Below are 56801 nucleotides of genomic sequence, written 5' to 3' on the forward strand. Positions count from 1 at the left end.
ATAGCATCACTGGTGGGTTTGGCCCCGATGAACCGCGAAAGTGGCACTTGGCAGGGTCAGCGACGCATCAGTGGTGGGCGCGCGGTGGTGCGCGAAGCCCTTTACATGGCGGCCCTCACCGCCATCCGGTACGAGCCGAGACTGCGCGCGTTTTACGCTGGCTTGAAGGCCAAGGGCAAAGCGAGCAAGGTGGCGCTCGTGGCGGTTATGCGCAAAATGCTGGTAATCCTCAACGCCCGCAAGCGGGACGCCGAGGTGACCCCCGGCTGCCCCTGACAAGACAGTTGCTACTCTGCGGCGTCGAGCAGTTTTTCCAGGCCGGTGGCTTCGGTGGCTTCATCGAAGCGGGTATCAGCCAAGCGAGCACGTACGAACGCCAGGCCGTCCGCCGCTGCGGCGTCCAGCGTGCCGCGATGGTCGACCGGATAGCGCCGGAACGCGACCGGCTCGCCTCGCAGGGCCAGGCCTGCGGCATACAGCAGGGTGGTCAGATAGGGCACATCGCGATCCTCGCTGCCGTGGCCCAGCATCAGCGGTTGGCTGAAGCCGCGGCGCGGTACGCCGAGGTAGTCGTACAGCGCGGCCCAGATGCCCGGCACGCTGGTCAGCGGTGCAGTGAACATGCTGCCGGTATCCGCGCCGTCCAGGGTGACGGCCAGTTCGCCCAGGCACTGCTCGCGTGCCGCTGCTACGCGGGCGCGGCCGGTGTCGCTGAGGACGCGGTCGATCTGCGGCGCGACCTGCAGCAGGCCATCGAGCAGATACGCGTGATACGCATTGATCGCGCCAGGATTGGCGGTGCGGTTGTCCGGCTTCATCACCAGCGCGGTCAGCTCGATTGCAGTGGGCGTCCCGGTGGTGAAGCTGCCGCGGTACTGCAACGACGGCCCACCGTAGGTGGGGGCGATGTGGCCTGCCGTGAGCGCGGCGGCACCGCCCTGCGAGTGGCCGACCGAGACCCAGCGCGGCGACAGCGTTCCGTTGCCGAGGTACTGGCGGCTGGCCTTGATCATGTCGATGACGTTCTGCGCGGCAGTGCGTACATGCAGATAGGCATGGCCGCCTGGACTGCCGAGCCCCTGGTAATCCGCAGCGACCACGGCATAGCCCTGCGCCAGGAACTGATCGAGGAAGCGCCCGTCGCGCTCGGGCTGATACGGGCCGGAGACTGAAGGCGCACAGCGATCGGCGATGCCCTGGGTGCCATGTGCCCAGGAAACGACCGGCCAGCCACCCGTCGGCGCCGTGCCGGCAGGCAGGTACAGCAGGCCGGTGCCTTCCGCCAGCTGGCCGTGATGATCCGGGGTGCGGTAGTGCAGCTTGTAGGCGTGCGCGGCCTTGGAGGGCACCCACGACGCGCGATAGGGGGCTGCAGACAGCAGATCGCCCGGTGCTGCCGGTGCGGCAGCCAGGGAGGCCGAGGACAACGCCAGCAGGGCAGTGGCGAGGAGGCAGGCGCGGGGGCGGAAACGGCGTGGGGGCGAGGTCATGAGGCGCTCCTTCACGGCCGGGATGGCCGTTGCGCCGCAGTGTGGAGGGGCTCGGCCGCGCCGACTGGGACCGGCGTCGCATCCACCGGGGATTCGTAGCATTCCTAGGTGCCGGCCCCGGCGCGGGGAGGCGGACGAGGAAAGCAGTCGAGCATGGCTCGACTCTACAAAGAAGAAGGGCCCCTTTCGGGGCCCTCGCTTACTTCTTTTCCAGCCGGGCGTTGCGCTGGCCGGTGCTTGCGGATTTCTCGCCGGCGAACGGATTCAGCTTGCGGATCATCCACGGGTACTTCGGCCAGTTGCCTTCCAGCCACGGGTGATCCGGCTGGTTCAGCTGCAGGACGCGACGGGCATCGTCGGCCAGGGTCTTGTTGCCCAGATGCGTGTAGGAATCGGCCAGCACCGCCACCGCGTCGTACTGGAAGGCGCTCTGCGGGTAGGTTTCCAGCAGGTAGTTGGCGCGGCCCACGGCCGAGACCCAGGCGCCGCGGCGCATGTAGTACAGCGCGTTGTCCAGCTCGTGCTGGGCGAACACGTCACGCAGCTCCAGCATGCGCTGCCGGGCATCGGCGGCGTAGCGGCTGTTCGGGTAGCGGTCGACCACGATGTTGAAGTCTGAATACGCCTGATGGGGGGTGGACAGGTCGCGGCGGCTCGGATCAAGCGACCATACGCGGCGCAGGAAGACCGTACTGCGGTTGGAATTGGCCAGGCCGCGCAGGTAGTACAGGTAGGCAATGTTGCGATGGGTCGGGTAGGTGCGGATGAAGCGGTCGATGCTGGACACCGCATCATCGTGCTTGCCGGCCTTGTACTGGGCGTAGGCGGTTTCGATCATCGCCTGCTCGGTGTAGGGGCCGTACGGATACTGGGCGACCAGACGGCGGAAGCTGGCCTCGGCGCCGCTCCAGTTGCCCCCCTGCATCAGCTTGTGGCTCTTCTCGTACAGCTGTTCGACCGGCGTCCCTTCATCGGGGCGATCGCCCTTCTTGGCGCCGCGATGGCAGCCGGTGGCAGCGATGACCAGCACCAGCAGCAGGGCGGTGAGGCGGACGGGCGCGGAGAGCATGGCGGAGCGTCGGATCATGGGGTCAAGGCGGGACGCGGCTGGAATACGAAGGGTCGATGATAGCCTAGTGTCCTGTCCAGCGACTGAAACCGGTCGCCAGGACCCCAAAATTCCAAAGAACCCCCTGCCATGTCTGAACAACCCTCTGAATCGGCCCGCCAGGCCATCGTCCCCGACACCGCCGCCGGCCGCCGTTTCGACGCCGTCGTGGCCGAGCTGTTCCCGGAGTACTCGCGCTCGCGCCTGACCGAGTGGATCAAGGCCGGTGATGTGCTGCTGGACGGTGCCCAGGCGCGCCCGCGCGATCCGCTGCGCGGTGGCGAAGTGGTGACCCTGGACGTGGTGCTCGATGCCCAGACCGATGCCCTGCCGGAGGACATCCCGCTGGACGTGCTGTTCGAGGACGAGCACCTGCTGGTGATCAACAAGCCGGTCGGCCTGGTGGTTCATCCGGGCGCCGGCAACCACAGCGGGACCCTGGTCAATGCGCTGCTGTACCGCGACCCCTCGGTGGCGGTACTGCCGCGTGCCGGCATCGTGCACCGCCTGGACAAGGACACCAGCGGCGTGATGGTGGTGGCCAGGACCCTGGAGGCGCAGACCGCGCTGGTCGAGCAGCTGGCGGCACGCAACGTGCATCGCCAGTACCTGGCCATCGTGATGGGGGCGCTGGTGGCCGGCGGCACCGCCGATGCGCCGATTGACCGGCACCCACGCGACCGCCTGAAGATGGCCGTGCGCGAGGATGGCAAGGATGCGGTCACCCACTACCGCCTGCGCGAGCGCTTCCGCGCGCACACCGCGCTGGAATGCCGGCTGGAAACCGGTCGTACCCACCAGATCCGCGTGCACATGGCGCACCTGCGTCACCCGATCATTGGCGACCCGTTGTATGGCGGCGCGCTGAAGCTGCCCAAGGGAGCCAGCGATGAGCTGGTGGCCGCGCTGCGTGGCTTCAAGCGCCAGGCCCTGCACGCCGAGACCCTGGAGTTCATGCACCCGATCACCGGTGAGCCGGTACGCAACACCGCACCGGTGCCGGAGGACATGCTGCACCTGATGAAGGTGCTGCGCGAGGACAGCGAAGCCTTTGCGGCTCGCGAGCGGGATCGCTGGTAATGGCCGCCGCGCTGCCGTTGCTGCAGGCTGACTGGCCGGCGCCCCCGGGCATCCGGGCGCTGACCACGCGTCGGCATGGCGCCGGCATTTCCCCGGCACCGTTCGCGCAGTTCAATCTGGGCAACCGGCACGCGGCCGATGGCGACTCCCCGGCCAACGTCGAGCACAACCGCCAACTGCTGCGGCAGGGCCTGGCGCTGCCGTCCGCGCCGCATTGGCTGCGCCAGGTGCACAGCAGCACGGTGCTGCGCTTCAGTGCGCCGCCCGTGCCCGGTGCCAGCGAACCGGTGGCGGACGCTGCGGTGACTTCGGTGCCGGGCGTGGTGCTGGCGATCCTGACCGCCGACTGCCTGCCGGTGGTGTTTGCCGCCCCCGATGGCAGCGAGGTAGGCGCGGCCCATGCCGGTTGGCGCGGTCTGGCCGATGGCATGCTGGAAGCTACCGTGGCCGCCATGCACACGCCACCGACGCAACTGCGGGCTTGGCTGGGGCCCGCAGCGGGTCCGGCCGACTACGAAATCGGCGAGGAGGTCTACCACGCCTTTGTTGGCCATGATCCAGCGGCCGGGGCGGCCTTCGTCGCGACCCGTGCGGGCCACTGGAAGGTGGACCTGTTCGCGCTGGCGCGGCAGCGCCTGCAGGCGGCGGGCATGGACCCGGCGCAGGTGTACGGCGGCACCGTGTCGACGATGGCTGACCCGGACCTGTACTCGCACCGGCGTGACCGTCGCACCGGGCGCATGGCGACCCTGGCCTGGATCGCACCCTGAGCACGCCGCTGTTCGCCCACGTGCTGGGCCCGGCCTTAGCGACCCTGGCCGCCCCGGTACAGGCCCTGCATGCCGCGCCGTTGCCGTGCCGCTATGCGGGCCTGGCACGGATCGAGCGCGGCCGGCATTGGCTGGTGCCGCTGCTGGCCGCATTGGCCCGGTTGCCGGAGCGCGGCGCGGCGGTACCGACCGAAGTAGCGTTCAGCGTCCACGGCCAGGGGGAACGCTGGGCGCGACGTTTTGGACCCTGGCCGATGGTGTCACGACTGTGGGCACAGGACGGTCATCTGTGCGAGCAGTTGGGTGCGGTGCGCTTCGCGTTCGACCTGCAGGCCCGCGAAGGCGGCATCGACTGGTCGGTGCGACGGGTCCGGGCGTTCGGCCTGATTCCTTTGCCGGCGCGCTGGTTCGGCGGCGTGCGCTGCCGCGAGGCCTGGCAGGGCGAGCGTTACACTTTCCTGGTCGATGTGACGCTGCCCTGGGTGGGAGCCCTGATCCGCTATGAAGGCTGGCTTGAGCCACAGTAGGGCCACCGCCGGGGACGACAGCGCGGTGATCGTGTTCGATGGTGTGTGCGCGTTGTGCAGCCGCTGGGTGCGCTTCCTGCTGCGCTTCGACCACAAGGGGCGCTATCGCTTTGCCGCAATGCAGGGCGAGAGGGGCAGCGCGCTGCTGCGCACGCATGGGTTGGACCCGCAGGATCCCGCCTCGTTCCTGCTGCTGGACGGGCAGGGCGCCTGGACCGATACCGATGCGATCCTGCGTGTACTGGCCGGGCTGGGCGGCGCCTGGCGCCTGAGCGGCATGCTGCGGATGGTGCCACGCAGCTGGCGCGATGCGGCGTATCGCACGCTGGCACGCAACCGCTACCGCTGGTTCGGGCGGCATGACGCCTGCCATCTGCCTGCACCGGAGCAGGCCGCGCGGTTCCTGGATTGAAGAAAAAAGGGGACGGAGGGGATTAAGTCGTTTGTGCACAAACGACTTAATCCCCTCCGTCCCCTTTTTTCGTCAGCCTTCAAGTGCGTCGAGGTAGCTGCGCCGCCAATGGTTGATGTCGTAGGTGCGCAGGTGCTCCATCATCGCGTGCCAGCGTTCCTTGCGCCTGCTCAACGACATCGTGGCAGCCGTTGCGATGGCATCGGCAACACCGTCCAGGTCGTGCGGATTCACCAGCAACGCCTGCTTCAGTTCGTCGGCGGCGCCGGCCAGCAAGGAAAGTACCAGCACGCCGGGATTGTCCGGATCCTGTGACGCCACGTACTCCTTGGCTACCAGGTTCATTCCGTCGCGCAATGGCGTGACCAGGCCCACCGCTGCCGCCCGGTAGAAGCCGGTCAGCGTGGCGTGGGTGAAGTTCTGGTTGACGTAGCGCAACGGTGTCCAGTCCGGCTCGGCATGCCCGCCATTGATGTGCCCAGCGATCTGCTCGAGCTGGCTGCGCAGCTGCCGGTACTCGGCCACATCGCCGCGCGAGACCGGTGCGATCTGCAGGTAGGTCAGTGAGCCGCGCTGGTCAGGGTGGCGCTGCAGGTAGCGCTCAAAGCCCAGGAAACGCTCGGGCAGGCCCTTGGAGTAGTCCAGGCGGTCCACGCCGATGGCGAGCTGGCGATCGCGCAGGCTGGCGCGAAGATCGCGGACCGAGGCCTTGGTCGCGGCCGTGGCGGCCTGGCGTGCGATCAGTCCGGTGTCGATGCCAATGGGGAAAGCCGCCGCGCGGAAACGACGTCCCCCGGGTGCTTCCAGTTCGCCGTTCGCAAGCACCTTGCCACCACCGAACAGGCGCAGATAGGTCTGGAAGCGATCCGCGTCGCGCTGGGTCTGGAACCCGACCAGGTCGTAGGCATACAGCGCGGAGAACAGGCGCAGGTGGTCGGGCATCGCCTGCAGCAGGTCGGCCGACGGCATCGGGATGTGCAGGAAGAAGCCGATGCGGCAGCCAATGCCACGCTCGCGCAGCAGCGCACCGAGCGGGATCAGATGGTAGTCGTGGATCCAGACGATATCGTCTTCGCGCAGCAGCGGCGCGAGCTTGTCGGCGAACAGCGCATTGACCTTGTGGTAGGTCTCGCGGGTACCGCGGTCATAGTCGACCAGGTCCAGGCGGAAGTGCAGCAGCGGCCATAGCGTGCGGTTGGCGAAGCCATTGTAGTAGCCGTCGACCTCGCGCTTGCTCAGGTCCAGGGTGACGTAATCGATGTCACCGTCCTTCTGCCGGTGCAGGGTGCCGCTGCCTTCCTTCACGCTCTTGCCACTCCAGCCGAACCACAACCCGCCGCGCTCCTTGAGCGCGGCGAGCAGGCCGACGGCCAATCCACCGGCGCGGTTCTCGCCGGGGACCGCAACACGATTCGAAACGACGACCAGTCGACTCATGATGCCTCCTGCCAGGATCGCGACAAGCGCATCGCGGCGGTGATCAGGCCGACGTGCGAATAGGTCTGTGGGAAGTTGCCCCAGGCCTCGCCGGTGCCAAAGGCCAGGTCTTCCGACAGCAGGCCCAGGTGGTTGCGCTGCTGCAGCAGCGCCTCGAACATCTCGCGCGCTTCGTCCATGCGGCCGATCGCGGCCAGCGCGTCGATGTACCAGAAGGTGCAGATGGTGAAGCTGGTTTCCGGCTCGCCGAAATCGTCCGGGGCGATGTAGCGGTACAGCGAATTGCCATGCTTGAGGTCACGGCCGATGGCTTCGACGGTGGCGACGAAGCGGGCGTCGAGGGCGTCGATGAAGCCGATGTCGGCGAGCAGCAGCAACGAAGCATCCAGGCGGTGGCCACCGAAGGTATCGGTGAAATGGCCCAGTTCCTCGCTCCAGGCCTCGGCCATGATGCGCGCGTGGATGGTATCGGCGCGCGTCCGCCAGTAGTGGGCGCGGTCATCGCGCTTGAGGCGCACGGCGATCTTGCACAGGCGGTCGCAGGCAGCCCAGCACATCGCGCTGGTGTACGTGTGTACCTCGGTGCGGCCGCGGAACTCCCACAGGCCGGCATCGGGCACGTCGTGCAGGGCGAACGCCTGCTCGCCCAGCGGTTCAAGACGGGCGAAGGTGTGCGCGTCACCCGGATCCTGCAGGCGGCGGTCGAAGAACAGCTGCGTGGAGGCCAGTACCACGCTGCCGTAGACATCGTGCTGGCGCTGCACCCAGGCCAGATTGCCGCGCCGCACCGGGCCCATGCCGCGGTAGCCGGACAGGCTGGGCACTTCATCTTCGTCCAGCCTGGCCTCGAACCCGATGCCATATAACGGCTGCAGGGTGCCGTCGTGGGTGGCCAGGTTGAAGATGTAGCCGAGGAACTGTTCCATCGTGCGCGTGGCGCCAAGGCGGTTCAACGCACGCACCACGAATGCCGCGTCGCGCAGCCAGCAGTAGCGGTAATCCCAGTTGCGCACGCTGCCGGGGGCTTCGGGAATGGACGTGGTCATCGCCGCGATGATCGCGCCGCTGTCCTCGTACTGGCACAGTTTCAGGGTGATTGCACTGCGGATCACCGCGTCCTGCCATTCCAGTGGAATGGAGAGGTAACGCACCCATTCGCGCCAGTAGTCACGGGTGCGCTGGAAGGCCTCCTGCACGTAACCGCTGATCGAACGATTGAGCGATTCATCCACGCCAAGCACCAGATGGATCGGGTGATTGAGCACGAAAGGAAGGCCATCGCGGACGAAACGCACGGGTACGTCGGTGGTCAGCCGCAGCACGTGCCCGGGCAGGATCCAACGCACATGGTTGCTGCCCCAGGTGGATTCAGGGATACGTGCCCCCCAGTCGGCGAGCGGGCGCGCGTGCACGGTGATGCGAGGATTGCCGGCCAGCGGACGTACCTGGCGGATCAGGCTGACCGGCCGGTAGAAACGGTCGTTCTGCCGCCAGCGCGGGGCGAAGTCGAGGATCTCGAGGACGCCGCCATGCGTGTCGCGCAGCACCGTGCGCAGGATGGCCGTGTTGGTGAGGTACTCCTGTTCGCTGTCGGCGAAATCCTCCAGTTCAACGGCGAAGTCGCCGCCGGTCTGCTGGTTGGGGCCGAGCAGGGCACAGAAGGTGGGATCGCCATCGAACGTGGGCAGGCAGCTCCAGACCACGCGGGCATGTTTGTCGACCAGGGCGCCGAAGCTGCCGTTGCCGACCACGCCCAGATCAAGATCGGGTTGGGTCATCACGCGCTACATCTCGGTTGCGGCCGTGGGGGATGGCCGGGTCAATAGGCATTCTCGCGCAGCCAGGCGTGCACGCTGCGTATGTCGGGCAGCGCGAACACGGCCTTGCTGGGCTCGCGTTCGCCGACCAGCACGCTCCAGCCATGCTGGGCATTGGCGGCGTCGAATCCGAATTCATCGGTGAGGTCATCGCCAAGGAACACCGGCAGGCGGCCGCGGAAGGGCAGGTACTGCATCATCCGCCGCACGGCGCGGCCCTTGTCGGTGCCCACTGGAACGAACTCGACAACGTGATCCCCGGGCTGCAGGCGGTAGCTCGCACGGCCGCGCACGTGGCGATTGGCAAAGGCCTGGACGTCCTTCGCAGCGTGGGGGGCACCTCGCCAGTGCAGCGCCAGGCCGACCCCCTTTTCTTCCACCAGCACGCCGGGATGGCCGTGGGCGAAGCGCATTGCCTGCTGGTGCAGCGCGTGCAGCCAGTCGGCGGTGTCGTCGTCATCGTGGTCGTCACGCAGCACGCGACCATTCTGGCCCCGCACTTCGTGACCATGCAGGCCGGCGGCGGGCAGTTGCAGCGGGGCGAACAGCTGGTCCAGCTGTTCAAGCGGGCGGCCGCTGACCAGTGCCACGGCACCTTCCAGGCGGTCGCTGATGCGCCCGATCGCTTCACGCACATCCGGCAGCAGCTGCACGGCATCCGGGCGTGCAGCGAATTCGATCAGGGTGCCATCAACATCGAGGAACAACGCACAGGCGTCGTCCAGCAATGGAGGTGGCGGACGCAGGGGAAGCGGTTCAGCCATGCAGCCCAGCATGCCAGCGTGAGCGTGTACGGCAGGTCGAGGGCAGGCTGCGACCCTGCTTCTGTGGGTGCCGGCCGTTGGCCGGCACGGCAGGTCCGCCTGCAGTGTGCCCAGGCGGTGCGGACCAACGGTCCGCACCCACCCAAAGCAGATCCGCACCCGGATCACGAAGCTGCCGGCCAGCGGCCGGCACTACCGTGTCGTGCGGACCAACGGTCCGCACCTACCCAATGCGATCAGAACGTATAGCGGACGCGTCCATAGTAATACGCACCATTGCTGCCGATCGGCGACAGCACGTCGTACGGCAGGTTGCCGAAGTAGTGGATATCGCTGTTGGAGCGATCCGGGTAGTTGTCGGTCAGGTTCTGCCCGCCGATGGCCACGCTCCAGCGCGGAGTGATGCGGTACTCGATTTCCGCATCCAGCTGCCATTCGGCCTGGTAGGTCTGGCGCGGGATGTAGCCGTCACCGAAGTTGAACACGCGGGTGGCGCTGCCGTATCGGTTCACGCGGCTGCTCAGTGACCAGTGGTCGTTGCTCCAGGCCGCCGAGAAACTGCCGCGCGTACGCGGGGTGGCATCGGTCAGGGTGTTGGTTTCCTCGATGCCGAACAGCACGTAGTCCGGGTCCAGCGCCCGCAGTTGCGCCGGCGTGGCCAGTACATTCTTCAGCGTGGTCTTGGTGTAGGCGTAGGTGCCGGTCAGCAGCAGCTGGCCATCGCCGAGCGACTGCCGCCAGTTGGTCACCAGCTCGGCGCCGCGGGTGCGGGTATCGGCGGCATTGACGAAGAAGCTGGCGCTCTGCAGGCCGCTGACGCCGTAGTTGGCGGCCACGTAGTCGGTCAGTGCATCGCCGGTGATGCTCTCCGACAGTGCGATGCGATCGTCGATGTCGATCTGGAAGAAGTCCAGCGACAGGTCGAAGTGTTCGCCGATGCGGCTGGTGAAGCCCAACGACGTGTTGATCGATTTTTCCGGCTTCAGATCCTGCGCACCAAGCCCTCGCGCAATCGGATTGTTGACCGACAGCAGGCGGCCCTGCACCAGCTGGCCGCCGGCGTTGTAGCCGGTGGAGGTGGATTCGTAGCCGATCTGCGCCAGCGACGGCGCGCGGAAGTTGTTGGAGATCGCGCCGCGCAGCGCGAAGGCCGGAGTGAATTCGTAGCGCAGGCCGAGCTTGCCGGTCAGCTCGCCGCCGAAATCGTCGTTGTGCTCGAAGCGCGCGGCCAGGTCGGTGGAGAACTTTTCGCCGAACTGGCTGGACAGGCTGGCATAGGCGCTGGCCACGTCGCGCGACAGCGTCGCAGCATCCTGCGGGGTCAGGCCGCCGCCGGCCTGTGAACCGGTCGGACGGTCGGTGTACGGGCCGGCGGCATAGCTGGCCGGGTCGCCGGGACGGGTCTGGTAGCGCTCATGGCGCGCTTCCACGCCCAGACCCAGGGTGTGGCTGATGTTGTCGCTCTGGGCGAACACGCGGCTCAGATCAAGGTTGCCCACGGTCTGTGCGTACTGGTAATCGGCGGTCTTGAAGCGGGTCGGGCTGGTCGGGCCCAGCGAGGCGTTGAGCGAATCACGCAGGCGGTAGGTGAAATCGTTCTGGCCGTAGTCCAGGCTGCCGTCGTAGCTCCATTCGCCCCACTGCCCGCGTACACCGGCCACGGACTGCACGTCGCGGTTCTCGCCCTCGGAGATCGGCCGGTAACCGTTCGGATAGACCTCCTTCCAGTTGGCATCGCCATCGGGATAACGGAAGTAATTCGCGCCATGGGTATCACGCTGGTTGAACGTGCCGAACGCGTAGAACGTCGAGGTCTGGCCCACCGGGATCTCGGTGTTCAGCCAGAGGTTGATGTCCTTGCTCCTGCCATCGCCCAGCACGTAGTTGCGCTTGCCCTGCAGCGCCAGGTTGTCCGGGGTCTGGTCCCACGGCGGGATCTGGTCGAAGCCGGCACGGTTGGTGCCGTTGCGGTGCTTGTATTCCAGGCCGACGCGCAGGAAGCCGCCGTCCTCGCCAAGCGAGGTACCGACCTTGGCGCTGAAGTTGCCGGTCTGGCCGTCGGTGAGGGTGCGTCCGATCGGCTTGAGATCGGTGTGGTTGGCACCGTAGCTGGCCTCGATCTCGCCACCGTCGCCGCCGTTGTCGAGGATCACGTTGATCACGCCGGCCACGGCGTCCGATCCGTACAGCGCACCGGCGCCATCGCGCAGCACTTCAATGCGCTTGATCGCGCTGACCGGGATCGAATTGAAATCGACCGGGGTGGTGCCCTTGCCGATCTTGCTGTCGGTGTTGACCAGCGCGGTGTGGTGGCGGCGCTTGCCGTTGACCAGCACCAGCACCTGGTCTGGCGACAGGCCGCGCAGCTGCGCGGCGCGTACGTGGTCGGCGCCGCCGGAGTTGGATTGGCGCGGGAAGTTGAACGACGGCAGCAGCGCCTGCAGTGCACTGCCAAGCTCACCGTTGACCACGCCGGCCTTGCGGATGTCCTCGGCGGTGAGCACGTCCACCGGCGAGGTGGATTCGAGCACGGTGCGGTCGGCGGCGCGGGTACCGGTGACGATCACCGTGTCCAGGTTGGTGGCGTCCTGGGCCAGGGCCGGGACGGCAGCGGAGGAAAGCGCGAGGGCGATGGCGAGGCCGAGCGGCGACGCGGGCAAGCGGGCGGACATAGGGACTCCAGCAACAACGACGACGGGAAGGGGGGAGATAGTTTCACTTACATCCATCCGGATGAAGCGATATATTATCTTCGCGTGATGGCCGGTGCCGATGCAAGTCCCTGCCAGTCCGGCATGAGCTGATGCGCGGTTGGCATCAGCACGCCGGGCCGGTGGCGCTGTACGCTGCCGGCTCGCCTTGTCCCCTTCCCCCGGAGCTGTACCGATGAAACACCTTGGCCTCGTCCTTGCCGTGCTGCTGGCCACCGGCGGCTGCGCCAGCCTCTCTTCGCAGGCGCCCAGCGCCTATGCCACGGCCACCACCGCCGAATTGAAGGGTGATGCCGCCCGCCCCTCCGCCGGCCATGGCTGGGTGCGCAGCGAACTGTATTTCGGCGTGGGCGAGGAGCAGGGCGCCGGCAACCGACCGCAGGCCGACACCATCAGCGAGGCGCAGTGGCGCACCTTCCTGGACAAGCAAGTGACCCCGCGCTTCCCGGATGGCCTGACCGTGTTCGATGCCTACGGCCAGTGGCTGTTCCGCGGCGATGCCGCGCCCAACCGCCTGCGTACCAAGGTGCTGGTGGTGCTGCACGAGGATACCCCGCAGCGCCGCGCCGACATCGAGGCGATCCGCCAGGCGTGGAAGCAGCAGACCAGGCATCAGTCGGTGCTGTGGTCGCGGCAGCCGGTTGACGTATCGTTCTGACCTGAAGGCGCCATCGTGGCGTCACAGGGATCGACGATGAGACACAGGGACCAGGTGCTGGGCCTGTTGCTGGCAGGCCTTTGCCTGCCAGCGGTACAGGCGAGTGAGAACGACGGCAAAGCACTACGGTTCCAGGCCGCCACGCACGTGCAGGCGCATGCCGATCCCCGGCCGGATGGCAGCATCGCGGTGCAGCTGTCGCCGTCCGGCGAGCGCCAGACGCTGGCAGGCGCGGCCGATGCGGACGGCGATTCGCGATGGTCGCTTGAAGACGTCGATTTCGATGGCTACCCGGAACTGGTTGCACGAGCACCGGTGGGCATGGTCAATGAAGCGGTGGCGGTGTACCGGTTCGATCCGGCCAGTGGCGGGTTCCGCGCGCTGCAGGCTGAAACCCACGGCAGGGAAAGCTGCGGCGAGCTGATGGGGCTGACGGTCGACCGTCCCAGCCGCACCCTGGCCAGCAGTTGCCGCAGCGGCCCCATGTGGTACACCGACCAGTACCGGTTTGCAGGCGCGAAACTCTACCTGTACCGCGCCGAGCGCATGTTGATGCTGGGCGACACGTTGAACGCCGCGCTGCATTGGGAACAGGCCGACGAGCAGGGCCCGCTGGCGGTCTGGCGTACCTATGATGCCGCCGGCCGGGTGCTGGAAAGTGCCATTGCCGATGGCCTGGGCGCACCGCCGGGTGGACCACTGCGTAGTCAGCAGGCCACCGTGGCACCCACGCGGCTGTTCCTGTTCGACCAACCCGGCGCATCCAGTACCAAGCGCTACCTGGTGCAGGGCGATCGTGTGGAACTGCTGGATGAACAGGACGGTTGGGTGAAGCTGCGCTACCGCAACCCGAAAAGCGGTGCAGTGGAGGGTTGGATCAACGTCAATGATTGACGAGAGGTCTACCCGCAGTTTGCACATCGAGGCAATGGGCAACTTGCCCACGGAGGCATCACTTCATCGGGTCTAGCCTCGGACGTCCCCCGTTCGAGGATGTATCCGATGAGCAAGCGCGTTGCCGAGATCGTTGTCGATACCCTGCAGCAGGCGGGCGTCCGCCGCTGTTATGGCATCGTTGGCGACACCTTGAATCACGTGACCGATGCCCTGCACCGCAGTGAAATCGACTGGGTGCATGTACGCCATGAGGAAGTAGCAGCGTTTGCCGCCGGCGCCGACTCACTGGTGAGTGGTGAGTTGACCGCCTGTGCGGGCTCCTGTGGTCCCGGTGGCCTGCATTTCATCAACGGTGTGTTCGAGAGCAATCGCAATCGTGCGCCGATGGTGCTGATCGCCAGCCAAGTGGTGACCAGCGAGCTGGGCATGGAATTCCCGCAGGAAGTGGATTTCAAGGCGGTGTACGCCAGTTGTTCGGTGTTCTGCGAGCAGGTGCACAGCCCGGAGCAGGCACGACGCGTGGTGGCCCTGGCCTGCCAGGCGGCAATCAGCCGCCGCGGCGTGGCGGTGGTGATCCTGCCGGCCGACATCAGCCAGGCCGAGGTGAAGCACGATGTGCCGTTCTCGGTGCACTACACCCAGCCGGTGCTGCGCCCGTCGGATGCCGAACTGCAGCGCATCGCCGAACTGCTGGGGCAGGGCAAGCGCATCGGCGTCTATGCCGGTGCCGGTTGCCAGGGCGCACACGCGCAGCTGCGGGAGCTGGCCCGGCGCCTGCAGGCCCCGGTCGCGCACACCTCGCGCGCCAAGGACTTCGTCGAGCCGGACAACCCGTACAACATGGGCATGACCGGCATCTTCGGCATCGAATCCGGCTTCCACACGCTGATGGAATGCGACACGCTGCTGCTGCTTGGTGCCGACTTCGCCTGGGGCCAGTTCTACCCGGAAAAGGCCACGATCATCCAGGTCGACCGCGACGGCAGCCACCTCGGCCGCCGCCATCCGGTGAGCCTGGGCGTGGTCGGTGACATCGCACCGACGCTGGACGCACTGCTGCGGATGCTGCCGCCACGCGAGGACAGCAGTTTCCTGGACGAATGCATCGAGCGTCGCGACAGGGCTTTGAAGAAGCGCGAGCAGGAAGAGCAGCCGGGCGAGGGTGAACTGATCCACCCGCAGCACCTCACTGCGCTGCTGTCGAAGTACGCCAGCGACGATGCACTGTTCACCGCCGACGGCGGCTCGCCGATGGTGTGGGTGTTGCGGCATATCCGGGTGAATGGCCGTCGCCGCACGCTGACCAGCCTGCTGCACGGCACGATGGCCAACGCGATGCCGCAGGCGCTGGGCCTGCAGAAAGCGTTCCCGGGCCGGCAGGTGATCTCGCTGTCGGGCGATGGTGGCCTGGCGATGCTGCTGGGTGACCTGCTGACCGCGGTGCAGGAGGACCTGCCGATCAAGGTGGTCGTGTTCAACAACGGCTCGCTGAATTTCGTCGAGCTGGAACAGAAGGTGGAAGGCCTGCTGGACAACTACACCGACCTGAAGAACCCGGACTTCGGGCGCCTGGCCGAGGTGATCGGCTTCCACGGCCGCACCGTGACCCGCAGCGAGGATCTGGAAGAGGCGGTGCAGGATTTCCTGGCGCAGCGCGGCCCGGCGCTGCTGGATGTGCATACCAGCCGTGCCGAACTGGTGATGCCGCCGCAGATCGAGGCCAAGCAGGTGGCCGGTACGGCGCTGTATGCGGCCAAGGCGGTGTTGAACGGCCGCTTCGACGACGTGAAGCATCTGTTGGTGGACAACTTCCTGAAGAAGTAGGGGGGCGATGCAGGGCCGTGCCCTGCACCCGCGGTAGTGCCGGCCGCTGGCCGGCCACCTCAGAAGTACGGCGGCCATCCGTGTGGTAGGTGTCGACCTTGGTCGACACGGTAGATCCACACCATGCGTGGATAGCGTGGAAATGATCGAATTGTTCTTGTAGTGCCGAGCCATGCTCGGCTCAGAGGCGTCGCGTACAGCAGCCGAGCATGGGCTCGGCACTACAGCGAGAGCCTGCCTTGGCTTTGGATTTTTTGATTTTCTTCCGTGGCTGCCGCGCGCAGGAAACTGTCAGGGGCCGGTCGGGGTGGGCTGCGCAGGACCGTTGGCGCCATGGATGGCGCCATCGAGTCCCCATGGGTGAGGGCGCTTTGCTTGCGAAGCACTGCTTCGCAAGCGCCCGAACGCACAGCCGCCAGCGGCTGGGCCGGTCTGGGGGTTCACGGCGGGTCCTGCGCAGCCCACCCCGACCGGCCCAACTCGCAATGCCAGTCGACTAGCAGTCGACTCTACCCGCGACCAGCCACGAGGGGCTCCGCCGTTGGCTGGAACCCATCATTCCACGATGGAATTGGCGCCCAGGCCCCGCTGGGCCTACCATCGGCGCTCCCCACCCCCATCGCCCCTTCCATGTCCGCTCCCGCTTCCGCCGCACCGCGTCGCTGGTTTGTTGCCGGCGACTTCAACGGCTTCTTCGGCCTGGTCGTCGACAACCTCTCCATCCTCGGCTTCATCGCCATGGCCCTGGTCGGGATCTTCCAGTTCCCCGCCGACGTGGTGTTCGGCCGCATGTTTCCCGGCACGGCCTTCGGCGTGCTGGTCGGCAACCTGCTGTACACCCTGATGGCGCGACGGCTGGCGGCCCGTACTGGCCGCAACGATGTCACCGCCATGCCGCTGGGCCTGGATGCACCGACCAGCATCGGCATGGCCCTGCTGGTGCTCGGCCCGGCCTTCATCGCGTTCAAGCAGCAGGGCATGGATCCGCATGCCGCAGGCATCGCCACCTGGCAGCTGGGCATGGCCGCGCTGGTGATCATGGGCGTGCTCAAGTTCGTGCTGTCGTTCTTCGGCGAAGCGGTCACCCGCGCGCTGCCGCGTGCCGCGCTGCTGGGCTCCATTGCTGGCATCGCACTGGTGCTGATGGGCCTGTTGCCCTTGCTGGAAACCCTGCGTTCGCCGCTGGTCGGCTTCACCACGCTGGGCCTGCTGCTGTACGTGCTGATTGCCAAGGGCAAGCTGCCGGTGCGTGGCCCGGGCGTGTTGCTGGCCTTCGTGTTCGGCACCGTGCTGTATTACGGCCTCGGCCTGGCCGGGCTGGGCGCGCCGGGTTTCCATGTGCCGGCCTGGGTCCCCCCGCAGGTGGTGCTGCCGCTGCCGACGCTCGGTTTCCTCGACGGCCTGCCCACGGCGATGACCTACCTGCCGCTGCTGCTGCCGTTCGGCCTGCTGATGGTGGTCGGTGGCATCAACGTGTCCGAAAGTGCTCGCGCGGCCGGTGATGACTACCGCACCCGCGACATCCTGCTGGTGGAAGCGGTGGCCACATTGGTGGCCGGTGTCTGCGGCGGCGTCGCGCAGACCACGCCGTACATCGGCCAGCCCGCCTACAAGCACATGGGTGCGCGCAGCGGCTACACGCTGCTGACCGGCCTGTTCGTCGGCATCGGCGGCATGCTCGGCATCATCTCCGGGCTGGTGCAGTGGCTGCCGTTGGCGGTGCTGGCACCGATCATCGTGTACGTGGCCATTGATATCACCACCCAGGCCTTCCAGGCCACGCCGCGCCACCACGCCGGTGCGATGGTGTTCGGTTTCCTGCCGTCGGTGGCGTACCTGCTGGCGATCAAGGCGCCGGGCTGGATCGCGCCGGACCAGCTGCCGCAGCTGGTGGCCAAGCTCGACGGCCACGGGCTGCCGGAACTGGCGGTGATCTTCACTCTTGGCAATGGCTTCATCATCACCTCGATGCTGTGGATCTCGGCAGTGGCGGCGATGGTCGATGGCCGCCTGCGGCGTGCCTGCGGCTTCCTGCTGGTGGCCGCCGTGCTGACGCTGTTCGGCCTGATCCACTCGGTGGACCCGCGCGGCGGAATCTACCTGCCCTGGGAGCTGGACGGCCTGGCGCGCATCATCAGCTGGCAGTTCGCCGGCGCCTACGTGGCCCTGGCGGTGCTGCTGGGCCTGCTGTCGCTGCAGAAGCAGGCGGTGACGCCGCTGGATGATCGCGCCGGTCATTGATCGCGAAGGCGGTGATGGCCCGGCGCTACCGTATCCCTTCCCGCTCGGGTTTGGGCGAAGGTGCAGTCGGTGCCACATCTTCCAGCGGCAGCCGCATCCACGTGCTGCGCGCTGGATGCCGGTCCGTCAGTACACCGTGCCCGGCGCGGTGGTTTCTCCAGAGGGACGCGGGCCTGGCCCGATCCCGGGCATGCAAGGCAGGCATGGCGCGGTCCGTGCGCGCACGACCACCCCAACGGAAGCCGAACAGGCGGGGAACCCGCCGCGGCCGACCGGGGTCACAGCATGTCCATGCAGGTAGAAAACGAGGGACTGCATCATGCAGAGCGGAAAGGCGGTATGGCCGTGGGTGTTGGGCGTGCTGGTCATTGGGGGTGCAGGAGGCTGGCTGTTCCGCGATCAGCTGAGGAGCCTGGCGGAGGGTGACCCGCTGCCGGTGCAATCAACGCCCGCCACAACCGGTGCCCGCGCGCACCCGGCGGCAGCCGCCGCGCCCGCGCCGGCGCCACCGCCGATCCGGCATCCGCTGGATACCGGGGCCGCCGCCGACCCTGCACTGCCGGCTCTGGCCGACAGCGATACCGCCGCCTGGGGCGCGCTCAGCGAGCTGTTCCAGGGGGACGGGCCATTGACCCAGCTGCTGCGCGATCACCTGATCCAGCGCCTGGTCACCCAGGTCGACAATCTGGACAAGCCCAGCGTGCCGCCGACCGCCCTGGCCGCCCGGCCCTTGCCCGGGACCCTGCAAGTCGAGCCGGGGGAGGGCGGCGAGCGCATTGCCGCCGCCAACGCAGCGCGCTATGCGCCCTATGTGCAGGCGTTCATTGCACTGGACCCTGCAGCGACGGCCACGGCCTACAAGCGTTTCTATCCGCTGATCCAGCAGGCCTACGTCGACCTTGGCAGGCCGGAGGGCTATTTCAATGATCGCCTGGTCACGGTGATCGACCACCTGCTGGAGACGCCGGAACTGGACCGGGCGCCGGCGGTACAGCGTGATGGACGTGGCCACTACCGCTTCGTCGATCCCACCCTGCAGTCGCGCTCGATCGGCCAGAAGGCACTGTTGCGCATGGACCGGGCGCAGGCACGGGCGATCAGGCAGCAGTTGCGGGCGATCCGGGCCGCCATCACCCGCTGAGCGTTTTGCAAGCGCGCAACTGATCAGGATCAACGCGCCGACCACACCTCCTGCGGCATGCTGGCGGTCGGCTGACTGGCCTGGCAGTGCAGTCGCAGCCACCCTTGAAACGGGGTGGAGCAACCGCATCTTTCCAGCATCGCCGGCACGGGCCGGCCCTGATGACCGATGAGGATTCGCAATGCGGATGGACAAGCTCACCTCGCGTTTCCAGCAGGCGCTGGCGGACGCACAGTCGCTGGCCGTGGGCCGCGACAACAGCATCATCGAACCGGTTCACCTGTTCAGCGCGCTGCTGGACCAGCAGGGGGGCAGCACGCGCCCGCTGCTGGCCCAGGCGGGGGTGAACGTGCCGGTGCTGCGCGAGCGCCTGGCCGAGGCGCTGGACGCACTGCCCAAGGTCTCCGGGCAGGCCGGCAACATCTCGCTGGGCAATGACCTGGGCCGCCTGCTGAACCAGACGGACAAGCTGGCCCAGCAGCATGGCGACGCGTTCATCGCCAGCGAGTGGTTCGTGCTCGCGGCTCTGGAGGACGGCGGAGTGCTGGGCATGGCGCTGCGTGCCGCCGGTGCCGACAGGACCCGCCTGCAGGCCGCGATCGACAAGCTGCGCGGCGGCGAGAACGTGCAGTCGGAGAACGCGGAGGAACAGCGGCAGGCGCTGGAGAAATACACCATCGACCTGACCGCGCGTGCCGAGAGCGGCAAGCTCGACCCGGTGATCGGCCGCGACGAGGAAATCCGCCGCACCATCCAGGTGCTGCAGCGCCGGACCAAGAACAACCCGGTGCTGATCGGCGAGCCCGGCGTGGGCAAGACAGCGATCGTGGAAGGGCTGGCCCAGCGCATCATCAACGACGAAGTGCCCGAGGGACTGCGCGGCAAGCGCGTGCTGTCGCTGGACATGGGCGCGCTGATTGCCGGTGCCAAGTTCCGCGGTGAATTCGAAGAGCGCCTGAAGGGCGTGCTCAACGACCTGGCCAAGAACGAAGGCCAGATCATCCTGTTCATCGATGAGCTGCACACCATGGTCGGCGCGGGCAAGGCCGATGGCGCGATGGATGCGGGCAACATGCTGAAGCCGGCACTGGCGCGCGGCGAGCTGCACTGCATCGGCGCGACCACGCTGGACGAATACCGCAAGTACATCGAGAAGGATGCGGCGCTGGAGCGCCGCTTCCAGAAGGTGTTCGTCGGTGAGCCGACGGTGGAGGACACCATCGCGATCCTGCGCGGGTTGAAGGAAAAGTATGCCGTGCACCACGGCGTGGAGATCACCGATCCGGCCATCGTCGCTGCCGCCACGCTGTCCAACCGCTACATCACCGACCGTCAGTTGCCGGACAAGGCCATCGACCTGATGGACGAGGCCGCCTCGCGCCTGCGCATGGAGATCGACTCCAAGCCCGAGGAACTGGATCGCCTGGAACGGCGGGTGATCCAGTTGAAGATCCAGCGCGAGATGCTGAAGAAGGAAAAGGACGAGGCCTCGCGGCAGCGCCTGGCCGACCTGGAGAACGACATCGAGGGGCTGGAACGCGAGTTCTCCGACCTCAATGAAATCTGGAAGTCGGAGAAGGCCGCGCTGCAGGGTGCCACCAAGATCAAGGAACAGGTCGAGCAGGCCAAGCTGGAATTGGAAGCGGCGCAACGCCGACAGGATTTCGCCAAGATGAGCGAGATCCAGTATGGCCTGCTGCCGCAGCTGGAAAAGCAGCTGGCCGCCGCCCAGGAAGCCGAGCACAAGGACTTCAAGCTGGTGCAGGATCGGGTCACCGACGAGGAGATCGCCGAGGTCGTCTCGCGCTGGACCGGCATTCCGGTCAACAAGATGCTCGAAGGCGAGCGCGACAAGCTGCTGCGCATGGAAGAGGTGCTGCACAACCGCGTGGTCGGCCAGGAGGAAGCGATCAAGGTCGTCTCCGACGCCGTGCGCCGCTCGCGTGCGGGCCTGTCCGATCCGAATCGACCGGCCGGCTCGTTCCTGTTCCTCGGCCCGACCGGTGTCGGCAAGACCGAGCTGTGCAAGTCGCTGGCCGAGTTCCTGTTCGACAGCGCCGACGCGATGATCCGCATCGACATGAGCGAATTCATGGAGAAGCACAGCGTCGCCCGCCTGATCGGTGCCCCCCCCGGCTATGTCGGTTACGAGGAAGGTGGCTACCTGACCGAAGCCGTGCGTCGTCGCCCGTACTCGCTGATCCTGCTTGATGAAGTGGAGAAGGCGCATCCGGATGTGTTCAACATCCTGCTGCAGGTGCTGGACGACGGCCGGCTGACCGACGGCCAGGGCCGCACGGTGGACTTCCGCAACACCGTCATCGTGATGACCTCCAACCTGGGCTCGCACCAGATCCAGGACATGAGCGGCGATGACAGCCCGGAGGCCTACATGCAGATGAAGGCGGCGGTGATGGGCGTGGTGCAGGCGCACTTCCGCCCGGAGTTCATCAACCGCCTGGACGACATCGTGGTGTTCCATCCGCTGGACAAGCAGCAGATCAAGCAGATCGCGCGCATCCAGATGCGCGGTCTGGAAAAGCGCCTTGCCGAGCGGGGCTTGAAGCTGGAGGTCTCGGATGCAGCGTTCGAGCTGCTCGGCAACGTCGGATTCGATCCGGTGTACGGCGCGCGCCCGTTGAAGCGAGCCATCCAGTCGCAGCTGGAAAATCCGCTGGCGCAGCAGATCCTGTCCGGCGCGTTCGTCAACGGTGACACCATCGTGGTTGGCAACGAGGGCGGCCGCCTGGTGTTCGCCAAGGCCTGAACCCGGTGGCGCCCCATCCATGGGGTGAGGGCGCCACCGGGGCGTTCCCGGTAGAATCACCTTGTTCCATTCACCAGGACATGGAGTACTGCATGGACGTTATCCGTTGGGCTTCACTGTGCATCGCGCTGGCATCTGCTGTCGTTACGGGACACGCCGCGGCGGTGGAACAGGTCCAGCTGCCGCCGATGAAGGGCAACCAGCAGGCCCACCAGAGCACCGACGTACAAGGCAACCGCATCACCGAGTACGTGCCGCAGGGGCAGACGGTGCAGGACTGGACCGACATGGTCACCGTCAATGATGCGGCCAACAGTGGCCATGTCAGCCCGCGCGAGTTCCTCGGCATCATTGAAGCCGGCTGGCGCATTGCCTGCCCAGACGCGCAGAGCCACTGGGTCCGCGAAGGCGACGAAGCGGGTCGCCCGTTCGCGTTGCTGATGCTCAGCTGCCCGCTGAACCCCGGCACCGGCAAGCCCGAGTTCACCTGGATCAAGGGTATCCAAGGCGTGCAGGGATTCCACACCGTGCAGAAATCATTCCGGTCCGAACCGGAGAAGGAAGACGTGGTGCGGTGGATCGGCTGGCTGCGCGATGTGCGGCTGTGCGGCCAGGGAGACGCGGCGCCCTGCCGCTGACCTGGAGAAAGGGCGCCACGGGGCGCCCTTCATGCCTCAGAACCGGTACGCGTACCCGCTCATCAGGCCGAACTGGTTGGCTTTCTGCACGATCGGGCTGTCGGCGGCGTCGCCGAGCAGGCGGGTGCCCTCGGCCGAGATGTACCAGTTGCCGTTGCGGCCTGCGCGATGACTCCACCTCAGGCCGATTCCCGCGCTGACCAACCCGGCCTTCGGTTTGTGCTGGGCGAAGCCGGTGCGCGCGGCCTGTTCCGGGCTGACGCCGTACCAGGTCTGCATGTAGCCACGGTTGCCGTAGTCGGTGGAGACGCTGCCGCTGACCACGCCACCGGCCAGGTCGAACAGCGGCAGGGTCAGGTTCAGATGGATCTGCTGGGTGGCCAAGCCGTTCTCGGCCTTGTCCTCGTCCCTGCGGGTGAACTGCCAGGAGCCGCTCAGCACGGCTTCGCCCAGCGTATAACCAGCCGAGACGCCGACCAGGGGACGGGCATCGATATCACCCATGCCGCGCAGGAAGTCCGAACCGCCCAGCAGCGAGTCCTTGTCCTTGCGGATGCCACTGGCACCCACATAGGCCCGCACGCGGGTGTGTTCGCCGAGGGACGTGCCCCAGCCGATGCCACTGGTGCCCAGAAACCAGCCCCCCGGCGAGGTGACATCGAAGGAGAGCGACGGCGCTGCGCGATACTCCTCGCTGCCGCTGTAGCGCGGCGTCACGCCACCCCCGGCGGCGAGCTCGAAGGTCCAGTGGTCATCCTTGGCGTGGGCGATCGGGGCGGCGAACAACGGCAGCAGGGCCAGGCAGAACAGGGCGGGGGAACGGTGACGCTGGGACATGGGGACTCTCGACAATGGGAGGAATGCAGCACGCGCATCCGGCGATTGCTGCAGGGGCGCTAGCGTGGCGATACGCCCGCGACCGATCCGCCCGCAGTTGTGCGGGAGTTGTAATCAACTGTAATCGCGCCCTCGGGCGTTCAGCTGGCAGCCAGCGGCCAGTGCATTTCCAGGCGTGCGCCACCGAGCGGCGCCCAGCCGATGCGCAGCTCGCCGTGGTGGCGGGCCGCGATGCGTTTGACGATGGCCAGGCCCAGGCCGAAACCGCCGGTGTCACGGCTGCGGCTGTCGTCCAGGCGAGCGAACGGGCGTGTCACTTTCTCGCGGTCGGCCTCGGCGATGCCCGGGCCGTCGTCGTCCACACGCAGGCAGGCGCGGCCACCGATGGCCTGCAGCGAGACATCGACCTGCGAGCGCGCATGGCGCAGCGCATTGCCCACCAGATTGCTCAGCGCCAGCTGCAGCAGGCGCGGCTCGGCATCCACCCGTGGCAACGCACTGGGCTGGACACGCAGCACTACGCCGGCGCGTTGCGCATCGCGGCGTGCGTCGGACAGGCAGGCCTGCAGCCAGTCGTTGGCCTCGATCCGCTGCAGCGGTTCGGCTTCATCGGGATTTTCCAGTCGTTCGTAGGCCAGCAGTTCGCTGACCAGCCGGTTGAGCTCGGCGAGGTCGCCGTGCAGGCCTTGCGCCAGGTGTGCACGGCGCGCGCGGTCATCGCTGTCCTGCATCAGGTCCAACCCGAAGGCCACGCGTGCGATCGGTGTGCGCAGTTCATGCGAGATTGCATGGGTCAGGTCGCGTTGGCGCTGCACCAGTTCGGCTACGCGCGCGGCCATGCGGTTGGAATGTTCAACGATGACCCGGATCTGCGAGCGTGGAGAGACCTGCGCGCGTGCCTGCAGATCGCCGGCACCGATGCGGTCGGCATGTACACGCAGCGCTTCCAGGTCGCGCCAGAGCAGCCGCACCCAGGCGTACAGGCTGGCGCCCACCAGCAGCAGGATGCTGAGGTAGGCGGCAATGGTCATGTACGTTGTCATCTGCACTTCGCCGGGAAGGCGCAACTGCAGCCAGCGGCCGTCGCCAGCTTCGATCGGCAGCAGGATGGTCTGGTAGCGGTCGCGCACGATGAAGCCCTGCGCCTGCAACGCGGCCTTTTCCATGGGCACAAGCGCCGGGGGCGCATCCAGCAGGGTCAGCGCGATGCCATAGTGTGGCTGCCATTGCCGCAGGCGTTCGCGCTGTTGTGCGGCCTGCAGCCCACTCAGGCCGCTGCGCAGGGCATATACCTGGCCGCGCACCTGCTGGACGAATACCTTGTCCTGCAAGGGCGTATAGATGCCGTCGAGCACCTGGTTGAGAAAGAACACCGACACCAGGAAGCAGGCCCCGGTGATGAACCAGAGCCACAGGAACAGCCGCTTCATTCCGACCAGGCCGCTGGGTTGAACTGGTAGCCGCGGCCCCATACGGTCTTGATCCGCCGGGGCTCGCGCGCATCGTCACCGAGCTTGCGGCGCAGCTTGCCGATGCAGACATCGACGCTGCGGTCCAGGCCGTCGAAGCCGATGCCACGCACCGCCTGCAGGATCCGGTCGCGCGAAAGGATCTGACCCGGCTGGCTGGCCAGCAGCCACAGGATCTCGAATTCGGTAGTTCCAAGTTCCACCCGCTGGCCATGCAGGTGAACGTCGCGCTGCATGCGGTCGATCAGCAGTTCGCCATGCATCAGGCGGCTGGGCGTGCCGGTGCCGCTGCCGCCATGGCGGCGGCGCAGCAGGGCGCGCAGGCGGGCCAGCAGCAGGCGTGGCTCGATCGGCTTGTGCACATAGTCGTCGGCACCCGATTCCAGGCCCAGCACCTGTTCGATGTCGTCCTCGCAGGCGGTCAGCATCAGGATGGGTACATCGGAGAAGCTGCGGATCTGCCGGCAGACATCGATGCCGCCGAGGCCGGGGAGCATCAGGTCCAGCACCACCAGGTCCGGCGCGTGCTGGCGGCAGGCCGTGCAGGCCAGGTCGCCGCGGGCCACATGCTGCACGGCGAAGCCGTGTTCGTGGAGGTAGTCGCTGACCAGTTCGGCCAGGCGACGATCATCTTCCACCAGCAGGATTGGCGTCGGGGTACCGTCGGCGGCGGGTGTCCAGGGGGATGGCTGCATGCGCGTTGGGCCTCCGTGCCCGGGCAGGAGCGCCCGGCGGCGAAGCCTAGCAATGGCCCATGGCTGCTGCCTGAATCGTGGCCAACCTGATAACCGCCGGTATGCGCCTCATCGCCAGTGGCATTCAGCGCCGCCTGCCGGCTGTCCTATCGTGGTCGTTTCCCGGATGGAGTCATGCGCAATGAGCGACCCGCAGTGGCAACTGGAAACCCTGGCCGTGCATGGCGGCTACCGTCCCGACCCGACCACCCGCGCAGTGGCGGTGCCGATCTACCAGACCGTGGCGTACGCCTTCGATGACACCCAGCACGGCGCGGACCTGTTCGACTTGAAGGTGCCGGGCAACATCTACACCCGCATCATGAACCCCACCACCGACGTGCTGGAGCAGCGCCTGGCTGCGCTGGAAGGCGGCATCGGGGCGCTGGCGCTCGCTTCGGGCCAGGCCGCGATCACCTATGCGATCCAGACCATCGCAGAGGCCGGCGACAACATCATCGCCTCCAGTGCCTTGTATGGCGGCAGCCTCAACCTGCTGGCACACACCCTGCCGCAGTACGGCATCCAGGCACGATTTGCCGACCCCGCCGATCCAGCGGCGTTCGCCGCGCTCATCGACGAACGCACCCGGGCCGTGTTCGTGGAATCGATCGGCAACCCCCGTGGCAATGTCACCGACATCGCCGCGATCGCCAGCGTCGCGCACGCGGCCGGCGTACCGTTGATCGTCGACAACACAGTGGCGACGCCCTTCCTGCTGCGACCGTTCGAGCACGGGGCCGACATCGTCGTGCACTCGCTGACCAAGTACCTGGGCGGCCACGGCAACAGCCTCGGCGGAGCGATCATCGACTCCGGCCGCTTCGACTGGGCGGCGCAGCCGAAGCGTTTCGCCCGTCTCAACCAGCCCGATCCCAGCTACCACGGCGTGGTCTACACCGAGGCGCTGGGCCCGGCGGCCTACATTGGCCGCGCACGGGTGGTGCCGCTGCGCAATACCGGTGCAGCGCTGTCTCCGTTCAATGCCTTCCTGATCCTGCAGGGCATCGAGACCCTGGCCCTGCGCATGGAACGGATCAATGCCAATGCACTGGCCGTCGCGCAGTTCCTCAGGGCGCACGCCAAGGTGGCCTGGGTCCGCTACGCAGGCCTGGCCGACGACCCCGAACACGCTGCCGCCCAGCGCTACCTGGGCGGGCACGGTTCGGGCGTGCTGACTTTCGGCTTGCCCGGTGGCCGCGAAGCCGGCGCACGCTTCCTTGACGCGCTGAAGCTGTTCACCCGCCTGGTCAACCTGGGTGATGCGAAGTCGCTGGCCACCCATCCGGCCTCGACCACCCATCGCCAGCTGGATGCAGCGGAGCTGGCCAAGGCTGGCGTCAGCGAGGACGCGGTGCGGCTGTCGATCGGCATCGAACACATCGACGACCTGCGCGCCGACCTCGGGCAGGCGCTGGCCGCCGCCTGATAGCTGCACGCTTGGTCGTCATCGCCACGGGCGATCACCACCGGCCGCGCGATGGGTTACGGTGGAACTGCCTCTCCAAGGCAGTGGCAACGTGGCGATCCAGATCCCCGGTCGATGCGGGTCGACCGGGGATTCTTTTGTTTCCGGGGTCAGCTCCGTTTTCCGCGGAAAACGGAGCTGACCCCCTGCGACGACCCCGTATCATTCCGATAGATCGCGGAAAACTGTCGAAGGCGGGGTGGGGCCGGTTGCAGGGGCGTGAGCCGCATGGATGCGGCGGCCGAGCTTACATGGACGTACTTGCAGCGTCCCCCGCAACCGGACTCACTCCGCCATCCCACGGAATGCCCGCTTTTGCCGTTGACGTTATTCAGCAGGTGCAGGGCTGCAAGCCCTGCCTCGGCCCCACTCACACCACCGGAATGCTGTGCTGCCTGAGATTCCGGTACGGCGGCGTGGACATCACCATCTCCGCCAACGAGTAGGCCAGTTCGCGCTCGGCCATTACCGTGCCATCGGCGCCGTGCTCCAGCAGATGCTTCACTTCTGCATCGCTGTGCGCGCGCGCCAGCAGCGTCAGCTCCGGGTTGATCGCCCGCAGCTTGGCCAGCGTTTCACCGGCCTCCAGCGGCTGCGGGATCGCCAGCACCGCGATCTTGGCGCGTTCCGGATGGGCTTCGGCCAGTACCCGGTCGGCGGCGGCGCTGCCGCGGATCGCTGCGAGCCCATTGGCGTGCGCGCGTTCCACGTGCTCCTTGTTGTCATCGATGACCAACACCGGCACGCCGCGGTCACGCAGCACCTGGGCCAGTTCGCTGCCAACGCGGCCGTAGCCGATCACGATTGCGTGCGCGTCCAGGTCCCGCGACGGGCCAATGGCCTCTTCCGGCTCCGGGGGCAGCGGCTTCTGTTCCTGCTTCGCCTGCCAACGGTCGAGCAGGCCGAACACCAGCGGATTGAGCATGATCGATACGAGCGCCCCGGCCAGCACCAGCGACTGACCGTCTTTCGGCAGGATCTGCAGGGCGACACCGAGGCCGGCGATGATGAAGGCGAACTCGCCGATCTGCGCCAGGCTCGCCGAGATGGTCAGCGCGGTACTGGTCGGATGGCCGAACGCGCGCACGATGAAGAACGCCGCCGCCGACTTGCCGAACATGATGATCGCGACCGTGGCCAGCACCTGCCACGGATGCTGGACGATGATGTTGGGATCGAACAGCATGCCGACCGAGACGAAGAACAGCACCGCGAACGCGTCACGCAGCGGCAGCGAATCATGCGCGGCCTTGTGGCTCAGTTCCGATTCGTTGAGCAGCATGCCAGCGAAGAATGCACCCAGTGCGAACGAGACGCCGAACAGCATCGCCGAGCCGAACGCCACGCCCAGCGCGATCGCCAGCACCGACAGGGTGAACAGCTCGCGCGAACCAGTACCGGCGATGCGCTCCAGGATCCACGGGATGACCCGGCGCCCGACCACCAGCATCACCGCCACGAACAGGCCCAGCTGCACGAAGGTCCAGCCGATGTCGGCCAGCACGCTACCGAGCGAGTGCGATTCCTTGGCCGCGTCCGGGCCGAACACGCCGGCCATCACCGGCATCATCACCAGTGCCAGCACGCAGGCCAGGTCTTCCACGATCAGCCAACCGACCGCGATCTTGCCGCGCATGGTCTCCAGCAGGCGGCGTTCCTCCATCGCCCGCAGCAGCACCACGGTACTGGCGGTGGCCAGCGAGAAACCGAAGATGACGCCATGCAGGGCGGGCCAGCCCATCAGCGAAGCCACGCCCCAGCCGAGCAGCGTGGCCACCGCGATCTGGCCGATGGCACCGGGGATGGCGATGGCCTTGACCGCCATCAGGTCCTTCAGCGAGAAGTGCAGGCCAACGCCGAACATCAGCAGCATCACGCCCAGCTCGGCCAGCTGGTTGGCCAGCGCCTGGTCGGCGACGAAGCCGGGGGTGAACGGGCCTACGCAGATGCCAGCAATGAGATAACCGACCAAGGGCGACAAGCGGAGCTTGTTGGCCAGCGCGCCGAAGATGAAGGCGAGCCCCAGGCCAACGGCAACGATGTTGATCAGGTCGGTGTCATGGTGCATCGGCACTCGCAGGAAATCGGGGGGGTGCCTCGATTTTTACCTAATGCGCCAGATGCGGCAAACCCAGCCGGCAAATGGGGTCAGATCCCTTTTCCCGCAGGAAAAGGGTTCTGACCCCAACCCGGTCCACGGTCTGCCGACCTGCGGCCGGCACTACCGCTTACCAGGTGTACTTGATCCGCCCGTACACATACGCGCCGTTGAAGCCGAACGGCGAGTAGTTGCTGTACGGCAGCATGCCGAAGGTGGAGTTCTGCAGGTCCTCGGTGCGGTCCGGGTACTTGTCCAGCAGGTTGTCGGCGCCCACGGTCAGGGTCCAGTTGCTGCTCGGCTTGTAGCTGGCCGAGGCGTCGACGACCCAGGCGTCGCCGTAGGTCTGGTCGCGCAGCGCAGTAGCCGAGTTGCGTACGGTGAACGAGCCGTAGCGGGTCGCCGCCAGGCCCAGTTCCCAGTGGTCCGAACGCCAGGTGCCACTCAGGATCGCCTTGTCGCGTGGGTAGCTGTCCTCGATACGGCCGATCTCATCGCGGCCGATCAGCGACTGGGTCAGGCCCAGCGTGCCGAACACCGCCGGGGTACCGCCAATGCGGCGCACTTCGGTGTCGTTGTAGCTGTAGGCCGCAGTCAGTTCCAGGCTGCTGGCCGTGAACGGCACGGTGTAGCTGGAGACGAAGTCCACGCCGCGGGTGCGCGTATCCAGGCCGTTGGTGAAGTACGAGAACGCGGTCACCTGCGGCAGGCCCAGGGTGCCCAGCAGCGCGCTGGTGGCGGCATTGGTGGTGATGCTGGACGACAACGCGATGCGGTCGTCAATGTCGATCTGGTACGCATCCACGGTGATGTACAGGCGGTCGACCGGCTGCAGTACCAGGCCCAGGCTGTAGGAGGTGGAGGTCTCGGCCTTCAGCGGCGAGGCACCCAGCGCCTGCGCGGCCGGGCTGGTGGTCGGGAAGGTGCCGCGCTCGACGAACACGCCATTGAGGAACTGGCTGGTCACCGCCTGGTAGCCCTGCTGCGCCAGCGACGGCGCACGGAAGCCACTCGATGCAGTAGCACGCAGCGCGACCTTGTCGGTGAATGCATAGCGCGCCGACAGCTTGCCGGAGAAACGGTCGCCGAAGTCCGAGTAGTCCTCATAGCGGCCAGTGATGCCGGCCGAGAACGTCTCGGTCAGGTCCGCCTCCAGGCCCGCATAGAGGGCGTAGTTGTGGCGGTCGGCATGCACCTCGTTGGTCGGGGTGAAGCCCGCGAAGCCCTGTGCGCCGCTGCCGGTGTACGAGTTCAGTTCGCCCGGGGCCTGGTCCCACTTCTCCTTGCGGTATTCACCACCGAAGGACAGCGTGACCGGATAGGCCAGGCCCCAGTCCAGCGACTTGGTCAGGTCGGCGTTGAAGATGTCCTGCTGGTACTTCAGCGTTCCGTCGTAGAACGAGCGCGGGCTGGTCGCACCGAGGCTGTAGTTGATGCTGTTGCGGGTGTGGAAATCGAGGGTGTTCTCGCCGTGGTTCAGGCTCAGGTCCCAGGTCCAGCCGTTGCCGGTGTTGCCCTTGACCCCGGCCACCAGCGAGCGGTCCTTGGAATACTGGTTGATCTGCGGCACGTAGCCGTCCGGATAGGTCTGTGCCAACAGCGCACCCTGCCCGCTGTGGTTGCGCGAGCGGTAGAACGCGAACGAGGTGATGTCGCGGTTGCTGAGCAGCGCGCTGGCATAGCCGGTCACGTGGTCGCTGAAATCGAAGCTGGCGTTGGCCGAGGCAGCGGTGGCATCCACGCGCGGGTCGCCGACAATGAAGGTCTTCTGGCCGATGCTCGGGAAATTGCCGGTGTTCGGGGTAGTGCCGCGGTACGGGCCGGCGCGGTTGCTTTCGTCCTGCTGGCTGATCTGGCCGGCCACGTGCACGCGGCCGCGGCCGTTGCCGAAGCCCACGCCGGTATCGCCGGAGAGCTGGTACTTGTTGCCGTCCCCGGCCGAATACTGGCCATAGTCCACGGCCAGGCTGCCGCCACTGCCGCTGCCCTTGAGCACGATGTTGATGACGCCCGCGATGGCATCCGAGCCGTACTGTGCCGAAGCACCGTCGCGCAGCACTTCCACGCGCTCGATCGCGGCGATCGGAATCGCATTGATGTCTACCGCCGACGAGCCACGGCCGATGCTGCCGTTGACGTTGATCATCGCCGAGGTATGGCGGCGCTTGCCGTTGACCAGTACCAGCACCTGGTCCGGCGACAGGCCGCGCAGCTGCGCCGGGCGCACGCCGCTGGTGCCGTCGGTCAGGGCCGGGCGCGGGAAGTTCAGCGAAGGCAGGGCACGCGACAATGCGGTGGCCAGTTCGCTGGTACCGGTGGACTGCAGGACTTCAGGGGTAATGATGTCGATCGGCGACTGCGACTCGGCGACCGTGCGGTCGGCCACGCGGGTGCCGGTGACGATCACCGTGTCCAGGGTATTGGCGGCGGTGCCGGCCTGCTGGGCAGCGGCAAGGAACGGAGAGCCACCGAGTGCGACAGCGACGGCGGCGGCGATCAGGCTGGTCTTGCGGGTCATCGGGATGGGGCTCCGGTTGGCGGGGGCGCACCGGAATCGACATCACGGGCGTGAGGCGGACGACGGTTGTTGCGGTGCGCAATACAGCAATTAACGGGATATTCAGCGCCTGTCAAATGCCGCTCATCGAAAAAACGTTGCAGAAGCAACCATTTAGCGGAGGTCGGCACTGGCGGGAGGGAGACCCGGGAGGCGCGTGCTGAGGACGTGGGAGAGAGGAACGCCGACCGTCGCGCATCCCGGGGCCCGTCAAGTATTCGTTAACGCTAGAATTAGGTCGCAGGAACAGTGCTCACCAGCACATTCCATCCGGTTATATGGACTCCCTCCCCGATGATTTCGCTTCGTAATTTCGCCCTCCGCCGCGGCGAGCGGCTGCTGTTGTCCAATGTCGACCTGACCCTGCACGCCGGTTACCGGGTGGGCGTCGTCGGCCGCAACGGTGCCGGCAAGTCCAGCCTGTTCGCGGCCGTGAAGGGCGAACTGGAGGCCGACAAGGGCGACGTCGACCTGCCTGGCAAGGTGCGCATCGCCAGCGTGGCGCAGGAGACGCCGTCGCTGCCCGACCCGGCGTTGAGCTTCGTGCTGGGCGGCGATACCGCCGTGGCCGCGGTCCTGGCGGAGGAGGCCGAGGCGACCGCACGTGAAGACTGGGAAGCGGTCGCCAACGCCCACACGAAGATGGCCGAGATGGGCGCCTACGATGCCGAAGCCCGCGCGGGCAAGCTGCTGCATGGCCTCGGTTTCCCGGCCGAAACCCACCATCGTGCGGTGTCGTCGTTCTCCGGCGGCTGGCGCGTGCGCCTGAACCTGGCGCGCGCACTGATGATGCCCAGCGACCTGCTGCTGCTCGACGAGCCTACCAATCACCTCGACCTGGACGCGGTGTACTGGCTGGAACAGTGGCTGCTGAAGTACCCCGGTACGTTGCTGCTGATCTCGCACGACCGTGAGTTCCTCGACAACGTGGCCACGCACACGCTGCACCTGCATGGCGGTGGCGCCAAGCTGTATACCGGCGGCTACACCGACTTCGAGCGCCAGCGTGCCGAGCACCTGCGCCAGCAGCAGATCGCGCACGACAAGGAACAGGCCGAGCGCGCGCACCTGCAGAGCTTCATCGACCGCTTCAAGGCCAAGGCCTCCAAGGCCGCGCAGGCGCAGAGCCGCATGAAGCGCCTGGAGAAGCTGGCGGGTACCGAAGCGGTGCGTGCCGAACGCGAATTCCGCATTGAACTGGCGCCACCGGCCAAGCTGCCGTTCTCGCTGATCCGCCTGAACCACGTCGAGGCTGGCTATGGCAATGACGCGGTAATCCTGCACAACGTCGGCTTCGGCCTGGAGGCGGGCCAGCGCATCGGTCTCCTCGGGCCCAACGGCGCCGGCAAGACGACCCTGGTGAAGACCCTGGTGGGCGAGCTGAAGCCCATTGCCGGCGAACGCATGGCCCACCCCGACCTGCGCATTGGTTACTTCGCCCAGCACACGGTGGAGTCGTTGCATGAAGGCCAGTCGCCGATGGACCACCTGCGCGAGATTGACAAGGAGGCGACCAACCAGTCGTTCCGCGATTTCCTCGGCAAGTGGAATTTCCCCGGTGACCGTGCGTTCGAAGTCGTCGACGGCTTTTCCGGCGGCGAGCGTGCGCGGCTGGCGCTGGCGTTGATCGCCTGGCAGCAGCCGAACGTGCTGCTGCTGGACGAACCGACCAACCACCTCGACCTTGAAATGCGCGAGGCCTTGGCCGAAGCGCTGAGCGACTTCGATGGCGCGATCGTGATGGTCTCGCATGACCGCCATCTGATCGGCCTGGTCTGCGATACCTTCTGGCGCGTGGCTGATGGCGTGGTCGAGCCGTTCGACGGTGACCTTGATGCCTATGCGGCCTGGCTGCGCACGCGCCCGCAGGCGCAGGGTACCAAGGCGCGCATGGAGCAGGTGCAGGAACCGGTACAGGTCAAGACCGCACCGGTGGCCCAGGTGGTGCAGAAGAAGCCGGTGAATCCGCACAAGCTGGCTGCCGCTGAGGCCCGAGTGGCCGAGCTGGAAAGCGCGCTGGCCGAGCTGGACCGACAGCTGGCGGACCCGGCCAACTACGCCGATGCCACCCGCATGGCCGTGCTCGGTCGTGACCGCGAAACCGCGGCCGCCCAGCTGGAAAAAGCCGAAGCTGCGTGGATGGAACTGCTGGAGTCGTAACCGGTAGTGCCGGCCGCCGGCCGCCGGCCGGCAGGCCTTTGGGTAGAGCCGGGCCATGTTCGGCTTCGCGCGCAGCGCGGCATTGGACACGAAGCAGCCGAGCGTGGGCTCGGCTCTACATCACCCTTGCCCCTGCAACCACTCGCGGAACCGCTTTGCCGGCTCGCGCTCAGCACGCGAACGCAACCGCGTCAGCCAGTAGCGGCCCAGCTCCAGCGTGGTGCTGAAGGGTTGCACCAACCGGCCCTCGGCCAATTCCTGCTCGAACATGCGCAACGGCAGCAACGCGACGCCGGCTCCGCCCGCGGCGGCCATCGCCAGCGTCAACGATGAATCGAACACCGGCCCGCGTGCTTCCACGCCACTGACGCCAGCGGCCTGCAGCCAGCGCGGCCATTCGTCGCTGCGATAGGAGCGTAGCAGCGTCAGCGTGCCAAGGTCGCGTGGCTGCTTCACCCGCCGCGCCAGTGCCGGCGCGCACAATGGCGCGAACGGCGCGTCGAGGATCGCGGTACAGGCCTGGCCCTGCCAATCGCCGTCGCCGAAGCGGATCGCCAGGTCGAGGCCCTCGCCGGCCAGGTCGATGCGGTTGTTGTGGGTCTGCAGGCGCAGCTCGATATCCGGATGCGCGGCCTCGAACGCCGCCAGCCGCGGCAGCAGCCAACCGGTGGCGAAGGTACCGACCACGCCCAGGGTCAGTACTTCGCGCGCCGGTCCGCCGGTGTAGCGCGCGATGCTGGCCGAGATGCGCTCGAACGATTCGTTGAGCACCGGATACAGCGCCGCGCCTTCGTCGGTGAGCGCCACGCCGCGCGGCAACCGATGGAACAGGCGGATGCCGAGCCGGTCCTCCAGCCCACGAATCTGATGGCTCAGCGCGGCCTGGCTGACGCACAGCTCCAGCGCGGCACGGGTGAAGTTCTGGTGGCGGGCCGCGGCCTCGAAGGCGCGCAGCGCGTTCAGGGGCAGGGTAGGGTGCAGCATCGCACAGTCGTGAGGTGGAATGATGGCTGATCCTAACTCCTCGATCGCAGGTTCCGGAAGTTGAAGGGGTTGGATGCGACAGGCATGAATTTATTTAATGTCTTTGGTTGATTTTTTGTGCTGGTCGCTTGCTGGGGCGGCCTCAATAATCGAGCGGTCCCCAGGAGAACCCGTAATGCTCGCCCGTCGCCGATTCCTGCAGTTCAGTGGTGCCGCCGTTGCTTCTTCGCTTGCCCTGCCGTTGCTGGCACGTGCGGCAGGCAAGGCCAGCGCGGGCGTGCCGACCGAGGCTGCCATCACCGCTGCCACCGATTTCGCCGCACTGGAAAGCGCCTGCGCCGGCCGCCTCGGCGTGACCCTGCTGGACACCGCCAGCGGCCGCCGCGTCGGCCATCGCCAGGACGAGCGTTTCCCGATGTGCAGCACCTTCAAGAGCATGCTGGCGGCGACCGTACTCAGCCAGGCCGAGCGAGCCCTTGCGCTGCTTGACCGGCGCGTGCCGGTGCGCGGGGCCGACCTGCTCTCGCACGCACCGGTCACCCGCCGCCACGCCGGCAAGGACATGACCGTGCGCGACCTGTGCCGGGCCACGATCATCACCAGCGACAACACCGCCGCCAATCTGCTGTTCGGCGTCGTTGGCGGTCCGCCCGCGGTGACCGCCTTCCTGCGCGCCAGCGGCGATGCCGTCAGCCGCAGTGACCGGCTGGAGCCGGAACTGAACAGCTTCGCCAAGGGCGATCCACGCGACACCACCACTCCGGCGGCGATGGCCGCGACGTTGCAGCGGGTGGTGCTGGGCGACGTTCTGCAACCGGCCTCGCGGCAGCAGTTGGCCGACTGGCTGATCGACAATGAAACCGGTGACGCCTGCCTGCGTGCAGGCCTGGGCAAGCGCTGGCGGGTGGGCGACAAGACTGGCAGCAATGGCGAGGACGCGCGCAATGATGTTGCCGTGTTGTGGCCGCTGGCCGGGGGCGCGCCCTGGGTGCTTACCGCCTATCTGCAGGCGGGGGCGATCAGCAACGAACAGCGCGCCCGCGTGCTGGCCCAGGTGGGACGGATCGCCGATCGGCTGATCGGATGACCGCTGCGGGCATGCGGGGGCATGGCTTGCCCGATCGGCCGGGTGCGCGCATCCTGCGCGCGTTCGCACCACAGGGAAGTCCCCCGCATGAGCCATGAACTGATCTACCTGCTGCTGATCTTCGCGCTGCTGGTGATTCCGCGCGCGCTGCAGCGGTTCAGCCTGCCCGCACCCTTGACCTGCCTGCTGTTCGGCATCATCGGCATGCTCTGGCTCGGCGACCAGGCCCATGATGCGGTGATCGGCCTGCTGGCCACGCTGGGGATTTCTTCGCTGTTCCTGTTTGCCGGCCTGGAGGTGGACCTGCAGGCCCTGCGTCGTGGCATGTGGCCGCTGCTGGCGCATCTGGTGATCCGTACGGGCACGCTGTTCGGCGTGGGCTGGCTGGCCTGGCGGTATGCGCAATTGCCATGGCAGGCCGCTGGCCTGCTGGCGTTGGCGCTGCTGACACCCTCCACCGGCTTCATCATGGATTCGCTGTCGCGGCTGGGCCTGAGCGAGGATGAACGGTTCTGGGTGACGAGCAAGGCCATCGCCGGCGAACTGCTGGCGCTGGCGGCGTTGTTCATCGTGCTGCAGGCCGGCGATCCGGGCCACATGGCACTGTCCAGCCTGGCTCTGCTGGCGATGATGGTCGGGCTGCCGCTGTTGTTCATCGCGCTTGGCCGCTGGGTGGCGCCGCATGCACCCGGCTCGGAGTTTTCCCTGCTGGTGATGGTCGGCATGGTGGCCGCCTACATCACTTACGCGCTGGGCGTGTACTACCTGGTCGGCGCGTTCATCGCCGGGCTGGTCGCGCGCCTGTTGCACCAGCGCATGCCATTGCTGGCCTCGCACGAAAACCTGCATGCGCTGCGCCTGTTCGCCTCGTTCTTCGTGCCGTTCTATTTCTTCAATGCCGGCACCAAGGTGCCCAGCGAAGCATTGAGTTTCGAGGCGCTGGGGCTGGGCATCGTGATCACCCTGGTGGTGCTGCCGCTGCGCATCGGCGTGGTTTGGCTGCAGCGCCGGGTGATGTTCGGCGAGAGCTTCCGCAGCAGCCTGCGCGTTTCGTTGGCGCTGGCACCCACGCTGATCTTCACCCTGGTGCTGGCGGCGATCATGCGTGAGCGCTTCCAGATTCCGGCGGTGCTGTTCGGTGCGCTGCTGCTGTACGCGGCGCTGACGACGCTGCTGCCGTCGCTGGTGTTCCGTACCCCGTTCGACGTCGACCCGGTCGAACAGGAACCGGCGGGCGAGGGCGCTGCCAGCCCGTTGGTGGCGCCAGGAACGCAACCGGACGCGCAGGCCGCTGAACGTTGAGTGCGCGCCGGGTGCGGTTTGCGCCCATCGCTCATGGCCGTTAGGGTTGGGGCATGAAACTGCCTGCTGTTGTTACCGCTCCCGCCCTCCTGCTCAGCCTTGCGGCATGCACGCAGCGCGCCGATACGGTCGCCCACGATCTGGCGACCGCACCGGCCGATGCCTTCATGGCCGCCATCGCCGCACATTGTGGCCACGCCTATGCCGGCAAGGTAGTGGAGGACGCGCCAGCACCCACCGGCAATGATCCGTTTGCCGGGCAGCGCCTGGTCATGCATGTGCGTGGCTGCGCCGATCCCGCGCACGAACTGCGGATCCCGTTCCATGTTGGCGAGGACCATTCGCGGACCTGGATCATCAGCCGCACCGAAAACGGCCTCCGCCTGAAGCACGATCATCGCCATGCCGACGGCACGCCCGACGCGATCACCCTCTACGGTGGCGACAGCACGCCGCCCGGGAACGCCGCGCGCCAGCAGTTCCCGGCCGACGCCGAGTCGGTGGCGATGTTCCGGCGCGCCGGCATGCTGGCCTCGACCTTCAATACCTGGGCGATGGAGATCGACCCGGACCAGACGTTTGTCTACGAGTTGACGCGCCCGGACGGCCGCCGCTTCCGCGTGCGGTTCGATCTGCGCAGGCCGGTGGATCTGCCACCGCCGCCCTGGGGCGACGACAGGGCACAGGCGCGCTGATTCCGGGGCCGGATTCCTCCTGTGGAAGGCTCTGACCCTGGCACTGCGCGAATCCAGGGGTCAGGGCCCTGGCCCTCGGCCAGGATCAGCCGCAGCCCTCAACGCGTGCCGAAGCGCGCGCGGCAACCGTTGCTGACCCAGAGCTGGCCACGCGAATAGCCCCAGCTGCGGCCTTCCTGGCAGGCGCTGCCGGACAGCTGCTGCTGCAGCACCGGCCGGCCCTGGCGCGGATCCCAGTCGCAGTTCTGCATACGGTTGTTGTTGCTGCTGCAGGTGACCGAGTAATTGCTGTTGCCCCCGCCCCAGCCGCCGCCGCCGCCCCAGCCACGGGCTTCGGTGAACTCGGCCCGGCAACCGTTGCTGACCCAGATCGCGCCACCGCGCACGCCCCAGGTACGGCCTTCCTGGCAGGGGCTGCCGGACAGCTGGCGGACCAGTCGGGCATTGCGCCAGCCGACCGGGCAGCTGCGCTCGCGGTTGTTCTGGCTCTCGCAGCGTATCGTCTGGCCCGGACGGCCATCGTTGCCGCCCCAGCCGCCGCCGTTGCCGCCGCCCCAGCCGCCGCGGGACTCGGCAAATTCGGCCCGGCATCCGTTGCTGACCCAGATGCTGCCGTTGCGGCTGCCCCAGGAGCGCCCCTCCTCGCACGGGCTGCCGGACAGCTGGCGGATCAGCTGCGCATCGCGCCAGCCGGTGTTGCAGATCCGCTCGCGATTGTTCTGGCTTTCGCAGCGGATCACCCCGTTCTGCGCGTAGGCGGCGGGCGCGGGCAGGGCAAGGGTGCCCGACGCGCCCAGGATCAGGCTCACGGCCAGGTGGGCCAGGGACAGCGGTTTCATGGCGGCATCCCATACGATGGCAGGTGCCCGACTATAGGGAGTGGGGGGATCAAGCCGGTGTGACTGCCCGGATTTGCCCCGGCCGGGGCCTCGGCCGCAGAATACGAGGCTTTCCGGCCCCGGTCCGGTGCCGGCGTTCTCCAGCGGAGCTTCCCCCCAATGCGTACCCACTTCTGCGGCCTGGTCGACGAGACCCTGATTGGCCAGACTGTCACCCTCGCCGGCTGGACCGACGTGGCCCGTAACCAGGGCGGCGTCTGCTTCATCGATCTCCGCGATCATGAAGGCATCGTGCAGGTGACGGTGGAGGTCGACAACGCCGAAGTGTTCGCCGTGGCTGCCTCGCTGGGCTACGAGGACGTGTTGCAGGTTGAAGGCGTCGTGCGTGCCCGCCACGCGGTGAATGACAGGATGCGCACCGGCAAGGTGGAAGTGATCGCCACCGCCATCACCGTGCTGAACAAGGCCGCTCCCCTGCCGTTCCATGCCCACGAGAATCCGGGCGAGGACACTCGCCTGAAGTACCGCTACCTGGACCTGCGCCGTCCGGAAATGCAGCGCATGCAGCGCACCCGCATCAAGCTGGTGCAGGCGTTGCGCCGGCACCTGGATGCGCGCGGCTTCCAGGACATCGAAACGCCGATCCTGACCAAGGCGACGCCGGAAGGCGCGCGTGACTTCCTGGTGCCGGCGCGCATGCATCCGGGGGAGTTCTACGCCCTGCCGCAGAGCCCGCAGCTGTTCAAGCAGATCCTGATGGTGGCCGGCTTCGACCGCTACTACCAGATCGCGCGCTGTTTCCGCGACGAAGCGCTGCGCGCAGACCGCCAGCTCGAGTTTACCCAGCTGGACATGGAGTTCGCCTTCGTCCGCGAACGCGATGTGCAGGATTTCGTCGAGGACATGATCCGCGCCATCTTCAAGGAAGTGGTCGACGTTGAACTGGACGCGAGCTTCCCGCGAATGACCTGGGCCGAGGCGATGCGCCGCTACGGTTCGGACAAGCCGGACCTGCGCATCGCGCTGGAACTGGTCGACGTGGCTGAACTGGTCAAGGACAGCGAGTTCCCGGTGTTCACCGGCCCGGCCAACGATGCCGAAGGCCGCGTGGCCGCGCTGCGCATCCCGGGCGGCGCGGTGCTGAGCCGCAAGCAGATCGACGAATACGCCGCGCATGCCGCCAAGTACGGCGCCAAGGGCCTGGCGTACATCAAGATCGCCGACAACGGCGAGGTCAGCTCGCCGATCCAGAAGTTCTTCAGTGAAACCTCCTTCGCTGCGCTGGTTGCCCATGTCGGTGCCGGCAACGGCGACATCGTGTTCTTCGGTGCCGGTGCCTATAACAAGGTCTCCGACTTCATGGGTGCACTGCGGCTGAAGGCCGGCAAGGACTTCGGCCTGGTGGCCGACGGCTGGCGCCCGCTGTGGGTCACCGACTTCCCGATGTTCGAGTGGGATGAGGAGGAACAGCGTTATGTCGCCCTGCATCATCCCTTCACCGCCCCGGCGGTGGACGACATCGCCGATCTGCGTGCCAACGCCCGCACTGCGGTGTCGCGCGGCTATGACATGGTGCTCAATGGCAACGAGATCGGTGGTGGTTCGATCCGTATCCACCGCCCGGACATGCAGAGCGCGGTGTTCGAGCTGCTCGGCATCGGTGCCGAGGAGGCCCGCGCCAAGTTCGGTTTCCTGCTCGACGCGCTGAACTACGGCGCGCCGCCGCACGGTGGCATCGCCTTCGGCATCGACCGCATTGCCGCATTGATGGCCGGCACCGAGTCGATCCGCGACGTCATCCCGTTCCCGAAGACCACCGGCGCGCAGGATCTGATGACCGACGCGCCGTCGCCGATCGTCGATGCGCAGCTGGCCGAAGTGCATATCCAGGTTCGCCCCAAGACCAACTGATCAGGAGATCCAGGCAATGACCGAGTTTGCGTTTTCGCTGGAGTGGGAAAAGCTGGGCAATGAAGGTTCCGACGCCAACCTGGTCACCGAGCGTGCGCGCGTGTTCGGGGGATGGCTGGTCCGCGTCGGTACCAACCCGGCGGCGATGGCCCTGACCTTCGTCGCCGACGGCGAAGGCCGCTGGGACGGTGAAGACTTCGGCGTCGAGGATTACGAGGACGACGAAGAGGAAGAGTACGACGAGGACGAGGAAGGCGAGGAAGAAGAGGACGAGGACGAAGAGGAAGACGAGGAAGAAGACGACGAAGACGAAGACGCGGAAACGCCTGGAAAGGCTTGACCCGCCCTTCGCGCTGACGTCAACTTCCTGCATGTATTCGATCCGCCGCGCCACCGTGGACGACGCGCCGACCCTGTCGGCGCTGGCCGCCCGCACGTTCACCGAAACCTTCGGCCATCTGTACCCGCCGCAGGACCTGCAGGCCTTCCTGGATGAAGCCTATTCGGTCGAGCGCCAGCGCGTGATCCTGGATCACCCGGATTACGCGGTGTGGCTGCTGGAACTGGACGGGGAGGCGGTCGGGCACGCCGCTGCAGGCCCCTGTGGGCTGCCGCACCCGGACGTGAAACCCGGCGACGGCGAACTCAAGCGCCTGTACCTGGTCAAGTCGCAGCAGAACTGCGGCTGGGGCAGCCGCCTGCTGGAAACCGCGCTGGCGTGGCTGGAGCGCGACGGCCCGCGCACGTTGTGGCTGGGCGTATGGTCGGAAAATTTCGGCGCCCAGCGCTTCTACGCCCGCTATGGCTTCGAGAAGGTTGGCGAGTATCTGTTCCCGGTGGGTGGTACCCGCGATCTTGAGTTCATCCTGCGTCGTGCCCCGCGCGCATCCTGATGTTCACCATCGCTTGCCGCATGCCGGTGTCCACTCTACCCAGGTTCCTGCCCCGCTGAGCGCCAGGCTGTCCGCATGACTCCCCCCGTACTGTTGCTGCATGGCATCTGGAACGCCCGCGCATGGGTCGGGCCGCTGGCCTGGCGCCTGCGCGCACGCGGGTTCCAGGTCCATACGTTCGGCTATTCCTCGGTGTTTGGTGGTCCCGATGTGGCCGTGCCGCAGTTGCTCGAGCGATTGGCCGGGGCGGGCCCGTTGTCGCTGGTCGGCCACAGCCTGGGCGGGCTGTTGGCGCTGGAAGCGCTGCGCCGTGATCCGCAATTGCCGGTGCAGCGCGTGGTCTGCCTGGGGTCGCCCCTGCGCGGCAGTGGCACCGCGCGTTCGCTGTCCGAGCATGGGTGGGGGCTGGCATTGGGCCGCAGCAGCGAACTGCTGCTTGACGGCCTGCCGGACTGGCAGGGCAAGGCCGAAGTCGGTCTGATCGCGGGTTCGGTGCCGCATGGCCTGGGCAGCTTGCTGGGGGCGATCGACAACGCTTCGGACGGGACCGTCGCGCTGGCCGAGACCCGCCTGCCGGGCCTGGCCGACCACTGCGTGGTGCGTACCAGCCACAGTGGCCTGGTGGTATCGCTGGATGCCGCGCGGCAGACCGCCCATTTCCTGCGCCACGGCCAGTTCGACCACAGCCGCGACGCCGCCGCCGCATGATTGAGTGGGTGCGAACCGTTGGTTCGCACGCTCTTCCCCGGACATGGCCCGGCGGCATCTGCCCGCCCTAGACACGGTTGCAGCGCCTGATCAGGTAGAATCCGCGCCTTGATCCTGAAGCAGCCAGACGGTAGCACCCATGGGTAGAGGCCCCTCCATCGAAGCCCGCAAGAACGCGTCAGACGCAAAGCGCGGCAAGATTTTCACCAAGATCATCCGCGAGATCGGCGTTGCCGCGCGCGGCGGTGGAGGCGACCCCAACAACAACCCGCGCCTGCGCGTTGCAGTGGACAAGGGCCTGGCCGTGAACATGTCCAAGGACGTGATCGAGCGCGCCATCAAGAAGGCCACCGGCGAACTGGAAGGCGTCGATTACGAGGAAGTGCGCTACGAAGGGTATGCGCCGGGTGGCGTGGCCGTGATCGTCGACTGCCTGACCGACAACCGCGTGCGCACCGTGGCCGATGTCCGCCATGCATTCAGCAAGTGCGGCGGCAACATGGGCACCGAAGGCTCGGTGGCTTTCATGTTCAAGCGCCTGGGCGTGCTCAGCTTCGCCCCCGGGGCCGACGAGGAAGCGATCACCGAGGCGGCCATCGAGGCCGGCGCCGACGACATCGTGGTCTACCCCGATGACGGCTCGATCGACGTGGTCACCAGCCCTGACGCGTTCAACGCAGTCAAGGACGCAATGGTCGCCGCCGGGCATGTCGCCGACCACGCCGAGATCACCTTCCGCGCCGACAACGACATCAAGGTCGAAGGCGAGGTCGCCCTGCAGGTCAAGAAGCTGCTGGACATGCTCGAAGACCTGGACGACGTGCAGGACGTGTATTCCAACGCCGAACTCGGCGCCGACGCCTACGCCTGAGCCGTCCTCGACGGCCTGGGCGCGGGCCATTGAACGGTCACCGCGGACAGCCATGAGCCCATACGCCTGCCAGCGCCTACCGTTCCAGCCCGCCAGGAGTAGAGCATGACCCGCATCCTCGGCATCGATCCCGGTTCGCAGCGGACCGGGATCGGCATCATCGATGTCGACGCGGCCGGCCGCGTCAGCTACGTGCACCACCAGCCACTGGTGCTGCTGGGGGCCGACGACTTCCCGCAGCGCATGAAACTGCTGGTGCTGGGCCTGGCCGATCTGTGCCACGAGTACCGCCCGCAGGAAGTGGCCATCGAGAAGGTATTCATGGCGCGCAACCCCGATTCGGCGCTGAAGCTGGGCCAGGCCCGTGGCGCGGCGATCTCGGCGGTGGTGCTGCGTGACCTGCCGGTGCATGAATATGCTGCCAGCGAGATCAAGCTGGCGGTGGTCGGTCGCGGCGGTGCGGAAAAACAACAGGTCCAACACATGGTCGGGCTCATGCTCAACCTGAAAACCAAGCTGCAGGCCGACGCGGCCGACGCGTTGGCGGTGGCGATCACCCATGCCCATGTAAGGGCGACGGCCGACCGCCTGGGGCTCAGCGCCCGCCAGGCATGGAGCCGCAAATGAGGAGCTGCACGCAATGATCGGTCGACTGCGCGGCATCGTCGCCTACAAGGCGCCGCCGTGGCTGGTGGTGGACGTGAACGGAGTGGGCTACGAGCTGGAGGCGCCGATGAGCACCTTCTACGATCTGCCGGAACTCGGCCGCGAAGTCACGCTGTATACCCATTACGCGCAGAAGGAAGACAGCGTCTCGCTGTACGGCTTCCTGCGCGAGGGCGAGCGGCGGCTGTTCCGGGACGTGCAGAAGGTCAGCGGCGTCGGCGCCAGGATCGCGCTGGCCGTACTGTCCGGCGTCAGCGTCGAGGAGTTCGCGCGCATGGTCCAGGCCGGTGACATCACCGCGCTGACGCGCATTCCCGGCATCGGCAAGAAGACCGCCGAGCGCATGGTGCTGGAACTGCGCGACCGCGCGGCCCAGTTCGGTGCCGGCGGTGCGCTGCCGACGGGCAGCGGCCCGGCCCCGGCCGACCCGCTGTCCGATGCTACCGTGGCCCTCCAGCAGCTGGGCTACAAGCCCACCGAGGCCGCACGCATGGCCCGCGATGCCTTCACCGAGGGCGACGAAGTGGCCACCGTGATCCGCAAGGCGCTGCAGTCGGCGCTGCGCTGAACCGACGTGTCGCCTTCCTTCCTTCAACCGCCTGAGCTTTGCCAGGAGTCCCATGTCCAGCAGTGAAACCCCGCACGCAGCCGCTTCTGGTGGCCACGGCCACGCCCCCCCGGCGGGTGGGCTGGCGCTGATCGTCGGTGCGATCGGCGTGGTCTTCGGCGATATCGGCACCAGCCCGCTGTATACCCTGAAGGAGGCGTTCTCGCCCCATTACGGGCTCAACAGCGACCATGACACCGTGCTGGGCGTGTTGTCTCTGGCGTTCTGGGCCCTGAACCTCGTGGTCACGCTCAAGTACGTCACGATCATCATGCGTGCCGACAACGATGGCGAAGGCGGCATCATGGCGCTGATGGCACTGACCCAGCGCACGCTGCGCCATGGATCGCGCTCGGCCTACGTGGTGGGCATCCTCGGCATCTTCGGCGCCTCGTTGTTCTTCGGCGACGGTGTGATCACCCCGGCGATCTCGGTGCTGGGCGCGGTCGAGGGCCTGGAAGTCGCCGCGCCCGGCCTGCATGCATTCATCGTGCCGATCACCGTGGTCGTGCTGCTGATGGTGTTCGGCGCGCAGCGTTTCGGTACCGAGAAGATCGGCAAGGCGTTCGGCCCGATCACCTCGGTCTGGTTCATCTCGCTGGCGGCGATCGGCATCTACAACATCGTCGATGCGCCGGAGGTGTTGAAGGCGTTCAACCCCTGGTGGGCGATCCGCTTCTTCATGGAGCACAGCTGGCACGGCATCTTCATCCTGGGCGCGGTGGTGCTGGCGGTGACCGGTGGCGAGGCGTTGTATGCGGACATGGGCCATTTCGGCGCCAAGCCGATCCGCCACGCCTGGTACTTCTTCGTGCTGCCGTGCCTGGTATTGAACTACCTGGGACAGGGGGCGCTGGTGCTCAACCATCCCGAGGCGCTGAAGAACCCGTTCTTCGAAGCGGTGCCATCGTGGGCGCTGTACCCGATGATCATCCTGGCCACGATGGCCGCAGTGATCGCCTCGCAGTCGGTGATCACCGGCGCGTTCTCGGTCTCGCGCCAGGCCATGCAGCTGGGCTACATCCCGCGGATGCGCATCAAGCACACCTCGCATGACACCATCGGCCAGATCTACATCCCGGGCATCAACTGGGGCATCGCGGTGATGGTGATCGGCCTGGTGCTGGCGTTCCGCAGCTCGTCCAACCTGGCGGTGGCCTATGGCATCTCGGTATCAGCCACGATGCTGATCGACACCCTGCTGCTGGCCCTGGTGGCCCGCTCGCTATGGCCGAAGGCGCGGACCTGGATCCTGCCGTTGTGCGTGGTGTTCCTCATCATCGACGTCGGCTTTGTCGTCGCCAACGGCGCCAAGCTGCTGCAGGGCGCGTGGTTCCCGGTGGTGCTGGGCATCTTCCTGTTCACCATGATGCGTACCTGGCGCCGTGGCCGCGAGCTGCTGCGCGACGAGATCCGCAAGGATGGTATCCGCCTCGATACGTTCCTGCCGGGCCTGATGCTGGCGCCGCCGGTGCGCGTACCGGGCACTGCGGTGTTCCTCACTGCCGATCCGACCGTGGCGCCGCACGCGTTGATGCACAACCTCAAGCACAACAAGGTGCTGCATGAGCGCAATGTATTCCTGCACGTGGAGACTCTGCCCATCCCCTATGCGATGGAAGGGCAGCGGCTGAAGATTGAATCGGTGGGGGATGAGTTCTACCGGGTCTATGTGCGCTTCGGCTTCATGGAGACCCCGGACGTGCCGCTGGCACTGATGCGCTCGTGCGACCACGGCGGCATCTACTTCGACCCGATGGACACCACCTTTTTCGCCAGCCGCGAGACCATCGTGGCCACCGCCAACCGCGGCATGCCGATCTGGCGCGACAAGCTGTTCGCGCTGATGCACCGGAATGCCGCTCCTGCGACCGGCTTCTTCCGGATTCCGGGCAACCGCCTGGTCGAACTCGGGGCCCAGGTCGAGATCTGACGCGCGCGGGGTCGGATCCCTTTTCCGCAGGAAAAGGGCTCTGACCCCATGTTCCCGGTGTTCCGGTTCGGGGTCAGAGCCGTTTTCCTCTGGAAAACGGATCCGACCCCATACGCTTTTGCCGCATAATCAGCACATGACCGACGACCGCATCATCGGCGCCGGCGCCACCCGCGAGGATGACGCCGCCGACGCCAGCATCCGCCCCAGGCGCCTTGCCGATTACCTCGGCCAGGTGCCGGTGCGTGAGCAGATGGAGATCTACATCCAGGCGGCCAAGGGACGTGGCGACGCGCTCGACCACGTGCTGATCTTCGGGCCGCCCGGCCTGGGCAAGACCACGCTCAGCCACGTCATCGCCAACGAGCTGGGCGTGGCCCTGCGGGTGACCTCCGGCCCGGTGATCGAGAAGGCCGGCGACCTGGCCGCGCTGCTCACCAACCTGCAACCGCATGACGTGCTGTTCGTGGACGAGATCCACCGCCTGTCGCCGGTGGTCGAGGAAGTGCTGTACCCGGCGATGGAAGATTTCCAGATCGACATCATGATCGGCGAGGGCCCCGCCGCCCGCTCGATCAAGATCGACCTGCCACCGTTCACCCTGATCGGTGCCACCACCCGTGCCGGCCTGCTCACCGCACCGCTGCGCGACCGTTTTGGCATCGTCCAGCGACTGGAGTTCTACAGTGTCGAGGAGTTGACCCGGATCGTGCGCCGCTCGGCCGCCATCCTCGGCATCGACTGCACCGCCGACGGGGCAGGGGAGATCGCCCGCCGCGCGCGTGGCACCCCGCGCATCGCCAACCGCCTGCTGCGCCGTGTGCGCGACTACGCCCAGGTCAAGGCCGGTGGCCATATCGACGAGGCCGTGGCACAGGCAGCGATGCAGATGCTGAAGGTCGATCCGGAGGGCTTCGACGAGCTTGACCGGCGCCTGTTGAAGACCCTGGTCGACTACTTCGAGGGTGGTCCGGTCGGCATCGAGTCGCTGGCTGCGGCGCTGTCCGAGGAACGTGGCACGCTGGAGGACGTGGTGGAGCCCTATCTGATCCAGCAGGGCTTCCTGGTGCGTACTGCACGCGGCCGCATGGCAACCCACAAGGCGTACCGGCACCTGGGCCTGAAGCCGAAGAATCCGCCGCAGGATCTGTTCGCGGAGGTTCCCGATGCCGGTTGAACCGCGATTCAGTTGGCCGACACGCATTTACTGGGAAGATACCGACGCTGGTGGCGTGGTCTACCACGCCCGCTACGTGGCCTTCATGGAACGGGCCCGGACCGAATGGATGCGCGCGCTCGGCTACGGCCAGGAGCGCATGCGCGCCGAGTACGGGATGGTCTTCGCGGTGCGTTCGATGCAGATGGACTTCATCAAGCCGGCACGGCTGGATGACACCCTGCAGGTGAGCGCCCGCCTGGTCCAGCTGAAGAAGGCCAGCATGGTCTTCGACCAGCAGATCCTGCGCGATGGCGAGCTTCTGCTGTCGGCGCAGGTCCGTATCGCCGCACTGGAAGCGGCCAGTTTCCGCCCGCGAGGCATGGACGAGGCCGTCCTTGCCATGCTGCAACCCCACCTCCACCCCGAATCCGAACACTGAGGAACAACGGATGATCGCAACGCTCCTGGCCCTGCAGGCCACGGTCACCGAGGCACTGCCGGCCGACGTCAGCAACGCGGCGACCCAGACCCTTGCCCAGGCCACCACCGGCGGCGGCATCAACTACCTCGAACTGATGGCCAAGGCCAGCCTGCCGGTGAAGATCATCGTGCTGCTGCTGCTGATCGGCTCGTTCGTCAGCTGGGTGATCATTTTCCGCAAGGCGCGCGTGTTCAAGCAGGCCACCCGCGAAGCTGACGAGTTCGAGAACCGCTTCTGGTCGGGGGCCGACCTGGGCAAGCTGTACAGCGCCGCCACCGACCGCAGCCGCAGCGTGACCGGCCTGGAAGCCATCTTCGAAGCCGGTTTCCGCGAATACACCCGCCTGCGCGACAAGCGCCGGCTGGATGGCCGCGCGCAGCTGGAAGGCGCGCAACGCGCGATGCGGACAACCTATACCCGCGAAGTGGACCAGCTCGAACGCAACCTGGAACTGCTGGCCAACATCGGCTCGACGGCCCCGTACGTCGGCCTGGTCGGTACCGTGTTCGGCATCATGGTGACCATGCACGACATGATCAGCAGCGGTGCACAGGCGGGTATCGCCTCGGTTGCACCGGGCATCTCCGAGGCGCTGTTCGCCACCGCCATCGGCCTGTTCGTGGCGATCCCGGCGGTCTGGGCCTACAACCGTTTCACCACGCGCGTGGAACGCATGTCGGTGCGTTTCGAGACCTTCGCCGAGGAGTTCAGCTCCATCCTGCAGCGCCAGAGCGCTGGCGACGAGTAAGCGCCTGACCCGGGAGTCCAAGCCATGTCCGCTGCCATCGGTCGCCGCAAGCGCCGCAAGCTGAAATCGGAAATCAACGTCGTTCCCTATATCGACGTCATGCTGGTGCTGCTGATCATCTTCATGGTCACGGCACCGCTGCTTACCCTGAGCTTCGACGTCGACCTGCCGACCTCCAACGCCAAGGCGCTGGAGAGCAAGCAGGACCCGGTGATCGTCTCGGTGCGCCAGGATGGCCAGCTGAGCCTGAAGCTGCCCGACGCCAAGGAACCGACCGCCGTGTCGGCCGAGGAACTGCAGGGCCGGCTGGCCGGCATTGCCGCCCAGGACAAGGGGGTGCGCGTGATCGTCGCCGCCGACCGCGCCGTGGCCTATGAAAAGGTCATTGCCGCGATGGATGTGATCAAGCGTGCCAAGGTAGACAAGGTAGGCCTGGCCACCGATGCACGCTGACGCCCTGCCACCTTCGCAGCAGCGCGAACCCGGCTGGGGCCTGCCCCTGGTGCTGGCGTTGCTGGTGCACCTGCTGGTCGCGCTGGTCTTCATCGTGGCCTGGCTGTGGTCGCCCGAACGCAATACCGATGCCGCCGCCGGCGATCCGTCGGTGGAGGCCAGCCTGGCGCTGTCCGCGTCCGAGGCGTCCGCCGCGCGGCAGGCCCTGCGCCAGTCGGAAAAACTGGAGGACCTGCCGCCGCCGGTCGCCGAGCCGATTCCGGTGCCCGAGGACACCATTCCGCCGCCGCAGCCGATTCCCGAGCCACGCCCACAGGATGCCCCCACGCCGCAGCAGCAACAGGCACAGGAGCGCATCGCGCAGCCGGATACCAAGGACCAGGAAGAAGTGAATGCACTGGCCATCTCCCAGGAGAAGGCCAGGCAGGAACAGGAAGCCAAGCGCCGCCAGGAGCAGATCGACCTCACCGAGCGCAAGCGCCAGGAGGAAGCCGAGCAGAAGCTGCGCCTGGCAAGGCAGCAGGAAGAAGACGCCCGGAAGAGGCAGGCCGAGCAGGAACGCGTCGCCGCCGACAAGGCCGAGGCTGACCGGCAGAAGAAGATCGCCGAGATCCGCGCCCGCCGCGAGCAGGCCGAGAGGGAGGCCAAGCTGGCCGAGCAGAAGCTGCGCCAGGTCGCCGCGGCGCGCAACGCCGCCGGTAGTGCCACCGCCGGCGCCAGCGGTGCCTCCCAGCCGGCCGCCGGTGGCGGTGGCAACAGCGATGATCTTTCCGCTAAGTACGCGGCGGCGATCCAGGCCAAGGTGCTGTCGCAGTGGGTGCGCCCGGATACGGTGCCGCTCGGCCAGCGTTGCCAGATCACCATCACCCAGATCCCCGGGGGCATGGTGATGCAGGCCAAGGTGAGCCCGAACTGCCCGTACGACGAGGCCGGCAGGCGCTCGATCGAGGCCGCCGTGCTCAATGCACAGCCGCTGCCGTACCGGGGCTTTGAATCGGTATTCGCGCGTACCCTCAACTTCACCTTCACCGCCCAGGACCGCTGAGGCGGGGCGGGCGGTCACCCGGCTGCCCGCGCCGGTGGTTGTCGTGCTTGCCTCTGGCCGACCCGGGTTCTCCCAGGCAGGGTGGGCTTCGTGGCGGCGCGCGATGTTAGCTATGACGTTAACGGTATGTGAGAAGGTGGGCTGGAACTGACCCGGAATTCACGTACCCTTGGTTCATGATTGCGAAGCGGTTCACCCCCGCTTTGCTATCCCTCGTCCCGGTTTCCCCCTATTGAGCGCTCCATGAAAAAGATGCCTCGCTGGCTTGCCGTGTTTGCGGCCCTGTTGCTGCCCTTCGCTGCCATCGCGCAGCAGAGGGGGCTGGATATCGACATCATCGGCGGCAATGCCTCCGCGCTGCCGATCACCATCGTGCCGATGCCCTACCAGGGCGCCTCGGCCGCACCGCAGACCGACGTCGCCGGCGTGGTCCGCGCCGACCTTGAGCGCTCGGGCCAGTTCCGTACGCTCCCGGAAGCACAGATCGTCGAAAAGCCTGTCCGCGGGGGTGACATCCAGTTCGCCACCTGGCGCGCGCTGAAGCAGAACTACATCGTGGTGGGCCGTGTGCTGGACGCCGGTGCCGGCACCTACCGCGTCGAGTACGAACTGTTCGACGTACCCAAGGGAGAGCGCCTGCTGGGCCTGGCAATGACCGCTCGTGGCAACGCCATGCGCGATGTCGCCCACCAGATGGCCGACGCCATCTACGAAAAGATCACCGGTGTCCGGGGCGCCTTCTGGACCCGCATCGCCTACGTGACCGCCAGCGGCAAGGGCGATGCCATGCGCTATGCGTTGATGGTCGCCGATTCCGACGGCTTCAACCCGCAGACAATCGTGCGTTCGGCCGAGCCGCTGCTGTCGCCCTCCTGGAGCCCGGATGGCAGCAAGCTGGCCTACGTCAGCTTCGAGCGCGGCAACTCGGCGATCTACATCCAGAACATCGCCACCGGCGCGCGTGAGCTGGTGACCAGCTTCCGTGGCATCAACAGCGCCCCGGCGTTCTCGCCGGACGGCCGCAAGCTGGCCCTCACCCTGTCGCGTTCGGGCAATCCGGAAATCTACGTCATGGACCTGGGCAGCAAGCAGCTGACCCAGCTGACCAACCACTTCGCCATCGACACCGAGCCGACCTGGGCCCCGGACGGCAGCGCGGTGTACTTCACCTCCGATCGCGGCGGCCGTCCGCAGGTGTACAAGGTCGGTGCCGGCGGCGGCAGTGCCGAGCGCGTGACCTTCCAGGGCAACTACAATGCCAAGCCCTCGGTGTCCTTCGATGGCAAGAAGGTCGTTGTCGCCCAGGGCTCGGGCAACAGCTACAAGATCGCGATGATGGACAGTTCGCTGGGTTCGGCCCGCTGGAGCACGCTGTCCCCGGGGTCGCTGGATGAATCTCCGAGCTTTGCGCCCAACGCAAGCATGGTGCTGTATGCCGCCCGCGAGGGTGGCCGTGGTGTGCTGTATGCCGTTTCGGCCGATGCGCGCGTGCGCCAGCGGCTGGTCCTGGCGGACGGAGATGTGCGCGAACCGGCATGGTCCCCATACCGTACCCAGCGCTAAAAGAGTGTTAATATTTTCGTTGTCTTGAACCCCTCATCGGCCTAGGAGCCTCAAAGGTATTGCCATGAACAAGTCCACCCGCGTTCTGCTTGTTTCCCTGCTGTCTGTGGCCGTCCTGGCCGGTTGCTCGAAGAAGGTGAAGGAAGAGCCGCAGGCTCCGGTCGACACCGGCAGCTCGACCACCGCCCCGACCGGCCCGTCGACCTCCGGCCTGTACGGCCCGGGCGACCTGGATACCGACGCCTGCCTGCGCCAGCGCGTTGTCTACTTCGACCTGGACAAGGAAGACGTGAAGCCGGAGTTCCAGGCCATCATGGCGTGCCACGCCAAGTACCTGCGTGACCGTCCGTCCTCGCGCATCACCCTGCAGGGTCACACCGACGAGCGCGGTTCGCGCGCGTACAACCAGGCCCTGGGTGAGCGTCGTGGCAACGGCGTCAGCTCGGCGCTGCAGGCCAACGGTGGCTCGGCTTCGCAGCTGACCGTGGTGTCCTACGGTGAAGAGCGTCCGGTCTGCACCGAGTCGAACGAGTCCTGCTGGTCGCAGAACCGTCGCGTCGAAATCGTCTACACCGCGCAGTAATCCATGCGCATCGGCATCAAACTGATGCTGGTCGTTGCGGCAGCCCTCGTGGCTGCCGCACCGGCGCATGCACAGCGACAGAGCCTGGCCGACCGCGTCGGCGCGCTCGAGCAGCAGATGTACAACAACAGTGCCAACCAGGACCTGTTGAACCAGATCAACCAGCTGCGGCAGCAGGTCACCAGCCTGCAGGCCTCGATCGAGCAGTTGCAGCACGACAACGCCCAGCTCAAGCAGTCCGCCCAGGACCAGTACCTGGATCTGGACAGCCGCCTGAACCGGTTGGAAGGGGGCAATGCCGCCCCGGCCCTGCCGCCCGTTCCGGCGAGCGCGCCGAAGGCCGCTCCGGCCCCGGCAACCCCGGCAGCGGCGGCCACTTCCGAGCGGCCGCCATCGGTCCATGGTGATGCCGGCAGCCTGGCCGCCACCGGCGACGAGCGCACCTCCTACAACGTCGCCTTCGATGCGCTGAAGGCCGGCAGGTACGATGATTCGGCGCAGCTGTTCCTGAGCTTCCTGGAGCTGTACCCGAACGGCGTCTACGCCCCGAATGCGCTGTATTGGCTGGGCGAGAGCTATTACGCCACCCGCAATTTCCCGATGGCCGAGACCCAGTTCCGTGAGCTGCTCTCGCGCTATCCGACCCACGACAAGGCCGCTGGCGGCCTGCTCAAGGTCGGCCTCTCGCAGTATGGCGAGGGCAAGGTCGACCAGGCCCAGCAGACGCTGGAGACCGTTGTGGCGCAATACCCCGGCTCGGACGCCGCGCGCACCGCGCAGGACCGCCTGCAGTCCATCCGCCTCGGCAGGCAGATCCGCTGATCCGCTGACCGGTCGTACAATAGGGCCTGTAGAGCCGAGCCCATGCTCGGCTGCTTTCGTTTCCGGACCGGCAAACCCGTCCGGTTGCTGTTGTAGAGCCGAGCCATGCTCGGCTGCTTTCGTTACCGGCCACGGTAGCCCACCCGCCACGTGTCCCACCAAGAACTCCCCGCCATGACCGCCGTCACCCCGTCCAGCGCAGCCGCTACGCCCAGCGACATCGTGCAGTCGCCGCTGCCACGCCTGAAGATCACCGAGATCTTCACCTCGCTGCAGGGTGAAGCCGATACCGCTGGCTGGCCGACCGTGTTCGTGCGCCTGACCGGCTGCCCGCTGCGCTGCCAGTACTGCGACACCGCCTATGCCTTCCATGGCGGCACCTGGTGGGATATCGACGACATCGTGGCCGAGGTGCTGGCCCAGGGCGTGCGCCTCGTCTGCGTGACGGGTGGCGAGCCGCTGGCGCAGAAGCGCTGCCTGGTCCTGCTGCAGAAGCTGTGCGATGCCGGCATGGACGTCTCGCTGGAGACCTCCGGCGCGCTGGACGTCAGCGCGGTCGACCCGCGCGTATCGCGCGTAGTTGACATCAAGACGCCGGGCTCGGCAGAAGCCGCCCGCAACCGCCTTGAAAACCTGCCGCTGCTGACCGCCCGCGACCAGATCAAGTTCGTGATCTGCAGCCGCGAGGACTACGACTGGGCCAGGGCCATGGTCGCCGAGCACGGCCTGGTGAAGCGCTGCACGGTGTTCTTCTCGCCGAGCAAGGGTGAGATCAGCGCGCGGCAGCTGGCCGACTGGATCGTTGAAGACCGGTTGCCGGTGCGCTTCCAGATGCAGTTGCATAAAATCCTGTGGAACGACGAGCCGGGCCGATGAGCCGGCATCGCGTTCCCTGATGTAGCTCCGGCGCGGGACAGCGTGCTGGCTTTCCCCTCCCAACCGGATGTTTTTCCCATGAAGAAGGCAGTCGTGCTTCTCTCCGGCGGCATGGATTCAGCCGCCGTCATCGCCATGGCCCAGGAACAGGGCTTCGCCGTGCATGCCTTGAGCGTGCGCTATGGCCAGCGCCATACCTCCGAACTGGATGCAGCGGCGCGCGTCGCCAAGGCCCAGGGCGTGGTCGCGCACAAGGTGGTCGACGTCGACCTGCGCAGCATCGGCGGCTCGGCGCTGACCGACGACATCGACGTGCCCGAGGCCGGCGGGGCGGGCATTCCGGTCACCTACGTTCCGGCGCGCAACACCATCATGCTGTCGCTGGCACTGGGCTGGGCCGAAGTGCTCGGCGCCAACGACATCTTCTGTGGCGTCAACGCCGTGGACTACTCCGGCTATCCGGATTGCCGCCCCGAGTTCGTGGCGGCGTTCCAGGCGCTGGCCAACCTGGCCACCAAGGCGGGCGTGGAAGGCGCAGGCATCACGGTGCACGCACCGCTGCAGTTCCTCAGCAAGGGCCAGATCGTCAGCGAGGGCGTGCGCCTGGGCGTGGACTTCGGCCTGACCGTGTCCTGCTACAACGCCGACGCCAACGGGGCCGCCTGCGGCCACTGCGATGCCTGCCGCCTGCGCGCGCAGGGCTTCGCCGAAGCTGGTGTCGCCGACCCGACGTTGTACGCCTGAACGCACGGTAGAGCCGGCCGCTGGCCGGCTTCGCTGTAGGTGCGAACCTCTCCCGGTGGGTGCGAACCGTTGGTTCGCACTCCTTGACCTACCGGGCCCGCAACCACCCCGACGCTTCAATAAACGCCCGCACCGCCTCCGCATCGGCATAGTCCAGCTCGATCATCCGCGCGATCCCCGCCTTCTCATCAGCCTGCTGTCGCATGTACTCCTGTGCGATGCGGTAGCCGGCGTAATAGCCCAGATCGCTCACGCCGAACGGATTGCGGGCGCTGTTGTACAGCCAGTTGTCCAGATCCTCGCCGTCCATTTCAGCGACGAAACGCGCGCGGATCTCCTCCTCGTGCAAGGGCCCGTAGCTGTACATCGGCAACGCCGACCGACGCCCGCTCAGCCGTTCGGCCACATACTCGGCCACGCCCTCGCGCACTGCGTACTGGGCCAGGCTGCCGGTGGTCTCGTGCTGCTGCGTGTGCACGTACTCGTGCAGGTTGTTCTGCGCGTTGTTCGCGCCCGGGCGGCTGTCGTAGAAGATCCGCAGCCGGTCGCGCATCTTCTCCGGCAGCTCGCTCACGTCCACGCGCTCATCGCCCAGCGCCATCTCCGCGCCAATCAGCACCTTGTCGCCCAGCGTGGTGCCACCGGTGCGCAGCACGCCCACCGCATAGGTGATGGTGGCCGGGCGCAGGGCAGGGTAGAGCGAACGGAACGCGACCAGGTCGCGCTCCAGCGTGGCGCTGGCCTGCTGCGCGTTGGCGGTGAGCGGCCGCACCGAGGTCCAGAAGCGTGGCCAGGCCCACATGGCCTCGGCGTATTCGCGGGCAGTGTAGTGGCGCACCTGCATCAGCGCATGCAGGCCGGGGCTGCCCGGATCGATGTAGCGCTGCTGGACCAGCGCCACCCGGCGTTCGCCATCGGGTTCGGCGCGCACCGCGTCAAAGGTGGCCCAGAAGCGGGCGATGTCGTCGGTGATGACCTGGGGCGGGGCGGCCAGGGCTGAGCAGGGCAGCAGGGCGGCAAGCAGGCTGGCGATCAGGCGCATCCATGGCTCCGGGGAAGGATCACAGATGGGATGCGCCAGTGGCCCGAAAGGTTTAAGCCCGATGGTAGTGCCGGCCGCTGGCCGGCAACCTCGACACACCGGGGTTTCACGCGACCGGCCAAAGTAGGGTAGAATGCCCACCCCGCCGAAAGGCTGGGGCAGTGCAATGGGCCGTTAGCTCAGTCGGTAGAGCAGAAGACTTTTAATCTTTTGGTCGAAGGTTCGAATCCTTCACGGCCCACCAATTGCATCAATGACTTAGGCGCCCTTGCGGCGCCTTTTTCATATTTCCGGAAAAATTAAGTGGTTCCACGCTCGAGCACGTGCAGCTTATGAGGCGGTTGAACCACCGGCGGTTCGTGGTCGTATCGCTGTCGCATCTCTTCGATGACGTGACCACATGCGTTCTTGCGGTGCCTTCGGTGACGCCCCGATGTTATAGCCCACACAAGGCCAAACGCTTGGCGTCGGATGTGACCGACGCGAATACCTCGGTGATGACGCGATGGAGCATCCCCCCAGTGGGTAAAGCTACCTGCCTTCGCCGCTGCTGGCCCATATCTTCATTTCCCGTCTGAAGAATCAAAATTCTGCCGACATTGGCGGAATTCCTCCGCATGAGCCACTACCCATGTCCACATGGGAATCATCAGTACAAGAAGGTCCTTGCCCAGCGCTGTGATGCTGTACTCCACATGTGGCGGCACTTCGTGGAAATCCTCCCGGCTGATCAACCCGTCACGTTCCAATTGCCGGAGGGTGCGCGTAAGCATGCGCTGGGTGATCCCCTTCATCCGTCGTGCGACCTCGGCATGACGCAGCGTTCCATACACGCCAAGCGCATGGATGATGCCCAGGGACCAGCGGCTACCAGCGTGCGCTAAAACCTCCCGGCGCAGTCCATCTTCGTCCTCGCTCATCCCGTCGCATATGGCTTGAGAGTGCCTTAGCAGTTCTTCCGGACTCATGAACGGTGCGGTCGGTATCATCGATGTGCCTTCTTACGTGTGGGCCAGTAGGCGAGCAGAATCGCCGCCATCGTACACACACAGGGCGATTTCCATGTCATCTCATATCAGCACTACCCCCTCTCGGTCGATCCTGGTGCTCGGCGCAGGCGAGCTTGGAATGCCTGTCATCCGGAACCTTGCACGTTTGGCCGTAAGTCATCCAGGCACACGGAT

At 66.8% G+C, this 56801-nt stretch carries 51 protein-coding genes and 1 tRNA gene (1 of these 52 running past the window's edge); 37 read left to right on the plus strand and 15 right to left on the minus strand.

The annotated features are described in order from the left end of the window. On the plus strand, positions 1-276 hold a 276-nt coding region (locus tag A9K58_RS13500), incomplete at its 5' end, for a transposase (protein WP_155760494.1). Positions 277-287: 11 nt separating this feature from the next. On the opposite strand, the gene A9K58_RS13505 is transcribed toward A9K58_RS13500, so the two are convergent. Together A9K58_RS13505 and A9K58_RS13510 are read right to left on the minus strand one after the other, a co-directional pair. After that, positions 288-1490 carry a lipase family protein gene (locus A9K58_RS13505; protein ID WP_065199821.1) on the minus strand — a complete coding sequence of 401 codons (1203 nt, stop codon included), beginning with the start codon at positions 1488-1490 and terminating at the stop codon, positions 288-290. 199 nt (positions 1491-1689) lie between these two features. Beyond that, a complete protein-coding gene (locus tag A9K58_RS13510) occupies positions 1690-2577 on the minus strand; it encodes an outer membrane protein assembly factor BamD (protein WP_065199822.1) in 888 nt (295 codons plus the stop codon). Positions 2578-2688: 111 nt separating this feature from the next. On the opposite strand from A9K58_RS13510, the gene rluD reads away from it, so the two are divergent. Genes rluD through A9K58_RS13530 form a run of 4 tightly spaced genes read left to right on the plus strand, consistent with a single transcriptional unit; the run spans position 2689 to position 5387 of the window. Continuing rightward, on the plus strand, positions 2689-3678 hold the full coding sequence (gene rluD / locus A9K58_RS13515; RefSeq protein ID WP_065199823.1) for a 23S rRNA pseudouridine(1911/1915/1917) synthase RluD: 990 nt from the start codon (positions 2689-2691) through the stop codon (positions 3676-3678). After that, positions 3678-4448: a peptidoglycan editing factor PgeF gene (gene pgeF, locus A9K58_RS13520; RefSeq protein ID WP_065199824.1), complete on the plus strand. Its 771-nt coding sequence runs from the start codon at positions 3678-3680 to the stop codon at positions 4446-4448. Before rluD ends, pgeF begins: the two co-directional genes overlap by 1 nt. A 20-nt stretch (positions 4449-4468) precedes the next feature. After that, a complete protein-coding gene (locus A9K58_RS13525) occupies positions 4469-4975 on the plus strand; it encodes a DUF4166 domain-containing protein (protein WP_065199825.1) in 507 nt (168 codons plus the stop codon). Beyond that, complete coding sequence (locus A9K58_RS13530) at positions 4950-5387, plus strand: thiol-disulfide oxidoreductase DCC family protein (protein WP_065199826.1); 438 nt, start codon at positions 4950-4952, stop codon at positions 5385-5387. Before A9K58_RS13525 ends, A9K58_RS13530 begins: the two co-directional genes overlap by 26 nt. A gap of 72 nt (positions 5388-5459) precedes the next feature. Here A9K58_RS13530 and otsA read toward each other — a convergent pair whose 3' ends face one another. The 4 genes from otsA to A9K58_RS13550 form a co-directional block, all read right to left on the minus strand. Then, entirely contained in the window at positions 5460-6824 is a 1365-nt protein-coding gene (gene otsA, locus A9K58_RS13535; protein WP_065199827.1) for an alpha,alpha-trehalose-phosphate synthase (UDP-forming), read from the minus strand. Continuing rightward, positions 6821-8602, minus strand: coding sequence for a glycoside hydrolase family 15 protein (locus A9K58_RS13540; protein WP_065199828.1), 1782 nt, complete (start codon positions 8600-8602; stop codon positions 6821-6823). Before A9K58_RS13540 ends, otsA begins: the two co-directional genes overlap by 4 nt. 41 nt (positions 8603-8643) lie before the next feature. After that, positions 8644-9405 carry a trehalose-phosphatase gene (otsB, locus tag A9K58_RS13545; RefSeq protein ID WP_065199829.1) on the minus strand — a complete coding sequence of 254 codons (762 nt, stop codon included), beginning with the start codon at positions 9403-9405 and terminating at the stop codon, positions 8644-8646. A 236-nt stretch (positions 9406-9641) separates the two neighbouring features. Beyond that, positions 9642-12077, minus strand: coding sequence for a TonB-dependent receptor plug domain-containing protein (locus tag A9K58_RS13550; RefSeq protein ID WP_065199830.1), 2436 nt, complete (start codon positions 12075-12077; stop codon positions 9642-9644). Between the two features lie 214 nt (positions 12078-12291). Here A9K58_RS13550 and A9K58_RS13555 point away from each other — a divergent pair, with 214 nt between their 5' ends. The 7 genes from A9K58_RS13555 to A9K58_RS13585 all read left to right on the plus strand — a co-directional run bounded on the left by A9K58_RS13555 (position 12292) and on the right by A9K58_RS13585 (position 22282). Beyond that, a complete protein-coding gene (locus A9K58_RS13555; protein ID WP_065199831.1) occupies positions 12292-12774 on the plus strand; it encodes a DUF3574 domain-containing protein in 483 nt (160 codons plus the stop codon). Positions 12775-12810: 36 nt separating this feature from the next. Continuing rightward, on the plus strand, positions 12811-13668 hold the full coding sequence (locus tag A9K58_RS13560) for an SH3 domain-containing protein (RefSeq protein ID WP_065199832.1): 858 nt from the start codon (positions 12811-12813) through the stop codon (positions 13666-13668). 108 nt (positions 13669-13776) lie between these two features. Then, positions 13777-15495, plus strand: a complete 1719-nt coding sequence (locus A9K58_RS13565) for a thiamine pyrophosphate-dependent enzyme (protein ID WP_065199833.1) — start codon at positions 13777-13779, stop codon at positions 15493-15495. 630 nt (positions 15496-16125) lie between these two features. Next, entirely contained in the window at positions 16126-17736 is a 1611-nt protein-coding gene (locus A9K58_RS13570; protein WP_065199834.1) for a SulP family inorganic anion transporter, read from the plus strand. Positions 17737-18055: 319 nt separating this feature from the next. Further along, entirely contained in the window at positions 18056-18877 is an 822-nt protein-coding gene (locus A9K58_RS13575; protein WP_065199835.1) for a DUF3014 domain-containing protein, read from the plus strand. Positions 18878-19058: 181 nt separating this feature from the next. Next, on the plus strand, positions 19059-21644 hold the full coding sequence (clpB, locus tag A9K58_RS13580) for an ATP-dependent chaperone ClpB (protein WP_065199836.1): 2586 nt from the start codon (positions 19059-19061) through the stop codon (positions 21642-21644). 92 nt (positions 21645-21736) lie between these two features. Then, on the plus strand, positions 21737-22282 hold the full coding sequence (locus A9K58_RS13585) for a hypothetical protein (protein ID WP_231109318.1): 546 nt from the start codon (positions 21737-21739) through the stop codon (positions 22280-22282). 36 nt (positions 22283-22318) lie between these two features. Here A9K58_RS13585 and A9K58_RS13590 read toward each other — a convergent pair whose 3' ends face one another. The 3 genes from A9K58_RS13590 to A9K58_RS13600 form a co-directional block, all read right to left on the minus strand. After that, positions 22319-23119, minus strand: coding sequence for a MipA/OmpV family protein (locus tag A9K58_RS13590; protein ID WP_065199837.1), 801 nt, complete (start codon positions 23117-23119; stop codon positions 22319-22321). Between the two features lie 140 nt (positions 23120-23259). Beyond that, a complete protein-coding gene (locus A9K58_RS13595; RefSeq protein ID WP_065199838.1) occupies positions 23260-24549 on the minus strand; it encodes an ATP-binding protein in 1290 nt (429 codons plus the stop codon). After that, the gene (locus A9K58_RS13600; protein ID WP_065199839.1) at positions 24546-25283 is read right to left on the minus strand and encodes a winged helix-turn-helix domain-containing protein; all 738 of its coding nucleotides are present in this window, start codon (positions 25281-25283) and stop codon (positions 24546-24548) included. The genes A9K58_RS13595 and A9K58_RS13600 overlap by 4 nt, the downstream gene beginning before the upstream one ends. Before the next feature lie 181 nt (positions 25284-25464). Between A9K58_RS13600 and A9K58_RS13605 the strand changes: the two genes are divergently transcribed. Next, a complete protein-coding gene (locus tag A9K58_RS13605; protein WP_065199840.1) occupies positions 25465-26751 on the plus strand; it encodes an O-acetylhomoserine aminocarboxypropyltransferase/cysteine synthase family protein in 1287 nt (428 codons plus the stop codon). 409 nt (positions 26752-27160) lie between these two features. Here the strand turns inward: A9K58_RS13605 and ybaL are convergent, their stop codons facing one another. Further along, positions 27161-28858 (minus strand): YbaL family putative K(+) efflux transporter, encoded by a 1698-nt coding sequence (ybaL, locus tag A9K58_RS13610; protein ID WP_065199841.1) that lies wholly within the window; start codon positions 28856-28858, stop codon positions 27161-27163. 160 nt (positions 28859-29018) lie between these two features. Further along, entirely contained in the window at positions 29019-31406 is a 2388-nt protein-coding gene (locus A9K58_RS13615) for a TonB-dependent receptor plug domain-containing protein (protein ID WP_065199842.1), read from the minus strand. A 333-nt stretch (positions 31407-31739) separates the two neighbouring features. On the opposite strand from A9K58_RS13615, the gene A9K58_RS13620 reads away from it, so the two are divergent. Then, the gene (locus A9K58_RS13620; protein WP_065199843.1) at positions 31740-33605 is read left to right on the plus strand and encodes an ABC-F family ATP-binding cassette domain-containing protein; all 1866 of its coding nucleotides are present in this window, start codon (positions 31740-31742) and stop codon (positions 33603-33605) included. A 120-nt stretch (positions 33606-33725) separates the two neighbouring features. Here the strand turns inward: A9K58_RS13620 and ampR are convergent, their stop codons facing one another. Next, positions 33726-34589 (minus strand): LysR family transcriptional regulator AmpR, encoded by an 864-nt coding sequence (gene ampR, locus A9K58_RS13625; RefSeq protein WP_065199844.1) that lies wholly within the window; start codon positions 34587-34589, stop codon positions 33726-33728. 175 nt (positions 34590-34764) lie between these two features. On the opposite strand from ampR, the gene blaL2 reads away from it, so the two are divergent. From blaL2 to A9K58_RS13640, 3 genes are all read left to right on the plus strand, one after another. Beyond that, positions 34765-35676, plus strand: coding sequence for a L2 family extended-spectrum class A beta-lactamase (gene blaL2, locus A9K58_RS13630; protein ID WP_065199845.1), 912 nt, complete (start codon positions 34765-34767; stop codon positions 35674-35676). Between the two features lie 87 nt (positions 35677-35763). Continuing rightward, positions 35764-36978: a cation:proton antiporter gene (locus A9K58_RS13635; RefSeq protein WP_065199846.1), complete on the plus strand. Its 1215-nt coding sequence runs from the start codon at positions 35764-35766 to the stop codon at positions 36976-36978. 53 nt (positions 36979-37031) lie between these two features. Beyond that, positions 37032-37673, plus strand: coding sequence for a hypothetical protein (locus tag A9K58_RS13640; RefSeq protein WP_065199847.1), 642 nt, complete (start codon positions 37032-37034; stop codon positions 37671-37673). Positions 37674-37771: 98 nt separating this feature from the next. Here the strand turns inward: A9K58_RS13640 and A9K58_RS13645 are convergent, their stop codons facing one another. Continuing rightward, positions 37772-38512, minus strand: a complete 741-nt coding sequence (locus tag A9K58_RS13645) for a DUF3011 domain-containing protein (RefSeq protein ID WP_065199848.1) — start codon at positions 38510-38512, stop codon at positions 37772-37774. 159 nt (positions 38513-38671) lie between these two features. On the opposite strand from A9K58_RS13645, the gene aspS reads away from it, so the two are divergent. From aspS to queC, 18 genes are all read left to right on the plus strand, one after another. Beyond that, the gene (gene aspS, locus A9K58_RS13650) at positions 38672-40423 is read left to right on the plus strand and encodes an aspartate--tRNA ligase (protein WP_065199849.1); all 1752 of its coding nucleotides are present in this window, start codon (positions 38672-38674) and stop codon (positions 40421-40423) included. 16 nt (positions 40424-40439) lie between these two features. Next, positions 40440-40763, plus strand: coding sequence for a DNA primase (locus tag A9K58_RS13655; RefSeq protein WP_065199850.1), 324 nt, complete (start codon positions 40440-40442; stop codon positions 40761-40763). Between the two features lie 31 nt (positions 40764-40794). Next, on the plus strand, positions 40795-41316 hold the full coding sequence (locus A9K58_RS13660; RefSeq protein WP_065199851.1) for a GNAT family N-acetyltransferase: 522 nt from the start codon (positions 40795-40797) through the stop codon (positions 41314-41316). A gap of 75 nt (positions 41317-41391) precedes the next feature. Then, complete coding sequence (locus A9K58_RS13665) at positions 41392-42024, plus strand: esterase/lipase family protein (protein ID WP_065199852.1); 633 nt, start codon at positions 41392-41394, stop codon at positions 42022-42024. A 139-nt stretch (positions 42025-42163) separates the two neighbouring features. Further along, positions 42164-42895: a YebC/PmpR family DNA-binding transcriptional regulator gene (locus A9K58_RS13670; RefSeq protein ID WP_065199853.1), complete on the plus strand. Its 732-nt coding sequence runs from the start codon at positions 42164-42166 to the stop codon at positions 42893-42895. Positions 42896-43000: 105 nt separating this feature from the next. Further along, positions 43001-43522, plus strand: a complete 522-nt coding sequence (gene ruvC / locus A9K58_RS13675; RefSeq protein ID WP_065199854.1) for a crossover junction endodeoxyribonuclease RuvC — start codon at positions 43001-43003, stop codon at positions 43520-43522. A 13-nt stretch (positions 43523-43535) separates the two neighbouring features. Then, on the plus strand, positions 43536-44129 hold the full coding sequence (ruvA, locus tag A9K58_RS13680; RefSeq protein ID WP_065199855.1) for a Holliday junction branch migration protein RuvA: 594 nt from the start codon (positions 43536-43538) through the stop codon (positions 44127-44129). A gap of 52 nt (positions 44130-44181) precedes the next feature. Continuing rightward, the gene (locus A9K58_RS13685) at positions 44182-46101 is read left to right on the plus strand and encodes a potassium transporter Kup (RefSeq protein ID WP_065199856.1); all 1920 of its coding nucleotides are present in this window, start codon (positions 44182-44184) and stop codon (positions 46099-46101) included. Between the two features lie 136 nt (positions 46102-46237). Continuing rightward, positions 46238-47278, plus strand: coding sequence for a Holliday junction branch migration DNA helicase RuvB (gene ruvB, locus A9K58_RS13690; RefSeq protein ID WP_065199857.1), 1041 nt, complete (start codon positions 46238-46240; stop codon positions 47276-47278). Beyond that, positions 47268-47699, plus strand: a complete 432-nt coding sequence (gene ybgC / locus A9K58_RS13695; RefSeq protein ID WP_065199858.1) for a tol-pal system-associated acyl-CoA thioesterase — start codon at positions 47268-47270, stop codon at positions 47697-47699. Before ruvB ends, ybgC begins: the two co-directional genes overlap by 11 nt. A 10-nt stretch (positions 47700-47709) precedes the next feature. Next, entirely contained in the window at positions 47710-48489 is a 780-nt protein-coding gene (tolQ, locus tag A9K58_RS13700) for a protein TolQ (RefSeq protein WP_065199859.1), read from the plus strand. A gap of 24 nt (positions 48490-48513) precedes the next feature. After that, positions 48514-48942 (plus strand): protein TolR, encoded by a 429-nt coding sequence (tolR, locus tag A9K58_RS13705; protein WP_065199860.1) that lies wholly within the window; start codon positions 48514-48516, stop codon positions 48940-48942. Further along, positions 48932-49987, plus strand: coding sequence for a cell envelope integrity protein TolA (tolA, locus tag A9K58_RS13710; RefSeq protein WP_065199861.1), 1056 nt, complete (start codon positions 48932-48934; stop codon positions 49985-49987). Before tolR ends, tolA begins: the two co-directional genes overlap by 11 nt. 243 nt (positions 49988-50230) lie before the next feature. Next, entirely contained in the window at positions 50231-51550 is a 1320-nt protein-coding gene (gene tolB / locus A9K58_RS13715) for a Tol-Pal system beta propeller repeat protein TolB (RefSeq protein ID WP_065199862.1), read from the plus strand. A gap of 64 nt (positions 51551-51614) precedes the next feature. Further along, positions 51615-52133, plus strand: coding sequence for a peptidoglycan-associated lipoprotein Pal (pal, locus tag A9K58_RS13720; protein ID WP_065199863.1), 519 nt, complete (start codon positions 51615-51617; stop codon positions 52131-52133). Positions 52134-52136: 3 nt separating this feature from the next. Further along, positions 52137-52955: a tol-pal system protein YbgF gene (gene ybgF / locus A9K58_RS13725; RefSeq protein ID WP_065199864.1), complete on the plus strand. Its 819-nt coding sequence runs from the start codon at positions 52137-52139 to the stop codon at positions 52953-52955. Between the two features lie 174 nt (positions 52956-53129). Further along, positions 53130-53831, plus strand: a complete 702-nt coding sequence (queE, locus tag A9K58_RS13730) for a 7-carboxy-7-deazaguanine synthase QueE (RefSeq protein ID WP_065199865.1) — start codon at positions 53130-53132, stop codon at positions 53829-53831. Positions 53832-53909: 78 nt separating this feature from the next. Continuing rightward, entirely contained in the window at positions 53910-54575 is a 666-nt protein-coding gene (gene queC / locus A9K58_RS13735) for a 7-cyano-7-deazaguanine synthase QueC (RefSeq protein WP_065199866.1), read from the plus strand. A gap of 88 nt (positions 54576-54663) precedes the next feature. Here queC and A9K58_RS13740 read toward each other — a convergent pair whose 3' ends face one another. Beyond that, positions 54664-55617: a DUF2268 domain-containing putative Zn-dependent protease gene (locus tag A9K58_RS13740; protein WP_065199867.1), complete on the minus strand. Its 954-nt coding sequence runs from the start codon at positions 55615-55617 to the stop codon at positions 54664-54666. Between the two features lie 168 nt (positions 55618-55785). Here A9K58_RS13740 and A9K58_RS13745 point away from each other — a divergent pair. Continuing rightward, positions 55786-55861, plus strand: a tRNA-Lys gene (locus A9K58_RS13745). Positions 55862-56180: 319 nt separating this feature from the next. Here the strand turns inward: A9K58_RS13745 and A9K58_RS13750 are convergent. Then, entirely contained in the window at positions 56181-56537 is a 357-nt protein-coding gene (locus A9K58_RS13750) for a winged helix-turn-helix transcriptional regulator (protein ID WP_231109319.1), read from the minus strand. A gap of 142 nt (positions 56538-56679) precedes the next feature. Here A9K58_RS13750 and A9K58_RS13755 point away from each other — a divergent pair, with 142 nt between their 5' ends. Then, positions 56680-56801, plus strand: the 5' end (the start) of a protein-coding gene (locus A9K58_RS13755) for an aromatic alcohol reductase (protein ID WP_065199868.1). Its footprint extends 823 nt past the window's final position; the window shows 122 of its 945 coding nt (coding positions 1-122); it begins with the start codon at positions 56680-56682; its stop codon lies beyond the right edge, outside the window.

This window comes from Stenotrophomonas maltophilia (assembly GCF_001676385.1).
Classification (GTDB): Bacteria; Pseudomonadota; Gammaproteobacteria; order Xanthomonadales; family Xanthomonadaceae; genus Stenotrophomonas; species Stenotrophomonas maltophilia_J.

Coding starts and splice junctions, on each gene's coding strand:
- A9K58_RS13505 (WP_065199821.1), bottom strand. CDS start 1,490: ATGACCTCGCCCCCACGCCGTTTCCGCCCCCGCGCCTGCCTCCTCGCC.
- A9K58_RS13510 (WP_065199822.1), bottom strand. CDS start 2,577: ATGATCCGACGCTCCGCCATGCTCTCCGCGCCCGTCCGCCTCACCGCC.
- rluD (WP_065199823.1), top strand. CDS start 2,689: ATGTCTGAACAACCCTCTGAATCGGCCCGCCAGGCCATCGTCCCCGAC.
- pgeF (WP_065199824.1), top strand. CDS start 3,678: ATGGCCGCCGCGCTGCCGTTGCTGCAGGCTGACTGGCCGGCGCCCCCG.
- A9K58_RS13530 (WP_065199826.1), top strand. CDS start 4,950: ATGAAGGCTGGCTTGAGCCACAGTAGGGCCACCGCCGGGGACGACAGC.
- otsA (WP_065199827.1), bottom strand. CDS start 6,824: ATGAGTCGACTGGTCGTCGTTTCGAATCGTGTTGCGGTCCCCGGCGAG.
- A9K58_RS13540 (WP_065199828.1), bottom strand. CDS start 8,602: ATGACCCAACCCGATCTTGATCTGGGCGTGGTCGGCAACGGCAGCTTC.
- otsB (WP_065199829.1), bottom strand. CDS start 9,405: ATGGCTGAACCGCTTCCCCTGCGTCCGCCACCTCCATTGCTGGACGAC.
- A9K58_RS13550 (WP_065199830.1), bottom strand. CDS start 12,077: ATGTCCGCCCGCTTGCCCGCGTCGCCGCTCGGCCTCGCCATCGCCCTC.
- A9K58_RS13555 (WP_065199831.1), top strand. CDS start 12,292: ATGAAACACCTTGGCCTCGTCCTTGCCGTGCTGCTGGCCACCGGCGGC.
- A9K58_RS13560 (WP_065199832.1), top strand. CDS start 12,811: ATGAGACACAGGGACCAGGTGCTGGGCCTGTTGCTGGCAGGCCTTTGC.
- A9K58_RS13565 (WP_065199833.1), top strand. CDS start 13,777: ATGAGCAAGCGCGTTGCCGAGATCGTTGTCGATACCCTGCAGCAGGCG.
- A9K58_RS13570 (WP_065199834.1), top strand. CDS start 16,126: ATGTCCGCTCCCGCTTCCGCCGCACCGCGTCGCTGGTTTGTTGCCGGC.
- A9K58_RS13575 (WP_065199835.1), top strand. CDS start 18,056: ATGCAGAGCGGAAAGGCGGTATGGCCGTGGGTGTTGGGCGTGCTGGTC.
- clpB (WP_065199836.1), top strand. CDS start 19,059: ATGCGGATGGACAAGCTCACCTCGCGTTTCCAGCAGGCGCTGGCGGAC.
- A9K58_RS13585 (WP_231109318.1), top strand. CDS start 21,737: ATGGACGTTATCCGTTGGGCTTCACTGTGCATCGCGCTGGCATCTGCT.
- A9K58_RS13590 (WP_065199837.1), bottom strand. CDS start 23,119: ATGTCCCAGCGTCACCGTTCCCCCGCCCTGTTCTGCCTGGCCCTGCTG.
- A9K58_RS13595 (WP_065199838.1), bottom strand. CDS start 24,549: ATGAAGCGGCTGTTCCTGTGGCTCTGGTTCATCACCGGGGCCTGCTTC.
- A9K58_RS13600 (WP_065199839.1), bottom strand. CDS start 25,283: ATGCAGCCATCCCCCTGGACACCCGCCGCCGACGGTACCCCGACGCCA.
- A9K58_RS13605 (WP_065199840.1), top strand. CDS start 25,465: ATGAGCGACCCGCAGTGGCAACTGGAAACCCTGGCCGTGCATGGCGGC.
- ybaL (WP_065199841.1), bottom strand. CDS start 28,858: ATGCACCATGACACCGACCTGATCAACATCGTTGCCGTTGGCCTGGGG.
- A9K58_RS13615 (WP_065199842.1), bottom strand. CDS start 31,406: ATGACCCGCAAGACCAGCCTGATCGCCGCCGCCGTCGCTGTCGCACTC.
- A9K58_RS13620 (WP_065199843.1), top strand. CDS start 31,740: ATGATTTCGCTTCGTAATTTCGCCCTCCGCCGCGGCGAGCGGCTGCTG.
- ampR (WP_065199844.1), bottom strand. CDS start 34,589: ATGCTGCACCCTACCCTGCCCCTGAACGCGCTGCGCGCCTTCGAGGCC.
- blaL2 (WP_065199845.1), top strand. CDS start 34,765: ATGCTCGCCCGTCGCCGATTCCTGCAGTTCAGTGGTGCCGCCGTTGCT.
- A9K58_RS13635 (WP_065199846.1), top strand. CDS start 35,764: ATGAGCCATGAACTGATCTACCTGCTGCTGATCTTCGCGCTGCTGGTG.
- A9K58_RS13640 (WP_065199847.1), top strand. CDS start 37,032: ATGAAACTGCCTGCTGTTGTTACCGCTCCCGCCCTCCTGCTCAGCCTT.
- A9K58_RS13645 (WP_065199848.1), bottom strand. CDS start 38,512: ATGAAACCGCTGTCCCTGGCCCACCTGGCCGTGAGCCTGATCCTGGGC.
- aspS (WP_065199849.1), top strand. CDS start 38,672: ATGCGTACCCACTTCTGCGGCCTGGTCGACGAGACCCTGATTGGCCAG.
- A9K58_RS13655 (WP_065199850.1), top strand. CDS start 40,440: ATGACCGAGTTTGCGTTTTCGCTGGAGTGGGAAAAGCTGGGCAATGAA.
- A9K58_RS13660 (WP_065199851.1), top strand. CDS start 40,795: ATGTATTCGATCCGCCGCGCCACCGTGGACGACGCGCCGACCCTGTCG.
- A9K58_RS13665 (WP_065199852.1), top strand. CDS start 41,392: ATGACTCCCCCCGTACTGTTGCTGCATGGCATCTGGAACGCCCGCGCA.
- A9K58_RS13670 (WP_065199853.1), top strand. CDS start 42,164: ATGGGTAGAGGCCCCTCCATCGAAGCCCGCAAGAACGCGTCAGACGCA.
- ruvC (WP_065199854.1), top strand. CDS start 43,001: ATGACCCGCATCCTCGGCATCGATCCCGGTTCGCAGCGGACCGGGATC.
- ruvA (WP_065199855.1), top strand. CDS start 43,536: ATGATCGGTCGACTGCGCGGCATCGTCGCCTACAAGGCGCCGCCGTGG.
- A9K58_RS13685 (WP_065199856.1), top strand. CDS start 44,182: ATGTCCAGCAGTGAAACCCCGCACGCAGCCGCTTCTGGTGGCCACGGC.
- ruvB (WP_065199857.1), top strand. CDS start 46,238: ATGACCGACGACCGCATCATCGGCGCCGGCGCCACCCGCGAGGATGAC.
- ybgC (WP_065199858.1), top strand. CDS start 47,268: ATGCCGGTTGAACCGCGATTCAGTTGGCCGACACGCATTTACTGGGAA.
- tolQ (WP_065199859.1), top strand. CDS start 47,710: ATGATCGCAACGCTCCTGGCCCTGCAGGCCACGGTCACCGAGGCACTG.
- tolR (WP_065199860.1), top strand. CDS start 48,514: ATGTCCGCTGCCATCGGTCGCCGCAAGCGCCGCAAGCTGAAATCGGAA.
- tolA (WP_065199861.1), top strand. CDS start 48,932: ATGCACGCTGACGCCCTGCCACCTTCGCAGCAGCGCGAACCCGGCTGG.
- tolB (WP_065199862.1), top strand. CDS start 50,231: ATGAAAAAGATGCCTCGCTGGCTTGCCGTGTTTGCGGCCCTGTTGCTG.
- pal (WP_065199863.1), top strand. CDS start 51,615: ATGAACAAGTCCACCCGCGTTCTGCTTGTTTCCCTGCTGTCTGTGGCC.
- ybgF (WP_065199864.1), top strand. CDS start 52,137: ATGCGCATCGGCATCAAACTGATGCTGGTCGTTGCGGCAGCCCTCGTG.
- queE (WP_065199865.1), top strand. CDS start 53,130: ATGACCGCCGTCACCCCGTCCAGCGCAGCCGCTACGCCCAGCGACATC.
- queC (WP_065199866.1), top strand. CDS start 53,910: ATGAAGAAGGCAGTCGTGCTTCTCTCCGGCGGCATGGATTCAGCCGCC.
- A9K58_RS13740 (WP_065199867.1), bottom strand. CDS start 55,617: ATGCGCCTGATCGCCAGCCTGCTTGCCGCCCTGCTGCCCTGCTCAGCC.
- A9K58_RS13750 (WP_231109319.1), bottom strand. CDS start 56,537: ATGAGCGAGGACGAAGATGGACTGCGCCGGGAGGTTTTAGCGCACGCT.